This is a genomic window from Aquabacterium sp. NJ1, from assembly GCF_000768065.1.
Lineage (GTDB): Bacteria > Pseudomonadota > Gammaproteobacteria > Burkholderiales > Burkholderiaceae_C > Aquabacterium.
Genome location: NZ_JRKM01000001.1, coordinates 1,319,048 through 1,376,718 on the forward strand (window position 1 = coordinate 1,319,048; position 57,671 = coordinate 1,376,718).

Here is a 57,671-nt window from a genome sequence, read left to right on the forward strand (position 1 = left end):
ACCGAAGCAGGCCCAGGTCAGCGTGATGGTGAACAGGGCGCAGATGGCCCAGATGGCGCGCCGTGGTGCGGGGTGGGGCGGTGTGGCCTGCAGGCTCAAGGCCGCGGGCAGGAAGGCGGCCTCATCGGCCAGGCGGGCCGGGCCGGCCAGTTCGTGGCGGTGCTGCCAGGCGGCCTGGAACACGGCCTTGTAGTGACGCAGCAGGTCGGCCAGCGGGTGGCGTGGCGCAGTGGCCTGGTTGGCGGCGTGGCTCATGGTTGGCCCTCCACCCCGGGCATCGGGCCAGCTTGCGCAGCGGTTGGCGGCGCGCCTGCATGGCCTGCGCGTGGACCATCATGTGGGCCATCGAGCGGCTGGCTGCCTTGCTGCATGCGCCACAGGTAGGCGTACAGGCCCTTGGGGCGCTGCACCAGCTCGTCATGCGGGCCGGCTTCGACGATGCGGCCACGCTCCATGGCGACGATGCGGTGGGCGTGGCGCACGGCGCTCAGGCGGTGGGCAATGATGATCACGGTGCGGCCCTTGCAGATGGCGGCCATGTTGCGCTGGATGATGGCCTCAGATTCGTAGTCGAGCGCCGAGGTGGCCTCGTCGAAGATCAGCACGCGCGGGTTGGTGAACAGGGCGCGGGCAATGGCCACGCGCTGGCGCTGCCCACCCGACAGCGACGAGCCCTGCTCGCCCACGATGGTGTCGTAGCCCTCGGGCAGTTCGCTGATGAAGTCGTGCGCGCCAGCCAGGCGGGCGGCGTGCATCACGGCTTCGATGGGCGCGGCCGGGTCGGCAATGGCGATGTTCTCGCGCACGCTGCGGTTGAACAGGAAGTTGTCTTGCAGCACGACGCCGATCTGGCGGCGCAACTGGGCGGCGTCCACCAGGCTGATGTCGATGCCGTCGATCAGCACGCGGCCTTGCTCGGGCGTGTACAGGCGCTGCACCAGTTTGGTCAGCGTGCTCTTGCCCGAGCCCGAGCGGCCCACGATGCCGATGATTTCGCCGGGGCGGATGTCGAAACCCACGTCATGCAGCACGGGCGCGGCCTCGGGCCGGTAGCGGAAGGTGACCTTGTCCAGCGTGATGCGGCCCTTGATGGGCGGCAGTTGCGCAGCGGTGCTCGGGGGCACCTCGGTGCGGGTGTTGAGGATGTCGCCCAGGCGCTCCATGGCGATGCCGGTCTGCTGGAACTCGGTCCACATCTGGGCCATGCGCATGATGGGTTGGGACACACGCCCGGCGAACATGTTGAAGGCCACGAACTGGCCCACCGACAGCTCATGGTCCATCACCAGCTTGGCGCCGAACCACAGCGTGGCGGCGTTGATGAGCTTGCCGATCAGGTTGATGCCTTCGTTGGCCCAGGTGGCCAGGGTCTGCGTCTTGAAGCTGGCGGACACGTAGGCGGCGAGCTGGTTGTCCCAGCGGCGGGCCATGGCGGGCTCCAGGGCATTGGCCTTCACGGTCTGGATGCCGGTGATGGTCTCCACCAGCATGGCCTGGTTCTCGGCGCCGCGCGCGAACTTCTCGTTCAAGCGCCCGCGCAGCACGGGCACCACGCCCAGGATCAGTGCGGCGTACAGCGGCAGGCTGATCAGCACGATGAGCGTGAGCGGCACGCTGTAGAGCAGCATCACGCCGATGAACAGCACCGAGAAGACCACATCGAGCACCAGCGTGAGCGCCTGGCCGGTGAGGAAGCTGCGGATGTTTTCCAGCTCGCGCACGCGGGCCACCGAGTCGCCCACACGGCGGGCCTGGAAGTAGGCCAGCGGCAGTTGCACCAGGTGCCGGAACAGGCGCGCGCCGAGTTCCACGTCCATGCGGCTGGTGGTGTGGCTGAACACATAGGCGCGTAAGCCGGTGAGCAGGCTCTCGAAGATGACGACCACCGTGAGGCCCATGACCAGCACGTCCAGCGTGGTCAGGCCGCGGTGCACCAGCACCTTGTCCATCACGACCTGGAAGAACAGCGGGCTGACCAGCGCAAAGATCTGCAGGAACAGCGAGACCATCAGCACCTCGCCCAGCAGCTTGCGGTACTTGACGATGCTGGGGATGAACCAGGTGAAGTCGAACTTCGCCAGCGCACCGGCCAGGCTGGCACGGCTGGTGGCCAGCAGCAGCTCGCCTGATCCGGAAGGAGCCCATTGCTGCACGAAAACCTCGATGGGCTCGATGGTGGGGCGCCCGCCGCCTTCGGCGTTCGGGTCCTGGAAGAGCACGCGTTGGCCGTCGCATTGGGCCAGCAGGACCCAGCGGGTGCTGCCGTCTGCCTGTTCGCCCACACCATGCAGGCGAGCCAGGGCAGGCAGAGGGGCCAGCGAGAGGCGGTCAACGGCGGTGCGGCTGATCTTGGCCTTGAGGCCCAGCTCCTTGGCGGCGCCCAGCAGCTCGTCGTCGGTGGCCGGCACGCTGGGGCTCAGGCCGCGCGTGTGCACCAGGGATTCGGGGTCCGCGGCGATGTGGTGCAGGCGTGCCAACAAACACAAAGCGACGAAAGCAGAGTGGTTGTGTGAGTGCTGAGGATCCGAATGAATGGAATTTAATGGCTCGCGGCGAGACGAGGACGAATACATAACGACGCGGCTTCCCTTGAAAAATTTTGGTTGTGTGCATTCAGAGCGAACCATGACATGCGCCTGTGACAGCAGTGTGAGAAGCGCGGCGCATGACTTGGTGATCACGCGTCTGCGCCACCCTGCGCCTCAATGCAATAACCGAGGGCCCAAACGAAGCGCCTTCTGATCGAGCAGATGTTATTGATCGTTAACCACCACGCCGAAAGGCGTTAACGCGTTTGACCTCTGGTCAACCACAAATCAGCTGCTGCCAGCCCCCCTCCATGTGGGGGCGTGAGGTCGCGTCACCGTACTGACATCAAACCAACACACCCGACGTTTATCCTGCCTCTCCAATTATCAGAAACACGGGACCCGACAGGTTCCACCATGGAGGGATGGGAGACTTCATGCGCCGGCTGTTTGTCATGGGCGTGCTCTTCGCGATTGCCATACCGGTTCTGGCTGAACCGAGTGCGTCGCAGAGCCAGTTGAGCCCACTGGAAATTCGCATCCCTTCAATCACCAAGAAGTGGAAGCTGCTAAAGGGCAGCAACAAGCCCGAGATCACCATCGGCGATATCGAGCGCTGCATAGGGCAGGACGTCAGCATGCAGCAAGAAGTCCGGGGGCTCAAGCTAACACAGTCCCAACTGGAATCAGAACGGGACGAGCTGAACAAAGCTAATGCGGACCTGGCTCAAGTCGCACAGGCACAGGAGATCAGGCGACAGGCGCATCAGGCGCGGGTAGATCAATTCCAGGCGGACAGTGCCAACCTGGCGCACCGGCTGTCAGACATCGACAAACGCAAGGCCGCGCCAGCGAAAACCAGACAGGATCTAGCGCAAACCAATCAGCTGATTGCGATCTACAACGCGGATGTGACCAAGCTCAACGGGCAAAGGCCTGCGTTGCTGGAAGAGCAAGGGGCGATCAACCAGACTGTGGCCACCTTAAATGAAGACGTGGCTCGCACCAATCAACTCGTTGCCACGTTCAATGAACGAAACGGTGGCTTTCAGAGCCGCGCAGCGATGATCGCCAGTACTTCAGCGGCATTCCATGACAACTGGCGGGTGAGCGGGTGGTGCGCAAATGAGGCCCATCTGCGTTCAACAAGCCTTCGCATCTGAACGAACAACTGCCCTACTGAATTGATGCCCTTCAACCACTTGAACAGGCCACGCATGCTTCAACAACGATCATCTTGTTTTCACCTGGGCATCGCGCTTGCCATGGCCTCGCTAGGCCTGCTCGCCAAAGGTGTGCATGCCCAAGCCGCGTGGCAAAAGGTCAAGGAATTGACCTTGCCTTACAGCATCCAGTCGTTGGACTGGCATCCTGACGGGCGCCATATTGCTGTGACGTATGGCGGAGAACCTCTGGCACAGGTTTGGGATTTAGACAGCGGCCAAGGGCTGCGGACAGTTGTGAGCACACGATGGGGTGTCACGCAATCGGGCAAGGAAATCGGCTTTAGCCCAGATGGGAAATATTTGGTTGTGCAGGATGTTGTCAGCCATAAGGACAAAGCAACGCCATTTCCGACGACGGTGAACGATCCCTTGGAGCCTGCGGCAAGAGCCGACAAAACACGCTATCAAATCGGCCGCATCTTGGCCTGGCCCTCGCTGGACGAGGTGGCCAAGCTCATGGGGCCAGGCTCTGTGCTCCATGGTGTACAGATGACTGGCTTTTGTTGGACTGGCGGCACGCCCTCCGTTTTTGCTGTACACCGCAACGCGGCCGTAGCGCTGTACAGCTTTCCACAAGGCAAGTTGCTGGATGAAGTTTCGATATTGAAGCCTCACACAGGGAATCCAAGAGTCGATGAGCCTTTGTGGTGGCGGATGGTCTGTGATGCACAACGCCCGAGGGTCGCAGTTCAAGGCTCGTTGATGCCAGAAAGAGACCTCAAAGCACTGGGTATGCTCCCAGAGCGAGGTCCTACGCCCATCGCCATCGTGAACCTGGCGACCAAGCGGCTGGAGCAAACGCTCATCACGCACGACGCACTCAACGGCATTGTGTTCACCGCCGATGGGCACTATCTGGTGGCCTATGGGCTACCACCCATGCAGGTGTGGGACGCCCAGCGCCAGTTTGTGCAGGCGGGCACCATCGTCGATCCCAAGCGAAACACCGGCACCATCGTCGCGCTGCAAGACGACTGGATCGCGGGCATGTCAGACAGCCTGCACATCTGGCGTGTGGGAACCCAACAAAAGGCCTCACAGGATCAAGCCATGCGGCCCTATAGCTGGCGCACGGCCTACCACGCATCCAGCCATACCTTGGCTGTAGCTAGCAACAACACCATCACGCTGTACCGGCTGCAGGGGCAAGCAGTCAAGTTCGCGCCGAAGCGCTGATTTTTGCTCATTTACTTATTTATAAATTTTAGAAGGGAGCCTGTAGTGGCTGCAAGCGTCAAAGAACTTACTAATCTGATCAAGTCGGAAATTCCGGCTGGTTATGTGGAAGTGCCCACCGACAAACTGCAAAACATTGAAGGGCTCAGCGACCCACGCATTGAATACCGAGCCTACTACAACGCCCAAACCCACAATGTGATCCTGACCGGCACGGGCTTGCCGCAACCTGTGGGAAGCACTTCCGACGCGAGCATTTTCTACACGGATGCTCGCAACGCTGATGGGTCATTTGTGAACAAGACCCCGGTGGCGGCGGCACAAACAGAACTAGTTGCACAGTACCTGATCACTAAAGAATATCCTGACGCTACCATCACCTTTTTTGGGCAAGGTCAAGTCGGCTTGGCCGTGTCAATTGCGAGCTATGACCTTCGCGCCAACGAGCAAACCCGGAGTCGGGTTGAAGGCACCTTGACCTATAACAGTTGGACAGGGCCCTGGACAACCAACAAGCAGCCGGACGAAGATGTGCTGGACCTGCGTCCCGGAAGCAAACTTTTTAACGATGACATTTTTTGGCCAAACAATTGGAGCTTGGGAGGCACGCAAGCCAATTTGGATACGAGCACATGGGCTGACGGATCCAGGCTTCTTGTAAAGCCAGTAGTCGGCAAACTTTACGATGCATTTTCCGACGGCGTCTCGTGGGTAGTGTCAACGCTTACCAAAAATCCTACAGCAGTATCCATTGCCGATAAAGTCCTTGAGGTCAGCAAAGATTCAGTTGTGGATTTCGTCACAGGACCTGCCACGGCTTGGGTGGACGCCACATCAGCTACCAGCTCCCTTGCATGGCTGCCAGACAATTTGCCAGTATCGATCGCCGCCAAGGTGTTGAGCGGCAAGATGTCAATTGGTCAATGGAACGTACAGCAGGGGCGATCTGCAAACGGGTACGCCTTGAACACAACCAATTTCGCGGCCACTGGCCCAAAGTACGACACGTCGGTAGGCACAAGCGAACAGGCCGGAACACAAATCACCACATTCAAAGACCCCGCTACAGGCGCAATCATGGAGGCGCATGTACTGGGCAAGATGGTTAACGGGCAGTTTGAGGCTGCACCCGACCAAGTCTACGTCTCAGGTGTGACGACAGATGGCAAAGTGGTCATCCCCGGCTTGACCGATAGTCGCACAGACTATGCAAACGCCATTGGTTCCGGGCAGGGCGTGATCAATCCGCCACCAATGATACCCAGCACGCCCCGGAACAGTTCGCAGTTCGTCACACAGGCCGATACGCACAGTGTGATCGTTGGTGCCGGGGGCACCCTATCCGACGTATGGGTTTCGCAAAAAGATTCAGTTAACGGCTTTAAGAATGAGGACGATTTTTACGTCGCAGTCCTCCAAGCCAATTCAGACATTCGAAACAAGAACATCGTAAGCGCTGGCCAGAGGTTATATCTGCCTCAAAAGATGAACGACGGCAGTATCACGTACAACTTCGCCAATGGCGCGAGCATCAATCAAAGCGCATCCAGCGGCGAATACTACATGGTGGTGCCTCGTACCGACGGCGTGGGTGGGCAATTGGTTTACAGCCGGACCCAAGTTGACGTTACGGCAGATGGCACCCCAATCTACGAAATCAAGCAAATTGGAACGACCGGCCACGGGGTACAGGACATAAGCTATACGGGGCGACAAATAGGTCAGAGCGGGGATATCGAAATCCAGGGCCTGACCGAACGTATAGATACGAACAATGACGGGTCAATAGACCTGAATCTTACCCGCGACAGGCAAACTGACACGAAATTCGTGACCGGTATTTTTGGCGCTGATGGCGAAAATTTGCTTAACGGCAAACCTCTCTTCGGTTCATCGACATCGGCCACAAATCCAACAATCTTCGACCTCAGCACCGACCCCACCAACCTCAAGCCAGCAGAGTCAGAGGCGCTGGGGCGCAGCACTGGTGGTCAAGGCTTGCTCGGCAGCGGAGCAGGTTACCAGTTCGGCATGGCCTCTGACTTCGTCAACAAAAACGGCCTGGGGTTTACTGGGTCAAGTGCCATGGCCACGGGCCAGATCCGTGCGGGCAACCTCAATAAGAGTGATGTCAGCGCGCAGTTGAATGCGGCGCGCCAAGAGTGGTTCAATGAAGCTCATGCGGACCCGCAAGTACTACCACAAGGAACCGGCAACACATCTAGCGCCACGCCGGCACCGCAAGGCCTTGTCATGCCATCCGGTTCTGCATTGAGCACGCTGAACACGATTGATGAAAAAGGCAATGTTGTCTCGCAATACACAGGCAATTACGTCAAGAACAGTAACGGTCTGGTCACAGGTTTTTACACGGCTGATGGTCAGTACTACATCCAGCTCAAGGGCGGCGTTACCGGGCCAAACGGCAGAACTCAATGGAGCGGTTGGAACACGGTCAAGCTCAAGGATGCCGCCACATCATTGAACCAGCAGGATTCGGCCCAGGATATCGCATACACCGATCCACTCGCCCTAGACAGCGGCAACGATGGCATCCTCTTTGGTGCCGCCCCTGTCAACTTCGACCTGAATGCGGACGGCGTATCCGAGAAGCTGACTTGGACCGCCCCGACCGACCCCGTGCTGGTGTTGGACGTCGATGGCAATGGCCGCATTGACAACGGTAGCGAACTGCTGGATCTGAGCGATTCTGGCAAGCCTTCGAACTTGGCAAGCCTCGATACGAGCGCGCAAGGCGGCAACAACGACAAGAAGCTCACCAACGCAGACGGGGCCTTTGCCAAATTGCGCATCTGGACAGACCGCAACCAGGACGGCTATGCCAGCCAACAGGAAATGCAAAGCCTGACAGACGCAGGCATCGTGAGCATCGACCTGGACCTATCCCACAGGAAAACCGATGTCAAGGGAAACCTTGGCGTTGAAGCGACTTATGCGGACAACAGCAAGCGCACTTTGTGGGACGTGCCCTTTGGCAGCACCAGTGGCGATGTTGTAGCCAGCAGCACCCACTACAGCGATGGTATCGACAAGATCAGCGCCAGCGGCCAAACAGCATTGCGGGCCCTGACCGATGCCGGCAGCAGCATCACGCTGCAAGGTAGTGGCGCCACCCAGGCCATTGGTGGCTACGGCAACGACACCTTGATCGGGACGATGGCTGATGACTGGCTCATTGGTGGCCAAGGCGCTGACAAATTTCAGGGCGGTGCAGGCAAAGACCTGCTCATCATCGATGCCGAAGATCGCATGGCCGACATCGACGGCGGCAGCGACATTGATACCGTGCTGGTGGCCGATGACCGTGGCGTGCTGCTCAACCTGGCGCAGATCAACACGGAAGTGGTCTATGGCGGCTATGGCAACGACGTGTTCATTGGCGGCGGTGCCGACAACTACTTCATTGATGGTGCAGCCGGAGACGATCTGATCATCGGCGGCATTGCCGATGACGTGCTCAGCGGGGCCGATGGCAAGGATGTCATCCAAGGCGGCAAAGGCGATGACCTGATTCGCGGTGGGAGAGACGCCGACCAACTCTACGGTGGAGATGGCAACGACGTACTCGATGGTGGCCAAGGTGACGACACAGTCAACGGCGAGGCTGGCAACGACGTGATCATTGCCAGCGGCGGTCGTGACACCGTTGATGGTGGCGATGGCACTGACTTGATCGAACTGCAAGGCCAACTCGAAGACTACAAGTTCGAAAAAGCCGGCGCCAACAGCTGGCGCATCACGGACACGCGCAACGTCGATGGCAGCTTAGTCGTCACCGGGCAAGTCTCTGACCGCGACGGCATTCAAGAAATAAGCAACGTCGAGCGGTTCAGCTTCAAATGCGGAGGGCTCACGACGGTCATGGACCTTGGGCAGGCATCACCACTACCTATCAATGACCGAGTCAGTGACCTGGTTATAGGCAGGTCAATGTTGGGAATCAATGCCAGCAGCTTGCTCGCCAATGACCTGGACTTCCAGAACACGGGCACCCCACAACTGAGCATCACCTGGGTGGGAGACGCTGTGGGGGGTAGTGTCGCCTTGACGGACGATCGTATCGTGTTCATGCCCACTATCGGCTACACAGGTCCGCTGGAGTTTTCCTACACCATCCAGGATAGGGAAAGCGCACCTCACGCTGCGCCCATTGTGAACCTCATCAACGACCCTAGCCAACAAGGCATTATGAAGGCGCGAGTCGTACTAGTGCCTGCTGGCAGCGACGCACCCACGGATCCAGGCTACTCCGCTCAATGGTATCTGGGCGCAGTAGATGCGCCTGCAGTTTGGAAGTCGGGCTACACCGGCAAGGGGGTAAATGTGCTGGTGCTCGACCCACCAGGCACATACTCCGTCGGTCCTGAGGTAGCCGATCTTAACAACCCCGATTTGATGCCCAATCGGGCCGCGACTTTCCAAGACACCACGGCTCATTCGAAACATGCCACCTTGGTGGCCGGCGTCATTGCCGCAGCGCGCAATGGTGAAGGGAGCGTGGGCGTGGCCTATGACGCCAAGCTTGACTCCATCTCGCTTCCAAGTGGGTCCATTGCGACACTGGGCAGCACGCTAGCCCGCATGCGCGACTATGACGTGGTCAATAACAGTTGGGGGTATGACGAAGCTTGGAATACTGTAGGAGCATCACCACAATATGCTCAGCAGAAGGAGGCCCTTGCCGATGCGATCGAGGAAGCAGCCACGTCTGGACGCAGAGGACTGGGAACCGTCATGGTGTTTGCGGCAGGCAACGACCGAGACAAAGGCTATGACAGTGGATTGAGCATATTGACGGCAAACTCACAGACCATCAACGTTGGGGCGATCAACCGTGTAACCGATATTGGCACCGGCGATGCAGTGAGCAGGCCATTCAGTCAGCGTGGCGCAAATATCCTGGTATCGGCCCCGGGTTCCAGCATTCTCACGACATCGACCGTGCTTCGTACCAGTGATGGCAACGCCACAGGAAGCCCCACGGAAGAGTCCCAGGGCACATCGCTCGCCGCCCCGATTGTGTCAGGTGTAGTCGCGTTGATGTTGCAAGCCAACCCTAAGTTGACCTACCGTGACGTGCAGACCATCCTGGCTCTAACTGCCAAGAAGGAATTCGGCGCCGGCGCAGTCAACGGAACTTCGTGGATCTATAACCACACGGACGACTGGAATGGTTCAGGCTTGCACTTCAATGCTGACTTTGGCTTCGGCATGGTAGACGCCGATGCGGCAGTAAGAATGTCAGAAAGCTGGGTAACCGAACAGAATCATTTTGCGTCCACCTACACGTTGGCGAACGCCATCGGCGAAGCATTGCCAGATCAAGGCACTCGAACATTGACATTCACAGTCGACGAGAAAATCGGCATCGAACAAGTCATCCTTGACTTGAAGCTCGATCACGAGCGCTGGAGCGATCTGGTCGTCACGCTGAAATCGCCTCAAGGTACGACAAGTACGCTGCTTGATCGCAATGGATACCAGGCGGGCAAAGTCTTCGCTAGCAATCCAGCCGGAGAGTTGCACTTCGATCAAGCATTGATGAGCACACATTTCCGCGGCGAAAATGCCAAGGGCATCTGGACATTGACGATCCAGGATGCTGCAGCTGGTGGCCAGGGTAGCGGCAGCATCGTTGCCGGCTTGAATTTGGTTGGCACAGATGCGAGCGATTGGAAGCGCTACACCCTGACTGACGAATACACCGGCAATTGGTCACTTGCCCCCACTACGACGCAACAAAGTGAACTCAATGCCAGCGCAATGAGTTCAGGCGTCAAGTTGGATGCGAGCGGGGGAAGCAGCATCGTCAACGGCAAGGCCCTCAGCATAGGAACCGGCCTGGATCGTCTGGTGGGCGGGCTCGGGAACGACAAACTGATTGGCGCCATGGGTAATGAGACGCTAATCGGCGGGGCGGGTGACGACAGCCTTGTGGGTGGAGCTGGTGCCGACGAACTGCAAGGAGGCGCAGGCAACGATGTCATTGACGGCGGGGCAGGCACCGATTTGCTGGTGAGCGGCTTGGGTAACGATTCGTTGACCGGAGGGGCAGATGCTGACATTTTCCTAATTGACGGCAATGTAGCCAGTACAACAACAATTCGAGACTTCAATACTGCACAAGACACGCTGCGTATCAAAACCAAAGCGCCGCTCGCATGGTCAGCCATGCAGCAGGTGGTTGAGAACGGCAAGCTCACAATCACGGCGGGGCAAGCGCGAGTAATCCTGGAGGGCATGACAACTCAACTAACGCCCCGACAACTGATAGGCATGGCCGATGGAGATGCCTTACTCTTAACTGCGTCAGGTCAGTACGCACAAGGCAATGACATCTCTGTGCAACCGATTGGGGAAGCGTTGTTTGTTCCCGAGTCAAGAAGCTGGCTAACAGATACGACCAATCCCAGTCAATTTGCAGGGGAGACACTCACATACTTGGGTAGTGGGGTATATCGGGTCGAGCACGTTACGCCCCAGCGCTACGACCTTGTCAATTTACATTGGGCATCCGGAACAGATGGTGCAGATAATCTGATCGCGGGTGAGCCCATTCCACGAGCACCGGAGCATATAAGCCAGGAAACATGGACTCAAGCCGTCTTGCGCATGGGGGCACCCGTCTATTCTGGTTATGGAGGTGACGATCAACTCACCGGCAGTGAACGAGACGAATATCTAGCAGGTGGCGCAGATAACGACACGCTGACGGGCTCCAAGGGGAATGATTGTTTGGACGGTGGTTCTGGTGCCGACCAATTCGTTTTCAACGTGGGGGATGGGCAAGACACCATCACCTCTTCAGCGTCACCCGCTTTAGATGCGTCAGACACGCTTGTTTTTCACACAAGCTCCAACACCTTTTCAGCTGTCACGGGCTTCCAGAGTAGCAGCAAGGACGCGTTCACCGCAACGACACGACTGAACTACGGCGGCGCGACCGACAGTGTGAAATTCGCCAGTACTTTCACGGCAGATCAATTGACGATCGGTGGCGGTATTGCCTTGTTCAACGCTCAATTTGACTCGGGCACACCAGTCATAGCCAAATTGGATGGCAAGACGACGACCAATGACGCGGATGTCATTGAGCAGTCAATGTACGGATCCAAGGCTATCAACGCACTTGCTGGCGATGACCTCATCTTCGCACTCAAGAACAACACTTTGAACATTGACGGCGGTAGCGGCGATGACACGATCTATGCGCTTGAGGGTAGCAACACGCTGCAAGGCAACGACGGCAACGACCGGATCGAAGTAACGGCCTCTGCACCCCTGGTAAACCGAGATACTTTGATCGGGGGCAAGGGCAACGACACCTTGAAAGCCGGGAACTCAGGCGCCACGATGTATGGGGATTACAGCGACGCCACTGCGGCAGACTCCACTTCGAACTACAACGACACGCTCGAAGGAGGTGCTGGTGCAGACATCATGTACGGCGGATACGGCAAGGATCTGTTGAAGGGAGGCCTCGGCGCAGACAAGTTGTCAGGCGACAGCGGCGATGACATCTTGAATGGAGACCAAGGCAACGATACCTTGTGGGGTGGTGACGATAACGATGTGCTCTCGGGCGGCGATGACAACGATGAATTGCACGGGGGCCTAGGCGAAGACAATCTCGTCGGCGGATTGGGGGCAGACCTCCTGTATGGCGATGACGGAAACGATGTATTGATAGGAGGCGATGGCGACGATGTACTTGACGGGGGGATTGGCAATGACTATTTCGACTCCGGATCGGGCAACGACACCATCAATGTCAATCTAAGCTCCGGTAACGACACCGTCGACAGCGCGACGGGGGTTGACGTTGTTCGGATCAATGGTATCAGCTCCACGAATACCCTGGGATTGACATTACTGGAAAATAGCGGAAGCGCGAAACTGACATGGGGCACCAATAACTCGCTGACCTACACCCAATATAATCTCGACACTCAAATCTGGCTGGACGGGGACGTCAAAACGACGCTACGTAATGTTTTTAATGAAAAGAAACTATATCCCGATGAAACCTTCCGGTATCTGAGCCAATACGACCTACAGTTAAGTGGGGATCCAAAGGTGGCGGGAACACTCATTGGTGACGCTGATGCTGACCAGCTCTACGGCGGGCCAAAAGGCACCGCCGTGGAAAATCCAGCTGACAATGGGATCCGTTATGGTAGCAACGATGCCGCGTATTGGTATGTAGTCGCCGGCGCAGGTAACGACACCCTGTCAGGAGGGAAATCCGGCGCGATTCTTGATGGCGGCGGAGGCGACGACAGTATTCGCATATCAAATGGAACGCTCGTCGTGCGGGATACGTTCCATGGTGGAACAGACACCCTGTACATGCCAGAAGGCATGACACCCGAAACCCTTCGATTTTTCAGAATAGCCAATCCCCTGCAAGCAAAGTCTAGCTACGCGGATCTATTTGGCGTATCATCGCCAACGTCAATTGAGCAGTTGATTCCGGGCTCGACAACTCTGGGCTCCCTTATGACTTTACCAGAAGGGAATTCCTGGAACAGCACGCGCTATTTGCCTGGGTTCTCAAACTTTCCGCATTATGACACCTTGAGAATACAGTCATTAGACGGAAAGTACACAATTGATATTGCGGGCTATTTCGATTCCGACTCCTGGAAAAACAACATTTCAAACATGGTTTTCCCCACTGTTTTTGATGAAAAAGGGAATTCCAAGGCCTATTCAATATCTGACTTCACCAACAAGATTCAGGACGGTCGGTATTCGTTAACACCAACCACCGGCAAATCAAGCGGATACATCACAATTGAAAACCCCTATGATGGAAGTTCTTTGTACGACTACCCCATTTCTCAGGGTAAAGCAATAATTGGCGGCGAATCAGGCACCAAGCTGTATGGGAGCTATAAAGTTCTGCAAACCTCACCCGACTGGGAAACCATTTACTCGAGTGCAACCATAGGATATTTGGATTATCAAAAATACAAGTCGGCTGCACTCGCGCGTGACGGTGACTTCCTTTGGACGGAAGACTCTAACGGACATGTCACAGGGAGCGGCGCCGCGATCATGCCAGGCCTGAAAGACAACCCATACCTACCTGGCATTCAATCATTCACTGTGAACGCAATTGCTGCGCCTGACTACATATTGGGATTCGAAGGGAATGATACCATTGTGGCAGGCGGAACCTATGTCGAGCAACACACGTCGACTTCACAACAATTTACGAGAAATCCTCACACTGATGCAAGCTCGCTGGGCGATATCGTGAATGGAGGCGGAGGTGATGACACATATATATTCCACAAAGGAGATGGCAATCTTCACATTATTGCTCTTGACGAGGAAAATGCAGGCGCAGAAGGCCTTGATACCTTGGATCTGAGTGACTACCAAAGTTCAGATGTTAAGTGGGGACCATCTTTTTATGAAGACGGAGCAGGGGATATATCTTTAAGTGATGGTTCTGAAATATCGATTGATACTGGACGCAATGGGCTGCTTCAGGTTGACACCATTATTTTTTCAGATACCACCATTGACGTCCGCTCGCTCATCAACTCCGACTATGTCTATACGTCTGCGGAGGGTCGCCCCTATCGCAATACGCTTGTCGACTACGCCACAGCTCGAACGCAGAAATCTGTGGACGATCGGTATTGGTCACTCCTGGGCGCCGTGCCCGCCTCTTCGCTGATGACGGGTACGCCCAAGAGCGACGTGATACGTGTTCAGAACAACAGTGTGGCGGCCGGTAACGAGGGCATGGACGACTACCTGATTGACATGAACGCCACGGATTTCGCGGTCGTGATGATGGACAAGGGTGACAGCGTGGACTTCATGACCTCAGTCAATCTTGCCGATTACCGCAAGAAGACCCTCGCCGCCTCTCAATTTGTTGGCGGGAACACAGTAGATGCCACGTATTTGAACAAAACAGAAGCTCAATGGATTGATGCTGGCATGCTTCCTCTAAGCAACCCCAGCTTCGCTCAGACCGGGGTTGCACACCTTAGATCGACTTCAAAGGTGACGCTGCAGTATGGCAAGTTGGCCTCCAAGGGTGGCGTACCTGCATCAACCATGCTTTCCCTTTCGGATTGGCAACCATTGGACGGCAGCTTCGATGATGTCAGTGATGCCCTGATCACTTGGCAGACGACGGTAAATGCGGAGGTAAAGAACCACTACGTTGTTCTTGCAGGCGTATTGGATTCGACGGGCCATTCTGTCACTCGCTCAACGCTCAATATCGCTAAAACAAGCAGATTGCTTGGCCAGGGTAATGACTATGACGCGGGCGGTGGCGTGGTCTATGGCTTGGCGGGTGATGACACTGTGGACGCTTATGCAAATGACAGCTTTCAAGACGGCGAGTACATTGGCAGTAACGATGACATATATGGCGGCAGTGGGAACGATTCGCTAGACGGAGGAGCAGGACGAGACTCCTTATTTGGTGGGGTGGACAATGACACCCTGATTGGGGGTTTGGGGGAAGACTACCTTGATGGGGGAGTTGGTGCAGACAGGCTAATTGGAGGGGTGGGTAACGACATCTATATCGTCGACGGCAATGACACTGTAATCGAGGGTGTTGACAAGGAGGACCTCCACAGAGGGATATGGTCATCTTCCAATATAAATGGGCCTTCGCCCAACTTGGCGCAATATGCCAAGCTCGATTCCGGGATACTTTTCGTCGCGCCATCCAAACTGCAATTTGCGATTGACCAATTCGGCGCCATCGAAACAATCTCTGCCTTGGACGATCCGGCTACCGCGGCCTCTTTCGAAGCAAAGCAGGCTCATATCGCCGGAAAGATCTACACGCACTACTGGATGACCGAAGTCTATAGATCAGAAGCGAATCCATACAACAACCCAGCTTGGGAACTTGTCGCAGCAACGCCTTCTGAATATAGATATAAATCCATAGCCATTCAAGCAGAGGAACTGCATTTCTACTTCGCCGACTGTGGCACCGCCGATGAAATACGGGGCGATGTGGACATCGACTTGCGTGATACCCGCTACGCAAATGTCGAGAACGTTACTGCCCTAGGTAACACAAGCCATTATCTCACAGGCAACTCGGGCGCCAACATGCTTAGCAGTAACGGAGCTGGCTGCACCTTGGAGGGGTTGGGGGGCGACGATATCTATACTGTTTTCAGCAATCTGGATCAAATAGTTGAAACCGACGATGGCGGACACGATGCCGTCTATACGTTAGCGGATATTGACAGATTGGCGAACAACGTTGAAGACATCTACTCAAAAGGACATGGCTTGACCCTTCACGGCAACGCCATGACCAATCATATTGTTGGCGATGATCAAGACAACCTCATTGATGGCGACGCTGGCGCTGACTTGCTTGAAGGTGGAATGGGCAACGACAGCTATGTAGTTTCCTCTCTTGAGGACGTCATCATCGAAAAAGTCAGTGGAGGAAGCAAAGACACCGTGTGGGTGATGGACAAATATGTTCTAGGTGATATCCAGTCCTACGACATCGAGTACATGCGTGCCTATTCAACTAACGGTGTGTCAATGCAGGGGAACAGTTTGTCCAAACAAGTCTTGGTGGGCGGCGTTGGAGAGGACACCCTCAACGGCGGCGGCGGAACAGGTGACAGCCTGTACGGCGGCCTGGGCAACGATGTGTACGTGATCAACAGCACCAGCGACGTGATCGTGGAAGACGCTGGCGGCGGAACTGACACAGCTCAGATTGCCTACAACAATGCTGGCACAACAGCTACCGTGTTGAGTGCTGGCTTGGGCGGACTGCAAGGCATCGAAAACATAGAGATGCTAGGTACTGGCCTGTTCTCGCTCTCAGGGGATGCCAACGCTAACCGACTGGTTGGCAATGCCTATTCGAACACACTCACAGGTGGCGCCGGCAAAGACACGCTGATTGGCGGCGAGGGTGACGATACCTACGTCGTGGGCATGAAAGTTGGGGACAATGTCGCCAGCCCGGATATCGACATCGTGCAGGATCGTGGTTCCTCTACAAACGACACACTGGTGCTTGGCATCGCAGGTGCCAGTACGTCGGGCGATGGACTTAACGACTACTCCAACAACCTCAAACTGACTCGCCGCCTGGGCACGCAAGGCGACAGCCTACAGCTTGACAGCTACAGCATTTGGGCCGCCGACCAAGACAACACCACCAACTACGAGGGCGTGTTACTGGCCCAGTATTTTGAAGGTGCCGCTTACAAGGTGGAAAACATCCAGTTTGCGGATAGCTTGACCCAAAAGACCGCCAATCTGATCTCGCAGAAGGGCTATGACTTCTATGGCACAAATGGCGACGATGTCATGGACGGCTCGGTTGATACGGGATCGCGGACCCTGTTTGCGGGCAGCGGTAATGACCGAATGATTGGCAGTATCGGTAGCAACACGCTGTATGGCGATGCGGGCAATGACACTCTCGATGGCGACAAAGGCCCAGATACCCTTTATGGTGGTTCAGGCTCGGATACTTTTGTGTTTGGCGTGGGCTACGGGATCGATGAGGTATACGACATACCCTCTGACATCAGCACCATATCACTCGAGGGTGTGAATTCCAAAGACACCTCCGTGATCTTCGAACGCGTGGCCACAACCACTTATTCCAGCCTTGACCCTGCCTACACCAACGACCAAGATTTGATAGTTCGCTTCTCGGGCAATGCCAGCGACAAACTAAGATTCATGAATTGGTGGAGTGGCAGCGCCAGCGATGATGGGAACCGCTTTGTTCGATTCAATGATGGCACGGTGCTCAACCTCACACAGATAGAGGCTCGTGTGAGCGCCACGAAATTCACCACGGGTGATGACACCTGCTATTCAGGCAGCAACGCTGACAGTCTGGCTGGCCTGACTGGAAATGATGAAATCCACGGGGGCAAAGGAAACGACACCCTGCACGGCAATGATGGTGCCGATCGACTGTACGGCGATGAAGGCGATGACCAACTCTTCGGCGACGCTGGAAGCGATGTATTAGACGGTGGTGCCGGAGCGGATCGACTCGATGGCGGCGCAGGCTTCAACACCTTCTATGTAGATAACGCTGGTGACACCGTATTAGGCGGGGGGCAAATCTTTAGCATTGCAGATTTCTATTCGCTTGGCGAGGGCACCACTGCGACTTTGTATTTACAGGAAGGTGCCAATCGCAATGCTGCCGGAAACAGCCAAAACAACACGCTGAATGGCAATGCGCAGAGCAACCTGTTGCAAGGCGCAGGAGGCGCGGACTATCTTCTGACTGGCAACGGGGGTCTGGATGTATTGCAAGGCGGCGAAGGCGACGATTTCCTGAGCGGTTATGCATCACCAGACAACGGCGTCTACGATGGCGGAGATGGCAACGATCAGCTTTTTGGGAATCGGGGCAATAACCTCTTTGTCGGCGGGAAAGGCAACGACAGGATCTACGCAGGCACGTATGAAACCGGGTATGTGGACGAAAACGGTGAGTCAGTACCAGAACGGTATGGGGCAACTGGCAATGACATCGTGCTTTTCAACAAGGGCGATGGCATGGACACCCTCTATGCGGGTGATGGCGCCAAGCTGACACTGAGCTTGGGAGGCGGTATAGACTACAGTGTATTGACACTCAGCCAGTCTGGTAACGACTTGATCCTAGGCACCGGTATCAGTGAGGGCATCACATTGCATGACTGGTATGGCTCAGACAGCCACAAGAGCGTTCTGAATGTGCAGTTGATTGCCGAAGCGATGGCGGGCTTCAACGCCAACGGTACAGATCAACTGCGCAACCACAAGTTCGAACAATTTGCCTTTGATGGCATCGTCAATGCATTTGACGCGCAAGATAAGAAAAGCAGTTGGCACGTACCAGAAGAATACCTACCTCACCTTGCAGGAGGTAGTCCTAGCAGCAATACAGCCGCGTTTGGAGGGGATTTGGCCTATCAATATGGCATGTTCGGCACGATGACGGGCTTGTCCTTATCGGGAACCCAATCTCTGATCAGTCAACGTGAGTTCGGCACGGGTACGCAGACGATCAACACCGTTGGAGGAAGTGGCATCACGCTGGGTTTGTGAGTAAGGTTGGGGGGCACAAGACACCCACCAATGGGTCAAGCCCCCAGATACGCCGCCTGCACCTGCGGGTTGCCCAGCAGCTCGCGTGCAGGCCCTGACAAGGCCACCTCGCCCGAGTCCAGCACATAGGCGCGGTCGGCCATCTCCAGGGCGCGGTGGGCGTTCTGCTCGACCAGCAGCACGGTCACGCCCTGCTGCGCCACGTCGCGCACCACCTCGAATATCTTGTCGACCATGATGGGAGCCAGGCCCATCGAGGGCTCGTCCAGCAAAAGCAACCTGGGCTTGGCCAGCAAGGCCCGACCCATCGCCAGCATCTGCTGCTCGCCACCCGACAAGGTGCCGGCCAGTTGCTTGTGGCGCTCCTTCAGGCGCGGGAAGCGCTGGTAGACGGACTCGATATCGGCCTCGATCTGCGCCTTGTCCTGGCGCAGGTAGGCGCCCATGCGCAGGTTCTCGTCGATGCTCATGCGCGTGAAGATGCCGCGCCCTTCCGGCACCATGACCAGGCCTTGCGACACCAGCGTCCACGCGCCCTGCCCTTTGATGCTGCGGCCATCAAACAGCACCTCGCCAGACTGGGGTGCCAGCAGGCCGCAAATGGCCTTGAGCGTGGTGGTCTTGCCTGCGCCATTGGCGCCAATGAGGCTGACCAGTTCACCTTGATGCAGCTCGAGGTTCAAGTGCTTGACCGCCTTGATGCCACCATAGGACACGCTGAGATCACGCACGGCCAGCAACGGGGTCGATGAGGTATTCACGGGTGACATGTTGGAAGGACTCATGCTCGGCGGCCTCAATGGCTGGGCTGGTGTGCGCCGCCCAGGTAGGCAGCGATCACCGCGGGGTCACGCTGAACCTGCGCGGGCGAACCCGACGCAATCAGCTTGCCCTGATCCAGCACGGTCACGTGGTCGCACAGGCCCATGACCAGCTTCACATCGTGCTCGATCAGCAGCACCGAGCGGCCTTGCTGGCGAATGCGCTCGATCAGCTCGCGCAACTGCACCTTCTCGGTCGCGTTCATGCCGGCGGCGGGCTCGTCGAGCGCCAGCAGCTTGGGCTCGGTGGCCAGGGCACGGGCGATCTCCAGGCGGCGCTGGTCGCCGTAACTCAGGGTGCGTGCCGTCTGCTGCGCCTTGCCTGCGAGGCCGACAAACTCCAGCAGGGCCGACGCATCGCGCGTGATCATGGCCTCTTCATGCGTGAAGGCCTTGGTGCGCAGCAGGGCCTGCCACCAGCCCACCTTCGTGCGCACATGGCGCCCCACGCGCACGTTGTCCAGCGCCGTCATGTCGGCAAACAGCCGGATGTTCTGGAAGGTACGCGCGATGCCGGCTTGTGCCACCTTGTGCACGGCCGTAGGCTTGTAGGCCTGGCCCGCCAGCTCGAAGCGGCCTTGATCAGATGGCACCAGGCCCGTGATCACATTGAAGAAGGTGGTCTTGCCCGCGCCATTGGGGCCGATCAGGCCATGCACATGGCCAGCGGTGATGCTCAAGCCCACCTCGCTCAGGGCCTGCACACCGCCAAAGCGCTTGGACACGCCCGCCACACTCAACAAGGTCTGGCTCATGCGCGCCCCCCTTGTGCGTCTTCATCCGGGATCAGGCGATCCTCATGCCGCGGCGAAGGCCACAGCCCGCGCGGGCGCATCAGCATGATGCCGATCATGGCCAGCGCCACCAGCAACTGCCGCAGGATGGCCGCATCCAGGCGCCCATCGGTCATGGCCTGCAAGGGCCCCGCCACGTAGCGCAGCACCTCGGGCAAAGCGGCCAGCAGGAAGGCACCCAGGATCACGCCAGGGATGTGCCCTAGACCACCGAGCACCACCATGGCTACCACCATCACGGACTCCTGCAGGCTGAACGACTCGGGTGATACAAAGCCCTGGAAGCTGGCGAACAGCACGCCCGAGACCCCACCAAACGTGGCCCCCAGGCCGAAGGCCAGCAGCTTGAGGTTGCGGGTGTTCAGGCCCATGGCCTTGGCTGCGATCTCGTCTTCGCGAATGGCCAGCCAGGCCCGGCCCAGGCGCGAGTCATGCAGGCGCAGGCACACGACCACGGCCACCACCACGATGGCCAGGAACAAGTAGTAGTACAGGGTGACCGAGGGCAGCGTGACCCCCGCCACATGCCAGGGCTCGCCCAGGCTCACCCCGCCCACGCTGATCGCGTCGATGCTATTGATGCCTTTTGGCCCGTTGGTGAGGTTGATGGGCGCATCCAGGTTGTTCAGGAACACGCGGATGATTTCACCGAAGCCCAGGGTGACGATGGCCAGGTAGTCGCCACGCAGCTTGAGCGTGGGCGCACCCAGCAGCACACCCGCCAGCGCGGACACGCCCGCCGCAACGGGAATCGCCAGCCAGATGGGCGTGTGCAGGCCATGGGGAAACATGGCGGCAATGGCCGGGATGTTCTCGCTCAGGTGCGGCGAAGCCAGCAAGGCGAACATATAGGCCCCCACCGCGTAGAAGGCGATGTAGCCCAGATCCAGCAGGCCGGCAAAGCCGACCACGATGTTCAGGCCCAGGGCCAGCAGGATGTAGAGCAAGGCCGTGTCGACGATGCGCACCCAGGCCTCGCCAAAACCTTGCAGCAACAGCGGCAGCACCATGAGGGCCACGGCGCTGATCAGAAAAGTTTGCAGACGTTTTTGCATCGTCGGCCCCCTCATGCCCGATCGGCCACACGCTCGCCGAGCAGGCCTTGCGGCCGCAAGGTCAGCACCAGGATCAGCACCGTGAAGGCGAAGATGTCCTGGTAGTTGCTGCCCAGTACGCCGCCGGTCAGGTCACCGATGTAGCCGGCACCCATCGCTTCGATGATGCCCAGCAGGATGCCCCCCACCATGGCGCCACCCAGGTTGCCGATGCCGCCAAACACCGCGGCGGTGAAGGCTTTCAGGCCCGGCAGGAAGCCCATGGTGTGCTGCACCGAGCCATAGTTGGCCGCCCACATCACACCGGCCAGTGCCGCCAGCGCCGCACCGATGATGAAGGTGGCCGAGATGACCTTGTCCGGCTGCACGCCCATCAGCTGCGCCACACGCGGGTTCTCGGCCGTGGCCCGCATGGCCCGACCCAGCTTCGTGCCGTTGATCAGGAACATCAGGCAGGCCAGCGTCACCGCCGTCACACCCAGGATCAGGATCTGCACCATGTTGATGGAAGCGCCCAGGATCTCGTAGGGCTCGTCGGGCAGCAGGATGGGGTAAGGCTTGTAATCGGGCTTCCAGATGATCATGGCCAGGGTCTGCAGCAGCAGTGACATGCCCATGGCCGTGATCAGCGGGGCCAGGCGCGGTGCGTTGCGCAACGGCCGGTAAGCCAGCTTTTCGATCACGTAGTTCAAGGCCATGCAGGCCAGCATGGCCACCACCAGGGACAAGGCCAGCAAGGCCCAGCCCGGCAGGCCGCTATCGGCCAGGTGGGTCACGACCGTCCAGCTCACCAGGGCGCCGACCATGAGCACCTCGCCATGGGCGAAGTTGATCAGGTTGATGATCCCGTAGACCATGGTGTAGCCCAGGGCCACCAGGGCATACATGCTGCCCAGCACCAGGCCGTTGATCAGTTGTTGAATGAAGGTATCCACGAGCTTCGTGTCATGCAAAAAGCCCGCCATGTAGGCGGGCCGGGATGATCAGGCGTCGGGATTATCGGTCAGAACAGCGAAGGCAGACGCAGGGAATCCACTGTCCAGCGGATCAGCTTCTGCTTCAGGCCGGTGTAGGGCGGGAAGAACATCTTGGCCATCAGCACCGGGCCGGACTTGAGCACGGCACGCTCGTGCGAGAAGGCCTTGAAGCCGAACTCGCCGTGGGCACTGCCGATGCCGGAGTTGTTCACGCCGCCGAAGGGCAGGTTGCCGTGGGCATAGTGCAGCACCACGTGGTTGATGGCCACGCCGCCCGAGCTGGTCTGGGCCAGGATCTGACGCATGCGCGCCTTGTTCTTGCTGAAGATGTACAGCGCCAGGGGCTTGGGCGCGGCGTTGATCTGGCGCACCACTTCGCTGATATCGCGGTAGGTGATCACGGGCAGCACCGGGCCGAAGATTTCCTCCGACATGATGCTGGCGTTGGCGGGCGCCTGCTCGATCAGCGTGGGCGAGATGTAGCAGCCGGGGATGTCCACATCACCACCGACCAGCACCTTGGCGCCCTTGTCCTTGGCGTCCTGCAGCAAGCCGGCAATGCGCTGGGTGTGGCGCTGGTTGATCACGCGGGTGAAGTCCGGGCTCTTGCGCTGAGCTTCGGGTGTGGCGCCAAAGCGCTCGGCGATCACCTCGCGGCAGGCCTGCACGAAGCGGTCCTTGACGGACTCGTGCACATACAGGTGGTCAGGCGCCACGCAGATCTGGCCGCAGTTGGTGAACTTGCCCCACAGCAGGGTCTGGGCCGACAGCTTCAGGTCAGCCGACTCATCCACGATCACGGGCGACTTGCCACCCAGCTCCAGCGTCACGCTGGTCAGGTGCTTGGCGGCCGCGGCCATCACGACCTTGCCCACGGCGGGCGAGCCAGTGAAGAAGATGTGGTCGAAGGGCAGCTCCAGCAGGGCTTGCGAGGTCTGCAGCGCGCCTTCAAACAGCGCCACCTCGTTGCTGGGGAAAGTCTGGGCGATCACCTCGGCCATCACCGCGCTCACAGCGGGTGTCATCTCCGAGGGCTTGAGGATGACGGTGTTGCCTGCAGCCAGGGCCGACACCAGCGGACCAAAGCACAGGTTGAGCGGGAAGTTCCACGGTGCGACGATCAGGCAACGGCCACGCGGCTGGTACTCGATCCAGCTCTGCGTGAACATGGTGGCCATCGTGGGCCACACGCGCTTGGGTGTCGACCATTTCTTGAGGCTGCCGATGGCATGGCGGATTTCGTCGAGCACCGGCATGAACTCGGTGCCCTCGACTTCAGCTGCCGGCTTGCGGTAGTCCAGCTGGAAGGCTTTGTAGAAGTCATCGCGGCGGGCCATCATGGCGTCGCGCAGCTTCTTCAGGCGCGCGATGCGCTCGGCCACGGTCGACTCGCGCCAGGCCGTGGCGGTGGCCAGTTGAGACTCGAAAACGCGCTGGATGTCAGCAGGGCTGGATTCGCCGGTGTGGGGGTCAACGATGTGCATATTGGCTCTGTTCATGCTTGTCTCCAACGGTCAGGTCAGCCGGCACTCAGGCCTTCGGTTTGACAGCTTTCGTGGCGGGTGCCTTCCTGGCTGCGGCTTTCTTGGCAACGGCCTTCTTCGCCGGCGCCTTGACTTCTTCGGCGGCCTTCACGGGGGCTGCCTTCTTGGCCTCCACCTGTTTGACCTCCACCTGTTTGGCTGGCACCTTCTTTGACACCGGCTTGGCTGGCACGGCCGAACCGACGGCACTCAGGCCTGCACGAATCAGCTGCTCAGTCAGGGCATTGAGGTCCACGCCATCGCGCTCGGCCATCTCACGCAACTGGCTGACCAGATCCTTGTGCAGCTTGACGGCGAACGGCACCAGGCCCGCAGCCTGATCCAGCTTGCGCTGTTCCTTGCGATCTGGCAAGGCGGCAGACCCTTGCGCGAAACGCCCAGGGGGCCCCGAGTGCAACATCTGCCCGCGAATCTTCAGGGCCAGGTTTTTTACCAGATCAGTTCTTTTCATGAGTCGTCACGGCCGCCCCAGAGGGGACAATGGAGGCACCGGCGGCGCGTGCCACCCGGTGCCTTGAACCAGGGCCGCACGGTATCTGAATACACAGCGGCCCACAATCCCGCGATTGTGCACCGTTCGTGCAAGCGTTCACACTCCCCCGGCTTACGCAACAACCCTGACTCCTGTTCCATGCCTCCACTTCAGCAAATCACCTTCGAGCTGCGCGGCGAATTCATCACCCTGGACAAACTGCTCAAGGCCTGCAGCCTCGCTGAGAGCGGCGGGCGCGCCAAGACCATGGTGGCCGAGGGCCGCGTGCAGGTCGATGGCCAGGATGAACTGCGCAAAACCGCCAAGATCCGCGCAGGCCAGGTGGTGAGCGTGCAAGGCGCGCGCATCAAGGTCGTGCCCGAAGGCGCGTCCGAATCTACGGATTCATCCAGCATCTGAAAACAGCAAAACGCGCAAACTGCGCAAATCCCTGACTATCCCTGTTTGAATCACGGGTTTTCTGCGGCAGGATGTCGGCTCCCACAAGGAGACCTGCATGAGCAACATCTACGAGCAAGACCTGTCTCGCAACGACGCCAACTTCGCTGCATTCACCCCCCTGTCTTTCATCGAGCGCACGGCCGCCGTCTACCCTGAACGGCTGGCCATCGTCCACGGCGATCTACGCCAGACCTGGGCGCAGACCTATGCGCGATGTCGCCAACTGGCCAGCGCACTGAGCCAACGCGGCATCGGCCTGGGCGACACCGTCGCCGTCATGCTGCCCAACACACCACCCATGGTGGAGGCCCACTTCGGCATCCCCATGACGGGCGCGGTGCTCAACACCCTCAACACCCGGCTGGACCCCGAAGCCCTGGCCTTCATGCTGGACCACGGCGAAGCCAAGGCCGTGATCGTGGACCCGGAGTTCGCCGCCGTCATGGCCAAGGCCATCGGCCTGCGCCAAACGCAGCGTGACATCCTGGTCATCGACACCGAAGACGCGCTCTACACGGGCAATGTGCAGCGCATCGGCAGCCTCACGTACAACGAACTCGTGGCCAGCGGCTCGCCCGATTTCGAATGGCAGATGCCCGCCGACGAATGGCAGGCCATCAGCCTGAACTACACCTCGGGCACCACCGGCAACCCCAAGGGCGTGGTCTACCACCACCGGGGCGCGGCCATGAATGCGGTCTCCAACATCCTCGAATGGGACATGCCCAAGCACGCCGTCTACCTGTGGACGCTGCCCATGTTCCATTGCAATGGCTGGTGCTTCCCCTGGACGGTGGCCGCGCGTGCCGCCGTCAACGTGTGCCTGCGCCGCGTGGACCCGAAAGCCATCTTCGATGCCATCCGCACGCACAAGGTCAGCCACTACTGCGGCGCGCCCATCGTGCACGGTGCGCTGGTCGCGGCCCCTGCTGAACTCAAGCAAGGCATCACGCACCAGGTCAAGGCCATGGTGGCCGGCGCCGCGCCACCTGCCGCCATGATCGAGGGCATGGAGCAACTGGGCTTCGACCTCACCCACGTTTATGGCCTGACCGAGATCTACGGCCCCGCCGCCGTGTGCGTCAAGCACGAGGAGTGGGACAAGCTGGATGTGGGCGAACGCGCCCGCCTGAACGCACGCCAGGGCGTCAACTACCACCTGCAGCGCAACGTCACCGTGATGGACCCCGGCACCATGCAGCCCGTGCCCGCTGATGGCGAGACCATGGGCGAGATCATGTTCCGCGGCAACATCACGATGAAGGGTTACCTCAAGAACCCCCGAGCCACGCAAGACGCCTTCCGTGGTGGCTGGTTCCACACGGGCGACCTGGCCGTGATGTACCCCGATGGCTACGTCAAGATCAAGGACCGCAGCAAGGACATCATCATCTCGGGCGGCGAGAACATCTCGTCCATCGAAGTGGAAGACGTGCTCTACCGCCACCCTGCCGTGATGGCCGCCGCCGTGGTTGCCAAACCCGACGAGAAGTGGGGCGAAACGCCTTGCGCCTTCATCGAACTGAAGGCCGGTGCCCAGGTCACGGCAGAAGACATCATCGCCCACTGCAGGCTGCACCTGGCCGGCTTCAAGATCCCGCGTGCCGTGGTCTTCGGTGACTTGCCCAAGACCTCCACCGGCAAGATCCAGAAGTTCGAATTGCGCAAGCTGGCGGGCTCGACGCAGGCCATCAACGTCTGAAGCCGCTCAGGTCAGCACCGCCTTGAGCATGTCCGGCAGATCCGCCACCTTTTGCAGGGTCTGCTCGGACACGCCTTCGGGCGGTGCCAGCCCCCCAGGGTCGGTCAGCAGCACCTCAGCCTGACCATCCGCACGCTGACGGATCAACACCGTCCACGGCAACTCCGGCCGGGCCTGATCCTGCGCCTGCAGGACGGGCGTGTGCCCGTCTTCATCCCCCAGCACCAGCACCCGGGTCTCACCATGGGCGGGCTGCGTGCCATCCGGGGGCTTCACGGTAGTGCGCAAGACCACCGGCAAGCCATTGCGGCGAGCCGAACGCTCGATCTGCCGCACGGTTTCATCCACGTCGTACTTGCTGGTCAGCGCAATGCGGGTACGCTGACCGATGGGCTCGTCTTCCAGCTCATCACGTTGCGGCCAGCGCCCCGCCACCAGCAGGATCAGGGCCATGCAACCGGTCATCCAGTATCTCGTCATGTGCATGAACAGCCTCCATGAGTTGATCCCTTGAGATCGGGCCGCGGCGCGCAAGTTCAAGGGGACTTGCGTTTCGCGATGTAAAGCCGGCTGGCGCCATTCGTCAAGATGGCATCAGGCACATCAAACGCAGGCCGTTTTTTGGCTCCTGCGCCCATGGTTCTGGCGTGAATTTCCTCAGCCGCCAGGTGGACTTTGTGCGTAACATCTTGGCTTCAGTTGTCGTGCCGAGTTGCTGGAGCTTGTTGAATGCCCGCTGCCCCCATCCCGCCAGATGAAGACCTCAGACTGGCGGCATTGCGTGACCTGAAGCTGCTGGATCAGGAAGGCGACCAGGAACTCGACCGCATCACGGCGCTGGCGGCCAGCGTGCTGGACGTGCCCATCTGCGTGGTCTCCCTCGTTGACGAAGACCGCCTCTGGTTTGCGGCCCACCATGGCACCGACGGCAACCAGTGGCCCCGCGAGCTGAGTTTCTGCGGCCATGTGGTCAACAGCAAGCGCACCGTCCTGGCCCACGACCTGCGGCTGGATGAACGCTTCTGCGACAACGACCTCGTCATCCGCCGCGTGCCACCGCTGCGCTTTTATGCCGGTGTGCCACTGCTGTTCGGCGATGGCCAGGTGGTGGGCACCCTGTGCGTGATGGACCAGCGCCCACGCCCTGATTTCGACGAGGCCAGGCTCAAGCAACTGATCCGCTTCAGCGAGATCGTGCACGACCAGATCCGCCTGCGCCAGCAGCGGCTGGCCGCCGAGCAGGCTCACACGCTGTTCTCATCGGGGCCCGTGGGCACCGTGGTGTGGGACGCGCAAATGCCGCCCCGTCCCACCTACCTGTCGGACAACCTCAAGGACATCATCGGCAAACGCCTGGCTGATGAACTGCACGACGGCCAGCCCTACATCGACATCGTGCACCCACAGGACCAGGAGGCCGTGCGCAGCAGCCTGAGCAGCCACCACCAGGGCATGCTGCCGGTGCTGGAGATCAGCTTCCGCCTGCGCCCCTCTGCGCGCGGCATGCGCTGGGTTCACCAGGTCAACAAGGCCGATTACGACGAGGCCGGACGCCTGCAAGGCATCCGCAGCTACCTGTTCGACCTCACGCGCCAGAAGCACCTGGAGTCCTCCATCGAGGCCACCAAGGAGCGCCTGTACCTCGCGCTTGAATCGGCCCGCATCGGCACCTGGGACGCCAACAACGAGACGCAGGAGCTCATCATCAACGCGCGCGCCGCCAGCATGCTGGGCTACCGCGAAGACGAGGTCGAGCACGACAACCAGAGCTGGATGGACATGGTTCACCCGCATGACCGCGTCAGCACCGACCAGGCCTTGCAGAGCTACCGCAACCCCGGCATGGACGTGATCGCGCTGGAGTACCGCATCCGGCACAAGAAGGGGCATTACGTCTGGGTGCAAAGCTACGGCCGCACCGTCGAGCGTGACGACAGTGGCCGGCCCCGGCGCATCGTGGGCACCTTGCTGGACATCACCGAGAGCAAGCGCCAGGAATCCCTGCGCAACCGCCAGCGCCAGTTGCTGGACCTGCTCAACCAGGCCCAGACCAGCTTCCTGCTCAACCGCAATGTGCAGGACGCCTGCGAGGCCTTGTTCGAGCCGCTGCTGCGCATCAGCGAAAGCGCGTTTGGCTTCATCGGCATCGTGCAGCACAACGACAAGGGCCAGCCTTACCTGATGGTGCCCACCATCTCGGACCTGGACTGGCGCCACGGCAAGGTGCGCAATGGCCATTACGAGCGCCGCCCTGAAGGCCTGCAGTTCCACCGGCTCGACAACCTGTTCGGCCACGTGGTGACGCACAACCAGATCGTGCTGACCAACGAACCCGGCACGCACCACGCCAGCCAGGGCACGCCCGAAGGCCACCCCACGCTGCGCAACTTCCTGGGCATGCCCATCCGCTTTGACAACAAGGTGCTGGGCATGATCGCGCTGGGCAACCGCCCCGATGGTTTTGACGAGCAGATGGTGCAGTTGCTGGAGCCGCTGGTGGTGACGCTGGGCACCTTGTTCCATGCGCGCGACCAGGAGAACGCCCGCGTGACCGCCGAGCAGGAGCTGCTGCGCCTGGCCACGCGCGATGCGCTGACCGGCCTGGCCAACCGCCGCCACTTCTTCGACATCGCCGAGACCAGCCTGACCCAGACACGCCGCTACGGCACGCCCATGACCGTGGCCCTGCTGGACCTGGACCACTTCAAGCACATCAACGACACGCACGGCCACGCGGCCGGTGATGCCGTGCTCAACGCCTTTGCCGACGTGCTGCGTGAATCCCTGCGCGACACCGACACGCCCGCACGCGTGGGCGGCGAAGAGTTCGCCGTGCTGTTGACCAACACGCCCTTGAGCGAGGCGCTGATCGCGCTGGAGCGCATCCGCCACACGCTGGACGAAACACCGATCCAGGTAGGCGACCGCACCGTGTACGCCACCGTGTCGATCGGCGCAGTGCAGTGGAACGCCAATCACGTGGATGTGGACGGCATGCTGGCCCATGCCGACGCCGCGCTGTACGCGGCCAAGCGCCATGGCCGCAACCGCGTACAGCTCTATCATGCGGAGCTGATGCAGATGGAAGCCACGGCCGACGCGCCCTTGCGCGCGGCCAACGACGCGGCCTGATCTGCCTCGCCGTTGCGGATGCCGCGCCTTGCTGCATCCGCCCCGAAACGACGCGACGCGTCTCTTCCAGGGGCACCTGATCATGAACCTGTTCACGGCCTTGCGCGCCGCGTGGCCCGCCACGCAGACCGACACCGCCATCCTCACCGACATCGGCCTGGCCTACACCTGGCAGGATCTGGACCGCGCCACGGCCATGCTGGCCAACCTGCTGGGCAGCCTCAAGCTGCATGGTACGGACGGCCGCCCACCGGTGGTCGCCGCGCACGTGGACAAATCGGTCGAGGCCCTGATGCTGTATCTGGCCACGCTGCGTGCCGGCTGCGCCTTCCTGCCACTGAACCCGGCCTACCGGGCAGATGAGCTGAACTACTTCGTCAACGATGCGCGCCCGGCCGTGCTGGTGTGCCGCCCGGCCGACCAGGAATGGGTGATCCCGCTGGCGGCACACGGCCATGTCGAACACCTGTTCACGCTGGGCGCCGACCGAACAGGCAGCCTGCTGGCGCATGCCGCGCATCAGGATGACCAGCACGAGCCGGCCACACGACAAGCGGGCGACCTGGCTGCCATCCTCTACACCTCGGGCACCACCGGCCGCAGCAAGGGCGCCATGCTCAGCCACCACAATCTGTGGAGCAACGCCCGCACCCTGCTGAGCCTGTGGGACTGGCGCCAGGACGATTGCCTGCTGCACGCCCTGCCCATCTTCCACATCCATGGCCTGTTCGTGGCCTGCCACTGCGCCTTGCTGTCAGGTACGCCCATGCGCTGGCTTGGCGCGTTCGACCCGGCCAGCGTGCTGCGCGAGATCACGGCCACGCAAGGGCCTCGCGCCAGCATCTTCATGGGCGTGCCCACCATGTATGTGCGCCTGCTGCACGATGCTGGCCTGACGTCGCAAGCCACGCAGCACATGCGCCTGTTTGTCAGCGGCTCGGCGCCCATGCTCACGGCCACGCACGAGGCTTTTGCGCAGCGCACCGGCCAGACCATCCTGGAACGTTATGGCATGAGTGAAACCGGCATGCTGTGCTCCAACCCCTGTCGCACCAGCGAAGGCCCACGCGTGCCCGGCAGCGTGGGCCGCCCGCTGCCCGGCGTGGGCCTGCGCATCGTTGACGAAGACGGCGAGGTGTTGCCTGCACAGGCCATCGGCCAGGTCGAGGTCCAGGGCGCCAACGTGTTTGGCGGCTACCTGGGCATGCCGGACAAGACCGCCGAGGCCTTCACGCCAGATGGCTGGTTCCGCACCGGCGACGTCGGCCACATCGATGGACACGGTTATGTGCACCTCTCCGGCCGCGCCAAGGACCTCATCATCACCGGCGGCTTCAACGTCTACCCGGCCGAGGTCGAAGCGCTCATCGACAAGCAGCCCGGCGTGGTCGAGTCTGCCGTGATCGGCGTGCCGCACCCGGACTTTGGCGAAGGGGTGGTGGCGGTCATCGTGGCCGCACCGGGCCAGCTCCTGCAAGAATCCGAACTCATCACGAATCTGAAGGACACGATCGCCGGCTTCAAGGTGCCCAAGCGCATCTTCACGGTGCCCGATCTGCCACGCAATGCCATGGGCAAGGTGCAAAAGAACCTGCTGCGGCAAAGCTTTCAGCACACCTTCCAGTAAGCTGCGGTTCAACCTGAGGAGACAAACATGGACATCCCATCCCTGAAGGACAAGGTCAGCCCCGAAGAATGGCAGCTGCGTGTGGACCTGGCCGCGGCCTACCGCCTGGTGGCGATGTATGGCTGGAGCGACCTGGTCTTCACCCACATCTCGGCCCGCATCCCCGGCCCCGAGCACGCCTTCCTCATCAACCCCTACGGGCTGATGTTCGATGAGATCACGGCCTCCAGCCTGGTCAAGGTCGACCAGAACTGCAACAAGCTCAGTGACTCGCCCTTCTTCGTCAACCCGGCTGGCTTCACCATCCACAGTGCCGTGCATGCCGTGCGCGAGGATGCGGGCTGCGTGCTGCACACCCACACGCGTGCCGGCGTGGGCGTGTCGGCGCAGAAGAACGGCGTGCTGCCCATCTCGCAGCAAAGCACCTTCGTGCTGGCCTCGCTGGCTTATCACGCGTACGAAGGCGTGGCCTTCCGCGAAGAAGAAAAGCCCCGCCTGCAGGCCGACCTGGGCGACAAGAACTTCCTTATGCTGCGCAACCACGGCCTGCTGACCGTGGGCCGCACCATCGCGGACGCCTTCCTGAGCATGTACATCTTCGAGTCGACCTGCCAGATCCAGCTGGCCGCACAATCAGGCGGCGCCGAATTGACCGAGGTCAACCCGCTCATCCTGCAAGGGGTGGCCCAGGCCATGAAGGTGCAGACTGAGGGCATGGGCGGCAGCTTCGTGTGGCCGGCGCTCATCCGCAAACTCGACCGAACAGATCAAAGCTACAAGACATGAAGAAGGTATGGATCGTCGGTGGCCTGGTGGCAGCTTCGCTGGCCCTGGGCACACTGATCGTAATCGGGCATGACCTGCTCACCCCGCCCGATGCCCCGCCAGCCAAGGCCAGGTCTTCCGGCCTGCCGTGGCAAGTCGACAGCCTGCCAGGTGGCGCCAGCAAGGTCATGGGCCTGACGCTGGCCCCCTCAGGTTCAGCACCGGGCTCAACGCAGGTGGCCAGCACCCTGGCCGATGCGCAAGAGCAATGGGGCCAGGCCATGCAGATCGCCATCATCGCTGCACCGGGTGAAGACGGCCTGCTGGAAGCCTTCGTGGACCCGGCGTCGGCGGGCTTCATCACTGGCAAGGCCGTGATCACCGCTCAGCTGAGCCGCGCCGAGATCCGCGCCATGCGCGAGCGCGCGATCAAGTCCGAGTTCATGGAAAGCACGACGCGCAAGTACACCTTGACGCCGGCCGATCTGCAGACCGCCTTGAAGGCACCCATCACGGCACTGAGCTTCATCCCTCAGGCCAATCTGGATGCTGACACGGTGATGGCCCGCTTTGGCGCGCCCGCCGAGCGTGTGCGCAGCAACGGGCACCTGGAGCACTTCCTCTACCCGGCCAAAGGCCTGGATCTGGCGCTCGACAGCGAAGGCAAGGAGCTGCTGCAGTACGTGGCGCCCGCCGAGTTCGACAAGTTGCGGCGCCCCTTGATGAAACCGGCAGTGGGCGCTGCCAGTGCGGCGCTTACTTCAGCTTCCCAGCCTTGAAGTCCGCTGTCAGGCGGTCGATCTCCTGATCCTTGACCTGCCACAGATCGTTGATCCACTGCTGCAGGTGGGCGCGTGAAGGCGGGTCACCGTTCTCATTGACCAGCACGTCCTTGGGGATGGGCACCGAGCGCACCGACACGATCACGTCTTCGATGTTGCCGGTCAGCAGGTCCACGAAGGTGGGCACGCCCTTGGGGTACACGATGGTCACGTCCACCATGCAGTTGAACAGCTCGCCCATGGTTTCCAGCGCCATGCCCACGCCACCGGTCTTGGCCTTGAGCAGGTGCTTGTAGGGCGTCTTCTGCTCCTTGGCCTTGGCCGCGGTGTAGCGCGTGCCTTCCATGAAGCTGATCACCGAGGTCGGGATCACCTTGTACTTCTCGCACGCCTTGCGCGCGGTCTCCAGGTCCTTCTTGGCGCTGGCACCGCCGCGGCGCTTCATGAAGGGAAAGTCCAGCGCCCACCAGGCCAGGCCCATCAGGGGCACATAGATCAGCTCATGCTTGATGAAGAACTTCAGCAGCGGGATCTTGCGGTTGAACACCTTCTGCAGCACCAGGATGTCCACCCAGCTCTGGTGGTTGCTGCTCACCAGGTACCAGCCCTTGTACTTGAACTGGGTGTCGCCCTGCACATGCCAGCGCGTGCGGCCCACCGCAGCCATCCACATGCTGTTGACGGCGATCCATGTTTCGGCGATGTTGGCCAGGATGAAATCCACCACCAGCCGCACAAAGCGAAATGGCAGCACCAGCTTGACCAAGGCCAAGGGGAAGACCAGGGAGAAAGCCACCACGATGTTGACGGTCAGCACGACGCTGGCCAGCACACCCTTGATGAAGGACACGATCCGATGAAACATGGCAAAAGGGGCCACAACCCCTGAAAAAAGCGACAGGTGGCGATTATGTGCACAGATGTACAGAAATCACCCAATCATCAAACTGACACGGCAGCGTGGCAGCTTATTTCGTTTGCATTCACGTTCTCCAGCCCACCATGACCCAACCCACCGCCCCCATCGACCAGGACCTGCTGCGCCGCCTGCAGGACGACGTGATCGACAGCTACGACGAAGAGCTGGAAATGGAAATCGACGACCGCCTGCTGGCCGGCGAAACACTGGGGCTGAGCCCCGAGGCGCGCGAGACCCGCCGCATGTACTTTCGCGAGCTGTTCCGTCTGCAGGGCGAGCTGGTCAAGCTGCAAGACTGGGTGGTGCACACCGGCGAGCGCGTGGTGGTGCTGTTCGAGGGGCGCGATGCCGCCGGCAAGGGTGGCGCCATCAAGCGCATCACCCAGCGCCTCAACCCCCGCGTGTGCCGCGTGGCCGCCCTGCCCGCCCCCAATGACCGCGAAAAGACCCAGTGGTACTTCCAGCGATATGTGGCCCACCTGCCCGCCGCCGGCGAAATCGTGCTGTTCGACCGCAGCTGGTACAACCGCGCCGGCGTCGAGCGCGTCATGGGCTTTTGCAGCGACGACGAGCTCGAAGAGTTCTTCCGCTCCGTGCCCGAATTCGAGAAGATGCTGGTGCGCAGCGGCATCCGCATCTTCAAGTACTGGTTCTCCGTGTCGGACGACGAACAGGAAGCGCGCTTCCTGGCCCGCATCCAGGACCCGCTCAAGCAGTGGAAGCTCAGCCCCATGGACCTGGAAAGCCGCCGCCGCTGGGAGGACTACACCCGCGCCAAGGAGGTGATGCTGGAGCGCACCCACATCCCCGAGGCACCCTGGTGGGTCGTGCAGGCCGTGGACAAGAAGCGCTCGCGCCTCAACTGCATCCACCACTTGCTGCAGCAGATGCCGTATCACGAAATCGAACATGCCCCGGTGGCCTTGCCACCTCGCCAGCGTCGCGAGGACTACATCCGCCAGCCCGTTCCCCACAACATGATCATCCCCGAGATTTACTGAAACACGGTACGCTTGAGCGTTTGTGGGCGCCTTGCGCCCTTGCGGAGCCCCTGCCGTGCTGAGCTGGTTTGAGAGACTGATCGACCCCTACCCCGAAACACCCCCTGCGGTGCCGCCCACGGGCTTCCTGGCCTTTGTGTGGGCAGGCTCGCATGGCATGCGCCGCTTCATCCTGGGGATGACCACGCTCACCGCCATGATTGGCGCGTTCGAGGCGCTGCTGTTCAACATGCTGGGCAGCATCGTGGACTGGCTCAGCAAGGTGCCGCCCGCCCAGTTGTGGACGCAATCGCGCGACAAGCTGCTCCTGCTGGCCGTCATCCTGCTGCTCAGCCCGTTGGCCGTCTTGCTGCAGACGCTGCTCAAGCACCAGACACTGGCGGGCAACTTCCCCATGAAGCTGCGCTGGAACTTCCACCGCCTCATGCTAGGCCAGAGCATGGGCTTTTATCAGGACGAGTTCGCCGGGCGCGTGGCCACCAAGGTCATGCAGACCGCCCTGGCTGTGCGCGACACCTGCTTCATCGTGGCCGACATCCTGGTGTTCGTGGGTATCTACTTCATCACGATGACGGCCGTGGTGGGCACCTTCGACCTGTGGCTGATCACGCCCTTCCTGGGCTGGCTGGCCCTGTATGTGTGCTCGGTGAGCTTCTTCGTGCCGCGCCTGGGCCGCCGAGCCAAGGCCCAGGCCGATGCCCGCTCCATGATGACGGGCCGCATCACCGATGCCTACACCAACATCGCCACGGTCAAGCTGTTCTCGCACACCAACCGCGAGGCCCACTACGCCCGCTCGGCCATGAAGGACTTCATGCAGACCGTGCACGGGCAGATGCGCCTGGTCAGTGGCTTCGAAGTGGTCAACCACAGCTTGAGCATGCTCTTGATCCTGTCCACGGCCGGGCTGTCTCTGTGGTTGTGGAGCCAGGGGCACGTGGGCATCGGTGCAGTCGCGGCGGCCACGGCCATGGCCCTGCGGCTCAATGGCATCTCGCACTGGATGATGTGGGAAGTGGCCATGCTGTTCGAGCACATCGGCACCATCCAGGACGGCATCAACACGCTGGCGCGCCCGCACAAGGTCGAAGATGCCCCGCAGGCCAGGCCACTGAAGGTGCAGCAAGGCGACATCCGCTTCCAGAACGTGCACTTCGCCTATGGCGGCGAGCGCACCGTGATCGATGGCCTGAACCTGCACATCAAGCCCGGCGAGAAGATCGGCCTGGTGGGCCGCTCCGGCGCGGGCAAATCCACCATCGTCAACCTGCTTCTGCGCTTTTATGACGTCGAAGGCGGCCAGGTGCTGATCGATGGCCAGGACATCGGCCTGGTCACGCAAGACAGCCTGCGCGCGCAGATCGGCATGGTCACGCAGGACACCTCCCTGCTGCACCGCTCGGTGCGCGACAACATCCTCTACGGCAGGCCCGATGCCACCGAGCAGGACATGGTGCAAGCGGCCATCAAGGCCGAGGCGCATGACTTCATCCAGACCTTGAGCGACCCCAAGGGGCGCACCGCCTATGACGCCCATGTGGGTGAACGCGGCGTGAAGCTCTCAGGTGGCCAGCGCCAGCGCATCGCCATTGCGCGCGTGATGCTCAAGGACGCCCCCATCCTGTTGCTGGACGAGGCCACCAGCGCGCTGGACTCCGAGGTGGAGGCCGCCATCCAGGCCAGCCTGTACCGCTTGATGGAGGGCAAGACGGTGGTGGCCATTGCACACCGCCTGTCCACCATCGCGGCCATGGACCGCCTCATCGTGCTGGACCACGGCCGCATCGTTGAAGAGGGCGACCACGCCGCGCTGCTGGCCAAAGGCGGTCTGTACGCACGCCTGTGGGCACATCAAAGCGGTGGCTTCCTGGGTGAAGAAGCCGAGGACGATCAGGCCGCGGCCTGAGGCAGGGGCACACCTTCGGCCTGCGCCAGCGTCACCAGCGCTTCTTCCATGAGCGCGCGCGCATGCCCGGCCACGCGGTAGAGGTAGGCGTGCAGCACCACGTCGGCCGGCTCGCGGCTTTCGCAATCGGCACTGTAGGCCTCGAACTGGCCCAGCATGGTCACCAGGTGCGCGAGATGCTGCGGGCACTCGCACGCCACACGGGGCATGGCTTGCACCAGGCCTGCCAGGGCGCCCGCATCAAAGCGCGGCCCCGGTGCCGGGTCAGGCACATGGCGCAAACCCCGCGCCACGCTGCGCCAGCCACGGGCCGCATCCATCATGGCCTGCATGAGTTCCACTGCCGGCACAGGCGAACGCCTCAGGATGGCACCCCGCGCATGCAAGGCCCCGGTGACCTGCGTGCTGGCAAAGCCATAAACCACCAGCAGTTGACGGGCGCCCACGGCGCGCTGCAGTCGCAAGAGCCAGTCCACCGTGTCCATGTGCAAGGCTGACAGATCCGCCAGCAGCACGTCGGCCTTGACGCCCTTGAGAGACAGCTCCGAGGCCGGGCTGCCATCGATGGCCTTGACCAGCTTCACGCCTTCAAACCCGTGCAGCACATCCGCCCAATGCAGGGCCGCATCCTTGCCCACCAGAAGGACACGAACGTCTTCGGTGCTGGTCTTGCTGGCCTGGCTGGCAAGCGCTGCAGGCAGCGTGCTCTCGCCATTGAGCACGCTCTCGGTCTGGTCGGCCTCGTCCATCAGGTCCTGCAAACTGGCGGTGTCCATGCGCGCCAGCATGCCGATGGCGTGGCCGCGATTAACCAGTTGCTTGATCAATACCAGACGGCGCACATCCTGGCTGGAATACAACCGTTGCCCGGATGGCGTTTGCACGGGGCCGACAACCTGATAACGTCGCTCCCAGACCCTCAGCGTCGCCACGGGGATGTTCACCATGCGCGCCGCCGCACTGCTGCGATAACGAGGGGCGCCCGCGTCTTCCTTGTTAGACCTTGCTTCTTCGGACATTGAACACCTCGGATCTTGATTGAACTCAAATTGAACACGCTTGACGCATTGTGGCGACAGACCCAGGCCGATAGTGGGTCGAAAATGAGTCAAAGTGGATTCAGATCGCTTTTCCCCTCACCCCACTCAAATGGAGAACACACCATGACCAGCCGTCGCCAATTCATGATGACCATCGTGCCCGCCGCAGCCGCCCTGTCGGTGATGGGCCAGGCCCACGCCGCGGACGCCCCCAAGGTGGACGAAAAAGACCCGGCCGCCACCGGCCTGGGCTACAAGCACGACGCCACCAAGGTGGACGCCAAGAAGTACCCCACCTACAAGGCCGGCAGCGCCTGCGGCAACTGCCAGTTCTTCCAGGGCAAGGCCGGTGACGCCTGGGGTGCCTGCCCGCTGCTGGGCGGCAAGCAGGTCAATGCCAAGGGCTGGTGCTCGGCCTACGCCAAGAAGGCCTGATCGGCCAGCTGAGGCGGGTCAGGCCACTTCGGTGACCCGCTTCAAGGTGCCCTGCTCCAGCGCCTGGCGCAGCCAGTCTTCGAACACGGCCGCGGGCATGGGCTTGGCAAACCAGTAGCCCTGCCCCTCCAGGCAGCCCAGGGCGCGCAAGTGCTGCATCATGGCCAGGGTTTCGACACCCTCGGCGATGGTGCTCAGACCCAGGCCCTTGGCCATCTGGATGATGGCGCGCACGATCGCCACGTCTTCTGGGTGGCGCTCCAGATCCCGCACGAAGCTCTGGTCGATCTTGAGCTTGTCCACCGAGAGGCGCTTCAGATAGGACAAGCTGGAATAGCCTGTCCCGAAGTCGTCGATGGCCAGCTTCACGCCCAGGGCCTTCAAGCCCTTCAAGCGCATTTCCACGCTTTCTACATCGCTGATCAGCACGGACTCGGTCAGTTCCAACTCCAGCTGGGCGGGCGACAAGCCCGATGTGGCCAGCGCCTGCGACACCACCGACTCGACCTCGCCCCGCTTGAACTGCAGGGCCGACAGGTTCACGGCCACGGTCAGCGGCGGCAGGCCCTTTCTGGACCAGGCCATCGCCTGACGGCAGGCCTCCTCAATGACCCAGTCGCCGATCGGCACGATCAGGCCGCTGTCTTCGGCCACCGGGATGAACTTGCCCGGCGGCACCAGGCCCCACTCCGGGTGCTGCCAGCGGATCAGCGCCTCCACGCCAAACACGCGCCCCGAGGCCAGGTCCACCTGGGGCTGGTAGTGCAGCACGAATTGCCCCAGTTCCAGGGCACGGCGCAGGCCATTGCGCATGGTCAGGCGCTCCATCGCCTCCGCATTCATGCGGTCATCGAAGAAGCGATAGGTGTTGCGCCCCTCATCCTTGGACCGGTACAGGGCCGTGTCGGCGCGCTGCAGCAGGGTGTCGAAATCCTCGCCGTCATTGGGCGCCATCGCGATCCCCATGGAAGCCGAAATCGACAGGTCCTGGCCAATGACAGAGACGGGCTTGCCCAACTCCTCCATCACCTTGGTCACGACCGGTGTCGCCGCATCCGCATCGGGCAGGTCCTTGAGCACCATCAGAAACTCGTCGCCGCCCGGCCGGCTGACCGTGTCGGACTGCCGCAGCGTGTTGAGCAGGATGTCGGCCACCGCGCGCAGCAACTGGTCGCCCACCGCGTGGCCCAAGGTGTCGTTGATGTTCTTGAAATGGTCCAGGTCCAGCAGGACCAAAGCCACCTGCTTGTTGTGCCGTTTGGCGTCGGCCAGAGCCTGCGACAGACGATCGCGCGCCAGTTCCCGGTTGGGCAAGCCGGTCAGCACATCGTGATACGCCAGAAACGCGGCGCGCTCCTCGGCCTCCTGGCGCTCTTCGATCTCCTCTGACAAACGCCGATACGGGTTGCTCACACTGGTCACGAACACCGCCCGGTAGATGAAGAAGTAGGCCACCACCTTGTAGACATGCCCCAGCAGGATGAACGCATCATTGACACTCGCGTACAAGGTCAGGCAGGCCTCAGACAACATCGTGATCAAGGCGGCCGTGCACAGATCGCTGGTGCTGTAAGGCAGTTGCTCGTTGCGGCGGCGCATGAAGACCCAGGCCGATGCAGCCGTCAGCACGATCACCCCATATTCGGCAAACACCTTGAAGCCCGTGAGACCGCGGCCATCCACGAAGGTGCGCGGCCAGATCTCGGGCACCCCCAGCTCGACCGCATAACACCCCACCGTCCACAACAAGGCGGCGCTGAGCAGGGCATACCGGGGCCACCCCGACTGCAAGGGCTGAATGGGCCGAATGGCCGCAGCCAGCAAGGTCCAGGCAGCGGTGTAGCGCGCCATCAACCAGAACTGAATGGCCTTTTCCGCACCGGCCGGCGTGACGAAATCAGGCATGCCCTTGAAGGACATGGCGTGCCCGAAATCAATCAGGCCCACCGCCAGAAAGCCGCAGCCAATGATGACGATGTTGCCGGGCTGGGCGGGGCTGCGCGCATGCCAGGCCACCGAGAACACCAGCAAGGCCGCCACGATGGCGCCGAACTCCGTGACCGTGTGCAAGGCGACGGAGAACACTGGAAAGCGTGGCTGCCAGGGGGAAAAAACCGCCACACCCCAGAGCACAATCAGGACCATGCCCAGGCTGAGAATCAGTCTGGTCGGCAGCTTCTGAGTTAAGTGGCCGTCACCGGCACCCGGTGACGTGGGCGCCGCATGCACGCCTGCGACAGGTAAGGACATATTCCAGGCTCCTTGCTTGATCCGGACATGGCCCAAAGGCATGGCCTACCCAGCAAGTTGCTCAGCGATAAATAGACTTCTTATCGGCGCATACAGCCCTTGAGTTAAGCATGGCAGGTCAATTCCCAGGCCCAGTGTGCCGCAAGCTGTTTCATTTCTGCCAGAAACCGCGTGAACTGTGACACGTATCACGCGTTTGTGCACCTCGCCCAAAAAGCAAAGGGGCACCCGAAGGTGCCCCTGCTGCTGCCGCGGCTGCGACTGCGGCGCCGATCAGGCGTCCAGCGGCGTGATGCCGGCAATCGCCCAGTCACGCCCTTCATCCAGCGGTTTGACCAGGTGCCACAGCTCGTTGAACGGCTGGGCGCCCGCATTGACTTCCTCGCGGATCAGGCCATGGAAGCGCACGGTGGCCACCCACTGGTCGGCTTCCTTGGTCGCGTCCACCAGTTCGGCATCCAGTTGCATGACATCGGTCTGGTTGGCCGCCTGGCCGCGTTCCTGGATATCCAGCCGCAGAGATGCGAACAGCTCGGGCGTGGTGAACTTGCGCAGGTCTTCGATGTTGGCGGCGTCATTGGCGGCCTGCATGCGGATGAAGATCATCTTGGCCACGCGTGTGAAGCCCTCGGCATCGAAGCCGGCAGGCACCTGACCAGCGACGGCCGTTGCGGCAGCGCCTGCGGCCGCACCAGCGCCACCGCCTGCCGCGAACGCGTCCGGCTGGGACTGGCGCTGCATGGCTTGCGCCTGCTGGGGCATTTGCGAGGCCTGCGGGCTGTAAGGTGCGCCGGCACCGGCCAGTTGCGGCCCACCCATGGGCGCTCCGCCCTTGCTGAAGCGGCGCATCAGCCAGCCGATCACCATGAAGGCGACCACACCGATCAGCAGCATGGTCATCATGTTGCCGAAGGCCTCACCCATGCCGAAATGGCTCATCAGGGCCGCAATACCCAGGCCCGCGGCGATCCCCGCGACGGGGCCCAGCCAGGAGCGTTTGCCTGGTTGGGCAGCAGGCGTCGGTGCCGCGGCTTGCTGACCCACACCCGGTTGCGCCGCGTTATTGGGCGAGGCCGGAGCCTGGTTCGGCGACTGGTTGGGCGTGGCCGTGGGTTGTTTGGCGGGCATCTGGCGCTGCATGCCGGAGGCCCGTCCGCCGCCCAGGCGCTTGGCCTCGACATCCAGAGGCGCGGACACCATGCCCACGCCGGCCAACACCACAGCCAAAGCCGTCAAACGGTTCTTCCATGTCATGAAAGTTTCAATCCTTACCCCATGAGGGTCGTTGTATCGCTGCGCGCATTGTGCGCGTGCCCCCTGGCAAATCGGGGCTACCCGCCGAAGTTCAAGGGTCCTTGACAAATCACCGTACTGGGGATAATGGCGGCATGAGTTCCCCCACACCCGCTGCCTCGTCATTCGGCAGCCTGCCGCTGAGCCCCGCCATGCAGGACAACCTGCAATCCCTGGGCTACCTGAGCATGACACCCATCCAGGCCACCAGCCTGCCACTGACCCTGGCCGGCGACGACCTCATCGCCCAAGCCAAGACCGGCAGCGGCAAAACCGCCGCCTTCGCCCTGCCCATGCTGCACCGCCTGGCCACCGCCAGCTTCGCCGTGCAAGGCATGGTGATGTGCCCCACCCGCGAACTCGCTGACCAGGTGGCCCAGGAGATCCGCCGCCTGGCGCGCTTCGAGCCCAATATCAAGGTGCTGACCCTGTGCGGCGGCGCCACCATGCGCCCGCAAATCGAGAGTCTGGCCCATGGCGCCCACATCGTGGTGGGCACGCCCGGCCGCCTGATGGACCACCTGGAGCGCGGCACCCTGAACCTCGACGGCCTGCAGACCCTGGTGCTCGACGAAGCCGACCGCATGCTGGACATGGGCTTCCATGACGACATCGTGGCCGTGAGCCGCCAGTGCCCCCGCAACCGCCAGACCCTGCTGTTCTCGGCCACCTACCCCGAAGGCATCGCCAAACTCAGCGCCCAGTTCCTGCGTGCGCCCAAGGAGGTCAAGGTCGAATCCCACCACGATGCGAGCAAGATCCGCCAGCTGTGGTTCGAGGTCGACTCGGCCACGCGCCTGGATGCCGTCGCGCACCTGCTGTTGCACTATCGCCCCGCCAGCACCATCGCTTTTTGCAACACCAAGCAACAATGCCGCGACCTGGTGGACGTGCTCACGGCGCAGGGCATCGAGGCCATCGCCCTGCACGGTGACCTGGAGCAGCGCGACCGCGACCAGGTGCTGATCCAGTTCGCCAACCGCAGCGCCTCGGTGCTGGTGGCCACCGACGTGGCCGCGCGCGGCCTGGACATCGCCCAGCTTGAAGCCGTGATCAATGTGGACGTCACGCCGGACCCGGAAGTGCACATCCACCGCATCGGCCGCACAGGCCGTGGCGAAGCAGAGGGCCTGGCCCTGAACCTGGCCAGCATGGACGAGATGGGCCGCGTGGGCAACATCGAGCTGCTGCAAAAGCGCGAATCCAAGTGGCAGAAACTCGATGAGCTGCACCCCAGCAGCAACGCCCCGCTTCAGCCCCCCATGGTCACCATCCAGATCCTGGGTGGCAAGAAAGAGAAGATCCGCCCCGGCGACGTGCTGGGCGCCCTCACTGGCGAAGCAGGCTTGCAAGGCAGCCAGATCGGCAAGATCAACGTCACCGACTTCCACACCTATGTGGCCGTGGAGCGCAGCATCGCGGGCAAGGCCGTCAACCAGCTCAACAGCGTCAAGGTCAAGGGCAAGAAGGTCAAGGCGCGCTTGCTGAAAGACGTGCTGCGCGAAGCACAGGCGGCACCCCGGCGCTGAAACAAGCGTCTCCTGGGTTTGGCTAGCATGGGCAGCCAACACCATCAAACTCAGGAGCCCGGATGCCCGCCCATTCCGCCACCAGCCTTGAAGACCTGGCCGACCAGAACCTGGCGCACGCCGTACGCCTGCACTCGCGCTGGCAACCGGCGGCCAAGTTGCTGGAACTCAATGGCGTGCTGCTGCACCAGGGGACGCTGCCCTTGCCTTTGCCGCATCAGAACTGCGTGATCCGGCTGGACTCGACCGTCAAGCCCGATCTGCTGCTGCAACAGGCAGGCGCCTTTTACGGCGGCTCGGCCAACCCCTACGCCGTCATCACCATGAGCCGCCAGGATCTGGACCTGGACGCCTGCCTGGGCGCGCAAGGCTTCACCGCGCACGCCGACCTGCCCGCCATGCTGGCCGAGGCCCCGCTGGCCATGCCACCCACGGCCGCCGGCTGGCGCATCGACCTGTTGACCCAGGCGGCCGAGCTGCCCGCCTTCGTCAACGTGTGTGCCAAGGCCTACGCCACCCTGGGCCTGCCCGAGTTCATGACACCCAGCTTCTTCGTGCAAACCGATGGCCTGCTGGCAGCGGATGTCTCCATCGCCCTGGCCCGCAACGCGCAAGGCGAGGTCGCGGCGGCAGCCATGGCCCTGCACACGGGTGAAGTGGCCGGCGTCTACTGGGTCGGTACCCTGCCCGAGGCGCGCGGTGCCTGCCTGGCCGCCGCCTGCACGGCGGCCGTCACCAACCTGGCGCTGGAGCGGGGCGCGCGCGGCGTCACCTTGCAAGCCTCGCACATGGGCGAGCCCACCTACCGGCGCCTGGGCTTTCGGGAATACGGGCGCATGACGCGCTGGAGCCGCTGAGGCCACTGGCGCCTCCAGGCAAACCTGCGCAGGCCCAAGCCCCCTCCAGGCGAATGCCCATGATCAGAATGAGGCCTCTGATCGGGCGACTGCGGCGACAATAGAGGGTTGTCCGCTTCCCTTTGCCTGATATCCGCCACGGTGTCAGCCAGCGCCCTTTGCCCATGTCCGCCCAGACCACCGAGTCCCCCGCCGCTGATCCCGTCACCACGCCGGCGATCACCATGCCCAAACCGCCCAAGCCGCTGAACGGCTACCGGCCGTATTGGGCCAAGCGCTTTGGCCGGGCCAAGTTCCTGCCCATGAGCCGCGAGGAGATGAACGAGCTCGGCTGGGACAGCTGCGACATCATCATCGTCACGGGCGACGCCTATGTGGACCACCCCAGCTTCGGCATGGCCGTGATCGGCCGCGTGCTGGAGGCCCAGGGCTTCCGCGTGGGCATCATCGCGCAGCCCGACTGGCAAAGCGCCGACCCGTTCAAGGTGCTGGGCAAGCCCAATTTGTTCTACGGCGTGGCGGCCGGCAACATGGACTCGATGATCAACCGCTACACGGCTGATCGCAAGATCCGCAGCGACGACGCCTACACGCCCGGCGGCGTGGCCGGCAAGCGGCCTGATCGCGCCTCGCTGGTGTACGCCCAGCGCTGCAAGGAAGCCTACCCCGAAGTGCCCATCATCATGGGCGGCATCGAGGCCTCGCTGCGCCGCATCGCGCACTATGACTATTGGTCCGACAAGGTGCGCCGCTCCATCATCATGGATGCCAAGGCCGACCTGCTGCTGTACGGCAACGCCGAGCGCGCGATCGTGGAAGTGGCCCACCGCCTGGCCGCCCGCGAGCCCGTCGAGCAGATCACCGATGTGCGCGGCACCGCCTTCCTGCGCCGCACCAATGACCCGAGCGCCCAGGGTTGGTTCGAGCTGGACTCCACCGAAGTGGATATGCCCGGCCGCATCGACCAGCACATCAACCCCTACATGACCATGGCCCAGCAGGCCGAGGCCCAGGGTGAGACCTGCGCACGTGAAGAAGAAGGCGCCTTCGATCCGCTCAAGAACAGCGGCAAGGTGAGCATTGGGGGCGAGGCAGGCGGCCAGGCCGATCTGTCCGACGGCGCCAAGCCCATCAAGCTGGTCAGCAACCCGGCCCTGGCGGCCAAGTCCGCGGCCATCAAGGCCAACGCGGAAGCCGGCCTGCCCGTTCGCAGCGGCAAGATCGCTCTGCCCCCGCGCGACCGCACCGTGATCCGCCTGCCCTCTTATGAGCAGGTCAAGAGCGACCCCGTGCTGTATGCCCACGCCAACCGCGTGCTGCACCTGGAGACCAACCCCGGCAACGCCCGCGCACTGGTGCAGGCCCATGCCCACCGCGACGTGTGGATCAACCCGCCGCCCATCCCGCTGACCATGGCCGAGATGGACTACGTCTTCGGCCTGGAGTACGAGCGCAGCCCGCACCCGGCTTATGCCGATGAAAATGGCAGCCACGACCACGGCACCAAGATCCCCGCGTGGGAGATGATCCGCTTCAGCGTGAACATCATGCGTGGCTGCTTCGGCGGCTGCACCTTCTGCTCCATCACCGAGCATGAAGGCCGCATCATCCAGAGCCGCAGCGAGGACTCGGTCATCCACGAGATCGAAGAGATCCGCGACAAGGTCAAGGGCTTCACCGGCGTCATCTCCGACCTGGGCGGCCCCACCGCCAACATGTACCGCATCGGCTGCCGATCCAAGGAGATCGAGGCCGCTTGCCGCAAGCCCTCGTGCGTCTACCCCGGCATCTGCCCCAACCTCAACACGCACCACGGCCCGCTCATCAAGATGTACCGCCGTGCGCGCGAGTTGCGTGGCGTCAAGAAGATCCTGATCGGCTCGGGCCTGCGTTATGACCTGGCCATCAAGTCACCCGAGTACATCAAGGAGCTGGTCACGCACCACGTGGGCGGCTACCTGAAGATCGCGCCGGAGCACACCGAGGGCGGCCCGCTGTCCAAGATGATGAAGCCGGGCATCGGCACCTACGACAAGTTCAAGCAGCTGTTCGAGCAGTACAGCGCCGAGGCCGGCAAGAAGCAGTACCTCATCCCCTATTTCATCGCCGCCCACCCGGGCACCAGCGACGAAGACATGATGAACCTGGCCGTCTGGCTCAAGCGCAATGGCTTCAAGGCCGACCAGGTGCAGACCTTCTACCCCAGCCCCATGGCCACGGCCACGGCCATGTACCACTCGGGCCGCAACCCGCTCAAGGGCATCAGCCGCATTGAGGGCAAGGCCGAGAAGGTGGACATCGTCAAGGGCGAGAAGCGCCGCCGCCTGCACAAGGCCTTCCTGCGCTACCACGACCCCAACAACTGGCCACTGCTGCGCGAGGCGCTCAAGGCCATGGGCCGTGCCGACCTGATCGGCAATGGCCAGCACCACCTGATCCCCTTCTACCAGCCGCAGACGGATGGCAGCTACCAGAGCGCGCGCCGCAAGAACTCGACAGGGTCGGGCAGCAAGGCCTCGGTGGTCACCACCGGCCGCACCAACCGCGCCGTGGAGCCGGCTGATCCGCGGGCGCTGCCCAAGGTACAGCCCCGCAAGGGCCAGATCCTGACGCAGCACACCGGCTTGCCACCGCGTGAAACAGGTGCGCGCAAACCGGCTGCGGGCCCGCTGAGCAGAAGCGCGGGTGGCCCGAGGAAGAAGGGTCGCTGATTCCCCCAGCATTGACTCAAGTATCGCTACCTACCGTACAGTAGGTTCATGAGTCATGCCAGCCTGAAATCCATTGAAGACGCCAGCGACACCCGCCTGTCCATCCTGCGGGTGGCACGCGAACTGATCCAGACGCGGTCCTACCTGGGCCTGAGCTTTCAGGAACTGGCGGACCGGGTGGGCGTCCGCAAGGCCAGCCTTTATCACCACTTCCCATCCAAGGAGGCGCTGGGCATCGCCGTGCTGGAGCGCAGTGTTCGCCAATTTGACGACTGGGTGGGGCAACTGGGCGGTTCGCCTCAAGTGCAATTACAAGCCTACATCCTGATGTTTCGGGATGTGCTCGGTGCCGGCAAACGCGTGTGCCCAGGCGGTGCACTGGGCCCCGGTTGGGACAGCATCGAGCCCGGTCTGCAGCAAGCGGTTCGCCGGATGCGCCAGCGCCAGATCGACTGGTTGACCGTGGTCATCGGCCAGATCAAACGCACAGGCACCAAAGCCCACGCCACACCAGCCCAGGTCGCCGCCGAAATATTCGCCGTTTGCCAGGGCGCCCTGCTGTCGGCCCGCATCACCGGCCGGTCATCCGACTTCGATGAAGCCCTGGCCCCGCTCGTCGCTCAGCTGAACCTGCCTGCCTTGCCCTGAATCCTGCTTGACCCAGCGCCGGCTTTTTCCGGCATTTTTTTGGCACCAAAGACTACCAATCGGTAGGTAGTCAAATTGAGAAAGGACCATCATGAAAGCCGTGATCACCGCGTATGCGCGCTCCCCCTTCCACTTCGCTCGCAAGGGCGCACTGGCCCAGGTTCGCCCCGACGTGCTCACCGCCCAGGTCGTGCAAGGGTTGATGAACAAGGTGGACCTGGACCCCGCGCTCATCGAAGACCTCATTCTGGGCTGCGCCTACCCCGAGGGCCCTCAAGGCAACAACCTGGCGCGGCTCGTGGTGTTCCTCGCCGACCTGCCTCAGCAGGTGGGTGGCATGACCATCAACCGCTTCTGTGGCTCATCGATGTCGGCCATCCACATGGCGGCCGCGCAGATCGAGGCGGGCATGGGCGAGGCCTTCATCTGCGCGGGCGTCGAATCCATGAGCATGGTGCCGCAGGGCGGTCTGCACTTCGATCCCAGCCCCGAGCTGCTGGAGCGTTACCCGCAGGCCTACATCACCATGGGCGAAACCGCCGAGAACGTGGCCCAGCGCTACCAGGTCGCCCGCAGTGATCAGGAACAACTGGCCCTGCACTCGCACCAGAAGGCCGCCGCCGCGCGTGAGCAGGGCCACCTGCAAGACGAAATCATTCCCATCGTGGACCGCGATGGCCAGCGCATCACCAGCGACGGCTGCATTCGTCCGCAAACCACGCTGGACGCCCTGGCCGCGCTCAAGCCCGCCTTCCGGGCCGATGGCGTGGTCACGGCGGGCACATCCTCGCCGCTGACCGACGGCGCGGCCGCCGTGCTGGTCACCAGTGAGGCCTTTGCGCAGCAACATGGCCTGGCGCCGCTGGCACGCATCCGCGCCTTTGCCACCGTGGGCTGCGACCCCACCGAGATGGGCATGGGTCCGGTGCCCGCCACCCGCAAGGCACTGGCCCGTGCGGGCCTGCAGGCGAGCGACCTGGACCTCATCGAGATCAACGAGGCCTTCTCTTCGCAGGCCCTGGCCTGCCTGCGCGAACTGGCGTTGGACCCCGCCAAAGTGAACCTGGACGGCGGCGCGCTGGCGTTGGGGCACCCTCTGGGGGCCACTGGCGCGCGCATCACTGGCAAGGCCGCCTCGCTGCTCAAGCGCCAGCGAGCCCGCTATGCCTTGGCCACCCAGTGCATCGGCGGTGGACAGGGCATCGCCACGGTGCTGGAGGCACTGAACTGATCCCGCGGCACCTTGCCCGGCGCGCGGGCTTCGGGGCGCCAGCCCCGGGCTTGCGCGCCCTGGGCAAGCCCCTCTGCAAGCCAGTCAAGGCGCTGTAACATGGCGCTTGAGCTTGATACAAACTGACTGCCTCAGCAGGGAGCCCCATGAATTTCTCGCCCGTTGCTTCTCGCGCCATGGCCGGCGCCATGTCGGCCATCTCGTCCAGGGTGCTGCACCTGCTGGCGCTGGCCACGGTGGTGGCCACCGGCGCCAACCTCACGGGCTGCGCATCGGCCACACGCCTGGTGGCCAACCCGAACCAGTCGGCCACGCTCAAGGCCAAGAGCCTTGCCAACTACAAGGAGCTGTACCTCCTGCCGCCTGACAGCGACCCGCGCAACGTGATGCCGCGCCTGGCCACGGCCTTCGAGCAGATGGGCTACAAGGTCACGGTGTACCCACCGGGCAAATCCATCGAAGGGGCGCAAGGCACGGGCTTCCTGATTGGCGATGAGGGCTTCATCCTCACCTGCGCCCACGTGCTCGGCGAAGAGAAGACCGCCACCGTGACGCTCAATGGCACCCGCTATTTCGCCGATGTGGTCAAGGCCGACAAGGACGCCGACCTGGCCCTCATCAAGACGCGTGACAAGCCCAACCCAGCCGTGGCTGCACTGAGCTTTCGCAGCATCAACAAGGGCTACCACATGGGTGAAGACGTCTTCACCATTGGCTACCCCTTGAGCAGCCTGCTGGGCAACAGCGCCCGCATGACCAAGGGCCTGTTGAGTGCCACCACCGGCCTGCGCGACGACCCCAAGCAGGTTCAGGTGTCGGCGGAGATCCAGCCCGGCAACAGTGGTGGCCCCCTGCTCGACAAGGATGGCCAGATCATTGGCGTCATCCAGCAGACCATCAACCCCTTCGCCGTGGCCCAGGCCACAGGCGGCGCGCTGCCCCAGAACATCAACTTCTCGATCAAGCACAGCACCGTGCTGGACTTCGTCAAGAGCGCCAGCGAGCCAGCCTACAAGGCCGTGCGCTTCGACAAGGCCGAGGGGCTGGAGAAGGCCAGCCCGGCCGTGGCCAAGATCATCGCGGGCATCTCCAACGTGGAAGGTGACCGCGCCAACAAGATCGTGGTGCGCCTGAATTACATCAGCAAGTGGGACATGTGGTACCGCTTCAGCCTGTTTGCACTGACGGTGTACGACTTCGAAACCCGCGAGCGCCTGTTCACCACCGGCCAGGGCTACGACAACATGGTGAGCAACGAAGATGTCGTCATCAACGACACGCTGGCGCAGTTCAAGCGCGGCATGGGCCTTCACTGAGCCCCGCACCAGGCCACATACCAAGCCCTGTACTGCACGCCACCCTGAGCCTCACAGGGCCTGAGCACATCAGGCCACCCACAGCGCATACGCCCAGGCCACCGCCATATTGGCGGCCAGCGCCAGCATCACGCCCCAGCCAAAACGCGGGCCACCGGCCACAAAGGCCACGGCCGAGCGCGTCACGCCATTCACGCTGATGGCCACCAGCACCCCCATGCGCAAATTGGGCGCACTCAGGTGGCCGGCCCCGAACAGCGACATCAGGCTGGCCATGGGGGCATGCGCATCGGCAATCGCTGCCACGCCTGTGCCCAGCATCAGGCCCGCCAGGCCGTGCTGACGCGCCAGGTTCACCAGCACCGCGCCGCCCATCAACAAGCCGGTCACCAGGGCGGCCTCACGGATGCGCAGCACCTCATGCGTTTCGCCCAAAGACTGGCCGCCCTCACCTCGCCGCCACAACAACACACCCAGCGACAAGGGCACGGCCACGCCCACTGCCACCAGCGGCCACAGCAACTGCGTCACGGCCGATGACACCACGGACGCCATCATCAACAACAGCACCCAGGTCGCGACCATGGACAGGACCGCACCACACCAGGCCAGCCGCAAAGGTGCACCACCCCGCCGGGCCAGCGCGCCCATGGCGCTGATCGTGGCCGTGCTGGATGCAAAACCACCCAGCAGGCCCGAGATGGCCAGCCCCGCCCGCGCACCGAGCAAGCGTTGTGCGACATGCCCCATCGCCTGCATCAACAGGATCATGATCACCAGCATCAGCACCCGTTGAGGCGACAGTTGCCCCAGCCAGCTCACCGGCGTGGCGGGCAACAGTGGCATCAACACCAGTACCAGCGCGCACAGCAGCAGCCCGTCATGCAGTTCCTGCTGCGTCAGCCAGACGGTCGCGAAGTGATGCAGGCGCTCCCGCGCTGCCAGCACCCCGGCCAACATGACCGCACAGCCCGCCGCCAGTGCCGGGCTGGAAATCGCCAGCATGCCGATCAGCGTGGTGGCCAGCAAGGCCAGTTCAGTCGTCAAGCCCGGGTCGCGCGAACGGCTGCGCCAGTAGGACAGCGCCGCCAGCGTCGCAACACCAGCCAGCACCACCGAGGCCAGCACCACCGACACGATCTGCGCCATCGCGCCCGCCAGCGCCGCCACCATGAAGGTGCGCAGGCCTGCCGCCTGCCGGTCATCGCCCTGGCCCTTGCGCCGCTCGCGCTCCAGGCCAATGAGCAGCCCAGCCCCCAGGGCCACGGCCAGGCCTATCTGATCCGACGATAAAAAACGATCCACGCCTGCCTCGGCTCCCATGCAAACAGGCACCAGTATGGCCTCACCTGGTCGCCATCAGGCCGAGATCGGGGTTTGGCCCGATCAAAATGGGCATGGGCCCATGCCCGTCACAAGCAAGGCAGTTACCCGGGCGGACCTACGGGTCGACGGCTCGCCCTCATCGCATTCAATAAAGCCATTTTCGCAGGCTCTGACCTGCATGCAACAACTGGAGCAAGAAGAGGCCAAGATCAATGTGGGAGGTGGCGCGCTCGCATCACCGGCAATGCCTCATCTGCTCTTCGTGTATCAAGGATCACGCTATGCCCTGGCGACGCTATAGGCTGGCGGTGGTCAAGGCATTGCGACGTTGCTCAAAGCCCTTCGCTAATGGCACCGCCAGCCGCCATCAGATGACGGCATGACATGCGGGGCTAGTCAGCCTTAGCGTGCTCGTTGGCGCCGCACGGCTGCGAACATGCCCAGCGTACCGAGCAGGAACATCGAGGCTTCGCCGGGTTCGGGGATGGCCATCACATTGAAGCCGGTACCCATATAGGAACCTGCCGCCATGTCGATGGAGAAGCTCATCTTGCTGACAGCCTCGCCATTCTGGGAGGTCAACGCATATGACACGCTGGTCGGCTCGGTCCGCAAGCGGCTCAAGTCGTTCTTGACTGCCACGACCAGCCCGCTCAACACATCAGTGAAGGAAGCGTCCACACGGCTCGGGGTATCGCCATTGGGCCCCCTCGTGCTGATGTAGCTGGTGATCGGCGTACCGACCGTGATACCCGTATTCGACGCGAAGGCCTGGTAAAAGCTGAGATCGACATGGTCTGCCTGAGACAGCTTGGAGTTGCCGAAAGTCGTCCCGTCATCCTGCCCGTCGTAGATGAGCGCGAAACCCCAATTGCGCATATCCGTCGCGCCCGCGCCCGCGACATTGTTCGACCACACATCAAGGCGATATTTGTCCTTGTTCGGCAGAACAATGTTCTGGGAATTGCCGCCCGTGTTCAATGGCGCTGAACCACCCGGACCGGCCGGGCTCAGCCCGCTGCATGTGCCAAAGATGCACTGCCCATTCAGTGCAATACCTGCGTCGGTCACGGTGGCCGCATCAGCGGCGGATACCAGCGCGCTGGTAGACAGCCATGCGGCAAGACACATCGCCACGCGTTTTGAAACAATCTGTTTAAACATTGCAAACTCCCTTTTTGATGGATTGTCGGGCTTCTGCACATCGACATGAAGTGCACGGCACCAGCACCGTTCACGCAGCATACAACAGCACGCATTCAGCCAGATCCAAGTTTTTACGGGGACTCCAGCCCGGTGCGCGCGCGGTTTGCACGTTGAGATGATCGTTTCCATCCAGGGCACCTGCCCTGAAAGGCGGAGCAACTCGCCCCCTCTCGCGTCAAACAAACCGGTCAAGCTTCATGGCCTCCGGCCATCTGCTTTTGGCGCTGCGAACGCACCCTGATGTTGCGCCCCTCGCCGCTATGAGTGGGCATTGCCGCGTAGATGTAGCCCTTGGGCACATGCACGCCCAGCAACTCGGCCATCAAGGCCATGCCAACGATCACGAGGAAGCCTGTGCCAGCCCCTTCACAGAGCGATGGCGGTCGCCGAAGTCGACGATGGGCTAGATCACCACCATCATCACGCAGATGAGATCCACCATGCCGACCGCGGTGCTCACCGAGTCGAGCGAGAACACCATTTAGATCTGGCAACTTGACCGATAAACCCCAAGGCAAGCGCTGGAGACCATCAGCGGCCGACTGATCCTTGCTGGGCGAGGCATCATCGGCCTCAGGCGGGTCGTCGAGTTCACGCGCTTCGACGTCGACGAAGATCTCGTGCGAGACACTATAGAGCAGGCACAGACCACCGAATAGCAGCGCGAGTTCGCGCCCGCTGAGGCCCTGGCTCGCAACATCGGCCAGGTCTGCCGTCAGGCCCGCGAGTATCGCGAAGGCGATCTAGATGTCGGGGGAGCAGGTGTTCCGTGAGGGTCGAACCTGAAGACGCCCGACACTTCGCGTAACGTCGGATTCCCAGTCGAATCACTTCGAGAAAGCCGATATTCCATGCCATCGAACGCCGCGACGGGCCGCGCAAGCCAAGCTAGGGACAAGTCCCTGTGCGGGCATGCCTTAAAATCGGGTTTTCTCAGCGCCTGTCGTCCATGTCCGCCGCATCAACCGCGAACGCCTCCGCCCTGTTCGACCTCAAGAGCGCCTCGCTCTCCCTGGAAGCCTTCCTGCTCAAGACCGGCAACATCCAGGCCCTGGGTCAAGCCATGGCAGAACGCTTTGGCGACACCCCTGATTTCTTCAGCAATGACCCGGTGGTGATCGACCTCACCCACCTGGCCAGCCTGGACGCCACCGTCAATTTCGAAGCACTGATCGCGCTGCTGACCAGCTTCAAGCTCAAGCCTGTGGCCGTGCGTGGCGGCACGGTCAAGCAGACGGCTGCCGCACAAGAGGCTGGCCTGGGCGAAGCGCCGGACAGCCACTCGGCCCCGGCCCGCGCAGAAACGATCACCAAGACCGTGGTGCAGGAAGTCATCAAGGAAGTCGTGCGTGAAGTGCCCGTCGAGGTCCGCGTGGAAGTGCCGGTGTCGGCCACCACCATGGTCATCGACAAGCCGCTGCGCTCGGGCCAGCAGATCTACGCCAAGGGCGGCGACCTCATCGTCATGGCCGTGGTCAACCACGGTGCCGAAGTCATCGCCGACGGCAACATCCACGTGTATGCGCCCCTGCGCGGCAAGGCCATTGCCGGCGCCAAGGGCAACACGCAAGCCCGCATTTTCTCGACCTGCATGGAGCCCGAATTGCTGTCCATCGCAGGCACCTACCGCACCACCGAAAACCCGCTGCCCACCAACATCAAAGGCAAACCGGCCCAGATCCGGCTTGACGGCGAGCGCCTGGTTTTCGACCCCATCGACATTTGAACAAGACTGACCTCTGAAAGGACCGCCATCCATGGCCAAGATCATCGTGGTGACCTCCGGCAAAGGGGGCGTCGGCAAGACGACCACCAGCGCCAGCTTCGCTTCCGGCCTGGCCCTTCGCGGCCACAAGACTGCAGTGATCGACTTCGACGTCGGCCTGCGCAACCTCGACCTGATCATGGGCTGCGAACGCCGCGTGGTCTATGACCTGATCAACGTGATCCATGGCGAGGCCAACCTCAACCAGGCCCTGATCAAGGACAAGCAGTGTGAGAACCTGTTCGTCCTGGCCGCCTCGCAAACGCGCGACAAGGAAGCCCTGACACAAGAAGGCGTCGAGAAGGTGCTGCAGGATCTGGCCGAAATGGGCTTCGAATACATCGTGTGTGACTCGCCCGCCGGCATCGAAACCGGCGCGCTGATGGCCATGCACTTTGCAGACGAGGCCATCGTGGTGACCAACCCCGAGGTCTCTTCGGTGCGCGACTCCGACCGCATCCTGGGCATGCTCAACAGCAAGACCAAGCGCGCGCAGGACGGTGCCGACCCGATCAAGGAACACCTGCTGATCACGCGCTACAACCCCAACCGTGTCGAAGGCGGCCAGATGCTGTCGCTGGACGACGTGCACGAGATCCTGCGCGTCAAGCTGATCGGCGTGATCCCCGAATCGGAAACGGTGCTCAATGCCTCCAACCAGGGTATCCCCGCCATTCACATGAAGGGCACCGACGTGGCCGAGGCCTACTCGGACGTGATCGACCGCTTCCTGGGCCAGGACAAACCGCTGCGCTTCATCGAAGCTGAAAAGCCCGGCTTCTTCAAGCGCCTGTTCGGAGGCAAGTAAGACCATGGGATTCCTGTCCTTCTTCCTCGGTGAAAAGAAGCAGACGGCCACGGTGGCCAAGGAGCGGCTGCAGCTGATCCTGGCGCACGAGCGCACGGGACGCAACCCCAGCCCCAACTACCTGCCCGATCTGCAGCGCGAACTGGTCGCAGTCATCTCCAAGTACGTGTCCATCAACCCGGACGACATCAAGGTGTCCATGGAGCGTCAGGACAACCTCGAAGTACTTGAAGTCAAGATCGAGCTGCCCGAAGCCGGTCGCTGATCCACCACATCACCCCTTCACAGGGGAGTGCCCTCAATGGCGGCGGCTCCTAGACTTGAATGTCCAACATTCAAAAATCAGGAGTCACGCCGTGAGGTCTTGCACCACAGCGGCGGCCTCATGGGCCTCAATGGCTTCATGGGCCGCCTTGCTGATCAACCTGTTTGCCGCTCCAGCCCACGCGGAGCGATCAGAACAGTGCGTCTACGAACGCGACCCGGTCACCGTCTCGGGTGAGATCCATCGCCAGCGGCGAGCGAGCGCATCCAGCGATGGCTGGAGCACGCCTCGAAGCAAGAAAGAAACCACAGTCATCCTCAAGCTGCGCAAGCCGCTGTGCGTGATGCTGCCCGATGACGTCAGCATGACACCGCGCCCGCGCCGCATCCACGAGGTGCAGCTGCTGTCGGACGACAAGCTGCCTCGCTCATCTGACAAGCTGCACCACGTCGAAGGCACCGTGGTGTTCGCCAACAGCACCGACCACCACCAGCCCGTGTTGCTGGAAGTCAAGCAAATCGACGAAGGCAGCAAGCGAACGGCCCGACATCGTTGATCACCTGCAGCGACGGGCTCGCACAGGCATTGTTGCGGTGCACAATAGACGCCAAGGCGGCACGCGTGTCGCCATCATCAACGCGTCCAAGGAAGGTCCACAGCCATGCGCTATGTCGTGTTCAACCAGAAGGGTGGCGTCGGCAAGTCCACCATCACCTGCAACCTCGCGGCCATTAGCGCCAGCCAGGGCCTGCGCACGCTGGTCGTGGATCTGGACCCTCAAGGCAACTCCACGCACTACCTGCTGGGTGCCCCCCAAGAAGATGCCGATGTCAGCGCTGCCGAGTTCTTCGACCAGACCTTGAAGTTCAGCGCGCGCCCCAAACGCGCCGACGAATACACGGTCGAAACCCCTTGGGAGAACCTGCGCCTGATGCCCTCGCACCCCAGCCTGGACGAGCTGCATGCCAAGCTGGAATCGCGCTACAAGATCTACAAGCTGCGCGATGCCCTGACCGATCTGGCCGACGAGTTCGACCGCATCTACATCGACACACCGCCCGCGCTGAACTTCTACACGCGCTCGGCGCTGATCGCCGCGCAAGGCTGCCTGATCCCCTTTGACTGCGACGACTTCTCGCGCCGCGCGCTCTACAACCTGCTGGACAACGTGCAGGAGATCCAGGCCGATCACAACGAGGACCTCAAGGTCTCGGGCATCGTGGTCAACCAGTTCCAGCCGCGTGCGTCCCTACCCCAGAAACTCGTGCAGGAATTGATCGACGAAGGTCTGCCCGTGATGCAGCCTTACCTGAGCGCCTCCGTGAAAATCAAGGAATCCCACCAGCAGGCCAAACCCATGATCCACCTGGATCAGCGCCACAAACTGACGCAGGAAATGGTGGCCTTGCACGATGCGCTTCAAGCTTGAGGTCAGCCCTTAAACACCCCTCGTTTGTTTCACTTTCTTACCACACCTGAATAAGGGGAAGCGGGCATTTCGGGCTTCCAACAAGGTGGCCTTTTTCACTTGAATCCTTCATGCTTTCCACACCTGTGAGGCAGGTGGGAGGCCAGGTTTCACCACTTGAGCACCCGTCCAGGCACCGGCTGTCAGTGCCTTGACTCCTCCCCGCGGGGCCACGTATCCACCTTTGCTGTATCGGTGGAACGGGTTCAGTTTGTCATGGAAGTAGACAGGTGTTGGATATGCTCAAACCGACAGCACGCATAAGCCACCCTTACGGCATCGCCTTTGAAAAGAGCGAAGACCTGCCGTTTCGGGTTCGCATCGCCAACCCGCAAGAGGACCTTCATCGCATTCTGGCGTTGCGATCGCAGGCATATGGCCGGCATTTGCCGGAAATGGCCAAACGGCTGGAGCTGGCCGAGCCCGACGATTTGCGAGATGACGCCGTGCTGCTGGTGGCCGAAAGCAAGGCCAGTGGCCAATTACTGGGCTCCATTCGCCTCGTCACCAATGTGACCAGCCCCT

41 protein-coding genes (2 of these 41 running past the window's edge) are annotated in these 57,671 nt (G+C 61.8%); 25 read left to right on the forward strand and 16 right to left on the reverse strand.

What is annotated here, in order from left to right; all coding sequences use genetic code 11:
- Positions 1-255, reverse strand: the start of a protein-coding gene (locus JY96_RS05735) for an HlyD family type I secretion periplasmic adaptor subunit (protein ID WP_035035722.1). Its footprint begins 1,269 nt before the window's first position; the window shows 255 of its 1,524 coding nt (coding positions 1-255); its start codon is at positions 253-255; the stop codon falls past the left edge of the window.
- Positions 252-2,573, reverse strand: a complete 2,322-nt coding sequence (locus JY96_RS05740) for a type I secretion system permease/ATPase (RefSeq protein ID WP_081961065.1) — start codon at positions 2,571-2,573, stop codon at positions 252-254. Before JY96_RS05740 ends, JY96_RS05735 begins: the two co-directional genes overlap by 4 nt.
- A 392-nt stretch (positions 2,574-2,965) precedes the next feature.
- Here JY96_RS05740 and JY96_RS05745 point away from each other — a divergent pair, with 392 nt between their 5' ends.
- From JY96_RS05745 to JY96_RS24185, 3 genes are read left to right on the forward strand one after another with little or no spacing between them, the layout of a single operon-like run.
- A complete protein-coding gene (locus JY96_RS05745; RefSeq protein ID WP_152606369.1) occupies positions 2,966-3,691 on the forward strand; it encodes a hypothetical protein in 726 nt (241 codons plus the stop codon).
- Positions 3,692-3,745: 54 nt separating this feature from the next.
- A complete protein-coding gene (locus JY96_RS23060) occupies positions 3,746-4,930 on the forward strand; it encodes a WD40 repeat domain-containing protein (protein WP_152606370.1) in 1,185 nt (394 codons plus the stop codon).
- A 45-nt stretch (positions 4,931-4,975) separates the two neighbouring features.
- Positions 4,976-19,039, forward strand: coding sequence for a S8 family serine peptidase (locus JY96_RS24185; RefSeq protein WP_152606371.1), 14,064 nt, complete (start codon positions 4,976-4,978; stop codon positions 19,037-19,039).
- A gap of 35 nt (positions 19,040-19,074) precedes the next feature.
- On the opposite strand, the gene JY96_RS05760 is transcribed toward JY96_RS24185, so the two are convergent.
- The 6 genes from JY96_RS05760 to JY96_RS23705 all read right to left on the reverse strand — a co-directional run bounded on the left by JY96_RS05760 (position 19,075) and on the right by JY96_RS23705 (position 24,681).
- The gene (locus JY96_RS05760; RefSeq protein ID WP_152606372.1) at positions 19,075-19,824 is read right to left on the reverse strand and encodes an ABC transporter ATP-binding protein; all 750 of its coding nucleotides are present in this window, start codon (positions 19,822-19,824) and stop codon (positions 19,075-19,077) included.
- A gap of 11 nt (positions 19,825-19,835) precedes the next feature.
- Positions 19,836-20,615 carry an ABC transporter ATP-binding protein gene (locus JY96_RS05765; RefSeq protein ID WP_035035733.1) on the reverse strand — a complete coding sequence of 260 codons (780 nt, stop codon included), beginning with the start codon at positions 20,613-20,615 and terminating at the stop codon, positions 19,836-19,838.
- Entirely contained in the window at positions 20,612-21,709 is a 1,098-nt protein-coding gene (locus JY96_RS05770) for a branched-chain amino acid ABC transporter permease (protein WP_035035736.1), read from the reverse strand. The genes JY96_RS05765 and JY96_RS05770 overlap by 4 nt, the downstream gene beginning before the upstream one ends.
- Positions 21,710-21,720: 11 nt before the next feature.
- A complete protein-coding gene (locus JY96_RS05775) occupies positions 21,721-22,644 on the reverse strand; it encodes a branched-chain amino acid ABC transporter permease (protein ID WP_035041433.1) in 924 nt (307 codons plus the stop codon).
- Positions 22,645-22,712: 68 nt separating this feature from the next.
- Positions 22,713-24,185 carry an aldehyde dehydrogenase family protein gene (locus JY96_RS05780; RefSeq protein WP_035035738.1) on the reverse strand — a complete coding sequence of 491 codons (1,473 nt, stop codon included), beginning with the start codon at positions 24,183-24,185 and terminating at the stop codon, positions 22,713-22,715.
- Positions 24,186-24,216: 31 nt separating this feature from the next.
- On the reverse strand, positions 24,217-24,681 hold the full coding sequence (locus JY96_RS23705) for a hypothetical protein (protein WP_200883436.1): 465 nt from the start codon (positions 24,679-24,681) through the stop codon (positions 24,217-24,219).
- A gap of 180 nt (positions 24,682-24,861) precedes the next feature.
- On the opposite strand from JY96_RS23705, the gene JY96_RS05795 reads away from it, so the two are divergent.
- Positions 24,862-25,122 (forward strand): RNA-binding S4 domain-containing protein, encoded by a 261-nt coding sequence (locus tag JY96_RS05795; RefSeq protein WP_035035741.1) that lies wholly within the window; start codon positions 24,862-24,864, stop codon positions 25,120-25,122.
- A gap of 97 nt (positions 25,123-25,219) precedes the next feature.
- On the forward strand, positions 25,220-26,866 hold the full coding sequence (locus JY96_RS05800) for an acyl-CoA synthetase (RefSeq protein WP_035035744.1): 1,647 nt from the start codon (positions 25,220-25,222) through the stop codon (positions 26,864-26,866).
- A 6-nt stretch (positions 26,867-26,872) separates the two neighbouring features.
- On the opposite strand, the gene JY96_RS05805 is transcribed toward JY96_RS05800, so the two are convergent.
- Entirely contained in the window at positions 26,873-27,352 is a 480-nt protein-coding gene (locus JY96_RS05805; protein WP_152606373.1) for a hypothetical protein, read from the reverse strand.
- Positions 27,353-27,595: 243 nt separating this feature from the next.
- Here JY96_RS05805 and JY96_RS21995 point away from each other — a divergent pair, with 243 nt between their 5' ends.
- The 4 genes from JY96_RS21995 (at position 27,596) to JY96_RS05825 (ending at position 33,169) form a co-directional block, all read left to right on the forward strand.
- Positions 27,596-29,998, forward strand: a complete 2,403-nt coding sequence (locus JY96_RS21995; protein WP_052162180.1) for a diguanylate cyclase — start codon at positions 27,596-27,598, stop codon at positions 29,996-29,998.
- 82 nt (positions 29,999-30,080) lie between these two features.
- Positions 30,081-31,625 (forward strand): AMP-binding protein, encoded by a 1,545-nt coding sequence (locus JY96_RS05815; RefSeq protein WP_035035750.1) that lies wholly within the window; start codon positions 30,081-30,083, stop codon positions 31,623-31,625.
- 27 nt (positions 31,626-31,652) lie between these two features.
- Entirely contained in the window at positions 31,653-32,411 is a 759-nt protein-coding gene (locus JY96_RS05820) for a class II aldolase/adducin family protein (RefSeq protein WP_035035752.1), read from the forward strand.
- The gene (locus JY96_RS05825) at positions 32,408-33,169 is read left to right on the forward strand and encodes a hypothetical protein (protein WP_052162181.1); all 762 of its coding nucleotides are present in this window, start codon (positions 32,408-32,410) and stop codon (positions 33,167-33,169) included. Before JY96_RS05820 ends, JY96_RS05825 begins: the two co-directional genes overlap by 4 nt.
- On the opposite strand, the gene JY96_RS05830 is transcribed toward JY96_RS05825, so the two are convergent.
- The gene (locus JY96_RS05830) at positions 33,147-34,037 is read right to left on the reverse strand and encodes an acyltransferase (RefSeq protein ID WP_035035755.1); all 891 of its coding nucleotides are present in this window, start codon (positions 34,035-34,037) and stop codon (positions 33,147-33,149) included. The two genes, JY96_RS05825 and JY96_RS05830, sit on opposite strands and share 23 nt — an antisense overlap.
- A 137-nt stretch (positions 34,038-34,174) precedes the next feature.
- Here JY96_RS05830 and ppk2 point away from each other — a divergent pair, with 137 nt between their 5' ends.
- Both ppk2 and JY96_RS05840 read left to right on the forward strand, forming a co-directional pair.
- Positions 34,175-35,092 carry a polyphosphate kinase 2 gene (ppk2, locus tag JY96_RS05835; protein WP_035035757.1) on the forward strand — a complete coding sequence of 306 codons (918 nt, stop codon included), beginning with the start codon at positions 34,175-34,177 and terminating at the stop codon, positions 35,090-35,092.
- A gap of 55 nt (positions 35,093-35,147) precedes the next feature.
- Positions 35,148-36,998 carry an ABC transporter ATP-binding protein gene (locus tag JY96_RS05840; protein ID WP_035035760.1) on the forward strand — a complete coding sequence of 617 codons (1,851 nt, stop codon included), beginning with the start codon at positions 35,148-35,150 and terminating at the stop codon, positions 36,996-36,998.
- Here the strand turns inward: JY96_RS05840 and JY96_RS05845 are convergent.
- On the reverse strand, positions 36,983-38,017 hold the full coding sequence (locus JY96_RS05845; protein WP_081961066.1) for a MerR family transcriptional regulator: 1,035 nt from the start codon (positions 38,015-38,017) through the stop codon (positions 36,983-36,985). The genes JY96_RS05840 and JY96_RS05845 overlap by 16 nt on opposite strands.
- Positions 38,018-38,161: 144 nt before the next feature.
- Here JY96_RS05845 and JY96_RS05850 point away from each other — a divergent pair, with 144 nt between their 5' ends.
- The gene (locus JY96_RS05850; protein ID WP_035035766.1) at positions 38,162-38,473 is read left to right on the forward strand and encodes a high-potential iron-sulfur protein; all 312 of its coding nucleotides are present in this window, start codon (positions 38,162-38,164) and stop codon (positions 38,471-38,473) included.
- A gap of 18 nt (positions 38,474-38,491) precedes the next feature.
- Here JY96_RS05850 and JY96_RS22000 read toward each other — a convergent pair whose 3' ends face one another.
- Both JY96_RS22000 and JY96_RS05860 read right to left on the reverse strand, forming a co-directional pair.
- Positions 38,492-40,723: an EAL domain-containing protein gene (locus JY96_RS22000; protein WP_161784244.1), complete on the reverse strand. Its 2,232-nt coding sequence runs from the start codon at positions 40,721-40,723 to the stop codon at positions 38,492-38,494.
- A 273-nt stretch (positions 40,724-40,996) separates the two neighbouring features.
- A complete protein-coding gene (locus JY96_RS05860) occupies positions 40,997-41,977 on the reverse strand; it encodes a Tim44 domain-containing protein (protein WP_035035771.1) in 981 nt (326 codons plus the stop codon).
- 134 nt (positions 41,978-42,111) lie between these two features.
- Here JY96_RS05860 and dbpA point away from each other — a divergent pair, with 134 nt between their 5' ends.
- From dbpA to JY96_RS22010, 6 genes are all read left to right on the forward strand, one after another.
- A complete protein-coding gene (gene dbpA, locus JY96_RS05865) occupies positions 42,112-43,545 on the forward strand; it encodes an ATP-dependent RNA helicase DbpA (protein WP_052162183.1) in 1,434 nt (477 codons plus the stop codon).
- A 62-nt stretch (positions 43,546-43,607) separates the two neighbouring features.
- The gene (locus JY96_RS22005) at positions 43,608-44,402 is read left to right on the forward strand and encodes a GNAT family N-acetyltransferase (RefSeq protein WP_052162184.1); all 795 of its coding nucleotides are present in this window, start codon (positions 43,608-43,610) and stop codon (positions 44,400-44,402) included.
- Positions 44,403-44,626: 224 nt separating this feature from the next.
- Positions 44,627-47,113: a YgiQ family radical SAM protein gene (locus JY96_RS05875; protein WP_052162904.1), complete on the forward strand. Its 2,487-nt coding sequence runs from the start codon at positions 44,627-44,629 to the stop codon at positions 47,111-47,113.
- Positions 47,114-47,161: 48 nt separating this feature from the next.
- Positions 47,162-47,761, forward strand: coding sequence for a TetR/AcrR family transcriptional regulator (locus JY96_RS05880; protein ID WP_035035774.1), 600 nt, complete (start codon positions 47,162-47,164; stop codon positions 47,759-47,761).
- Positions 47,762-47,852: 91 nt separating this feature from the next.
- On the forward strand, positions 47,853-48,992 hold the full coding sequence (locus JY96_RS05885; RefSeq protein WP_035035776.1) for a thiolase family protein: 1,140 nt from the start codon (positions 47,853-47,855) through the stop codon (positions 48,990-48,992).
- A 146-nt stretch (positions 48,993-49,138) separates the two neighbouring features.
- On the forward strand, positions 49,139-50,308 hold the full coding sequence (locus JY96_RS22010) for a S1C family serine protease (protein ID WP_052162185.1): 1,170 nt from the start codon (positions 49,139-49,141) through the stop codon (positions 50,306-50,308).
- A gap of 69 nt (positions 50,309-50,377) precedes the next feature.
- On the opposite strand, the gene JY96_RS05895 is transcribed toward JY96_RS22010, so the two are convergent.
- Positions 50,378-51,631 carry a DUF4010 domain-containing protein gene (locus JY96_RS05895; RefSeq protein ID WP_052162186.1) on the reverse strand — a complete coding sequence of 418 codons (1,254 nt, stop codon included), beginning with the start codon at positions 51,629-51,631 and terminating at the stop codon, positions 50,378-50,380.
- Between the two features lie 16 nt (positions 51,632-51,647).
- Between JY96_RS05895 and JY96_RS24260 the strand changes: the two genes are divergently transcribed.
- Positions 51,648-51,935 carry a hypothetical protein gene (locus tag JY96_RS24260; RefSeq protein ID WP_369796190.1) on the forward strand — a complete coding sequence of 96 codons (288 nt, stop codon included), beginning with the start codon at positions 51,648-51,650 and terminating at the stop codon, positions 51,933-51,935.
- Between the two features lie 101 nt (positions 51,936-52,036).
- Here the strand turns inward: JY96_RS24260 and JY96_RS05900 are convergent, their stop codons facing one another.
- Both JY96_RS05900 and JY96_RS23515 read right to left on the reverse strand, forming a co-directional pair.
- Positions 52,037-52,969, reverse strand: coding sequence for a hypothetical protein (locus JY96_RS05900; RefSeq protein ID WP_152606374.1), 933 nt, complete (start codon positions 52,967-52,969; stop codon positions 52,037-52,039).
- A gap of 59 nt (positions 52,970-53,028) precedes the next feature.
- A complete protein-coding gene (locus tag JY96_RS23515) occupies positions 53,029-53,184 on the reverse strand; it encodes a hypothetical protein (RefSeq protein ID WP_161784245.1) in 156 nt (51 codons plus the stop codon).
- A gap of 605 nt (positions 53,185-53,789) precedes the next feature.
- Between JY96_RS23515 and minC the strand changes: the two genes are divergently transcribed.
- The 6 genes from minC to JY96_RS05930 form a co-directional block, all read left to right on the forward strand.
- The gene (minC, locus tag JY96_RS05905; RefSeq protein ID WP_035035781.1) at positions 53,790-54,566 is read left to right on the forward strand and encodes a septum site-determining protein MinC; all 777 of its coding nucleotides are present in this window, start codon (positions 53,790-53,792) and stop codon (positions 54,564-54,566) included.
- Between the two features lie 31 nt (positions 54,567-54,597).
- A complete protein-coding gene (gene minD / locus JY96_RS05910; protein ID WP_035035782.1) occupies positions 54,598-55,413 on the forward strand; it encodes a septum site-determining protein MinD in 816 nt (271 codons plus the stop codon).
- A gap of 4 nt (positions 55,414-55,417) precedes the next feature.
- The gene (gene minE / locus JY96_RS05915; protein ID WP_035035783.1) at positions 55,418-55,678 is read left to right on the forward strand and encodes a cell division topological specificity factor MinE; all 261 of its coding nucleotides are present in this window, start codon (positions 55,418-55,420) and stop codon (positions 55,676-55,678) included.
- A 130-nt stretch (positions 55,679-55,808) separates the two neighbouring features.
- On the forward strand, positions 55,809-56,234 hold the full coding sequence (locus JY96_RS05920; protein ID WP_035035784.1) for a hypothetical protein: 426 nt from the start codon (positions 55,809-55,811) through the stop codon (positions 56,232-56,234).
- Positions 56,235-56,339: 105 nt separating this feature from the next.
- The gene (locus tag JY96_RS05925) at positions 56,340-57,107 is read left to right on the forward strand and encodes a ParA family protein (RefSeq protein WP_035035785.1); all 768 of its coding nucleotides are present in this window, start codon (positions 56,340-56,342) and stop codon (positions 57,105-57,107) included.
- A gap of 278 nt (positions 57,108-57,385) precedes the next feature.
- Positions 57,386-57,671 carry the beginning of a hypothetical protein gene (locus JY96_RS05930; RefSeq protein ID WP_052162187.1) on the forward strand. The gene runs 440 nt beyond the window's last position, so only the first 286 of its 726 coding nucleotides appear in the window; the start codon lies at positions 57,386-57,388; its stop codon lies beyond the right edge, outside the window.

What these genes read in the sequence shown, in the direction of transcription:
- JY96_RS05740 (WP_081961065.1), bottom strand. Translation starts at nt 2,573, where the DNA reads ATGTATTCGTCCTCGTCTCGCCGCGAGCCATTAAATTCCATTCATTCG.
- JY96_RS05745 (WP_152606369.1), top strand. Translation starts at nt 2,966, where the DNA reads ATGCGCCGGCTGTTTGTCATGGGCGTGCTCTTCGCGATTGCCATACCG.
- JY96_RS23060 (WP_152606370.1), top strand. Translation starts at nt 3,746, where the DNA reads ATGCTTCAACAACGATCATCTTGTTTTCACCTGGGCATCGCGCTTGCC.
- JY96_RS05760 (WP_152606372.1), bottom strand. Translation starts at nt 19,824, where the DNA reads ATGAGTCCTTCCAACATGTCACCCGTGAATACCTCATCGACCCCGTTG.
- JY96_RS05765 (WP_035035733.1), bottom strand. Translation starts at nt 20,615, where the DNA reads ATGAGCCAGACCTTGTTGAGTGTGGCGGGCGTGTCCAAGCGCTTTGGC.
- JY96_RS05770 (WP_035035736.1), bottom strand. Translation starts at nt 21,709, where the DNA reads ATGCAAAAACGTCTGCAAACTTTTCTGATCAGCGCCGTGGCCCTCATG.
- JY96_RS05780 (WP_035035738.1), bottom strand. Translation starts at nt 24,185, where the DNA reads ATGAACAGAGCCAATATGCACATCGTTGACCCCCACACCGGCGAATCC.
- JY96_RS23705 (WP_200883436.1), bottom strand. Translation starts at nt 24,681, where the DNA reads ATGAAAAGAACTGATCTGGTAAAAAACCTGGCCCTGAAGATTCGCGGG.
- JY96_RS05795 (WP_035035741.1), top strand. Translation starts at nt 24,862, where the DNA reads ATGCCTCCACTTCAGCAAATCACCTTCGAGCTGCGCGGCGAATTCATC.
- JY96_RS05800 (WP_035035744.1), top strand. Translation starts at nt 25,220, where the DNA reads ATGAGCAACATCTACGAGCAAGACCTGTCTCGCAACGACGCCAACTTC.
- JY96_RS05805 (WP_152606373.1), bottom strand. Translation starts at nt 27,352, where the DNA reads ATGCACATGACGAGATACTGGATGACCGGTTGCATGGCCCTGATCCTG.
- JY96_RS21995 (WP_052162180.1), top strand. Translation starts at nt 27,596, where the DNA reads ATGCCCGCTGCCCCCATCCCGCCAGATGAAGACCTCAGACTGGCGGCA.
- JY96_RS05815 (WP_035035750.1), top strand. Translation starts at nt 30,081, where the DNA reads ATGAACCTGTTCACGGCCTTGCGCGCCGCGTGGCCCGCCACGCAGACC.
- JY96_RS05820 (WP_035035752.1), top strand. Translation starts at nt 31,653, where the DNA reads ATGGACATCCCATCCCTGAAGGACAAGGTCAGCCCCGAAGAATGGCAG.
- JY96_RS05825 (WP_052162181.1), top strand. Translation starts at nt 32,408, where the DNA reads ATGAAGAAGGTATGGATCGTCGGTGGCCTGGTGGCAGCTTCGCTGGCC.
- JY96_RS05830 (WP_035035755.1), bottom strand. Translation starts at nt 34,037, where the DNA reads ATGTTTCATCGGATCGTGTCCTTCATCAAGGGTGTGCTGGCCAGCGTC.
- ppk2 (WP_035035757.1), top strand. Translation starts at nt 34,175, where the DNA reads ATGACCCAACCCACCGCCCCCATCGACCAGGACCTGCTGCGCCGCCTG.
- JY96_RS05845 (WP_081961066.1), bottom strand. Translation starts at nt 38,017, where the DNA reads ATGTCCGAAGAAGCAAGGTCTAACAAGGAAGACGCGGGCGCCCCTCGT.
- JY96_RS05850 (WP_035035766.1), top strand. Translation starts at nt 38,162, where the DNA reads ATGACCAGCCGTCGCCAATTCATGATGACCATCGTGCCCGCCGCAGCC.
- JY96_RS22000 (WP_161784244.1), bottom strand. Translation starts at nt 40,723, where the DNA reads ATGTCCTTACCTGTCGCAGGCGTGCATGCGGCGCCCACGTCACCGGGT.
- JY96_RS05860 (WP_035035771.1), bottom strand. Translation starts at nt 41,977, where the DNA reads ATGACATGGAAGAACCGTTTGACGGCTTTGGCTGTGGTGTTGGCCGGC.
- dbpA (WP_052162183.1), top strand. Translation starts at nt 42,112, where the DNA reads ATGAGTTCCCCCACACCCGCTGCCTCGTCATTCGGCAGCCTGCCGCTG.
- JY96_RS22005 (WP_052162184.1), top strand. Translation starts at nt 43,608, where the DNA reads ATGCCCGCCCATTCCGCCACCAGCCTTGAAGACCTGGCCGACCAGAAC.
- JY96_RS05875 (WP_052162904.1), top strand. Translation starts at nt 44,627, where the DNA reads ATGCCCAAACCGCCCAAGCCGCTGAACGGCTACCGGCCGTATTGGGCC.
- JY96_RS05880 (WP_035035774.1), top strand. Translation starts at nt 47,162, where the DNA reads ATGAGTCATGCCAGCCTGAAATCCATTGAAGACGCCAGCGACACCCGC.
- JY96_RS05885 (WP_035035776.1), top strand. Translation starts at nt 47,853, where the DNA reads ATGAAAGCCGTGATCACCGCGTATGCGCGCTCCCCCTTCCACTTCGCT.
- JY96_RS22010 (WP_052162185.1), top strand. Translation starts at nt 49,139, where the DNA reads ATGAATTTCTCGCCCGTTGCTTCTCGCGCCATGGCCGGCGCCATGTCG.
- JY96_RS05895 (WP_052162186.1), bottom strand. Translation starts at nt 51,631, where the DNA reads ATGGGAGCCGAGGCAGGCGTGGATCGTTTTTTATCGTCGGATCAGATA.
- JY96_RS24260 (WP_369796190.1), top strand. Translation starts at nt 51,648, where the DNA reads ATGGCCTCACCTGGTCGCCATCAGGCCGAGATCGGGGTTTGGCCCGAT.
- JY96_RS05900 (WP_152606374.1), bottom strand. Translation starts at nt 52,969, where the DNA reads ATGGAAACGATCATCTCAACGTGCAAACCGCGCGCGCACCGGGCTGGA.
- minC (WP_035035781.1), top strand. Translation starts at nt 53,790, where the DNA reads ATGTCCGCCGCATCAACCGCGAACGCCTCCGCCCTGTTCGACCTCAAG.
- minD (WP_035035782.1), top strand. Translation starts at nt 54,598, where the DNA reads ATGGCCAAGATCATCGTGGTGACCTCCGGCAAAGGGGGCGTCGGCAAG.
- minE (WP_035035783.1), top strand. Translation starts at nt 55,418, where the DNA reads ATGGGATTCCTGTCCTTCTTCCTCGGTGAAAAGAAGCAGACGGCCACG.
- JY96_RS05920 (WP_035035784.1), top strand. Translation starts at nt 55,809, where the DNA reads ATGGCTTCATGGGCCGCCTTGCTGATCAACCTGTTTGCCGCTCCAGCC.
- JY96_RS05925 (WP_035035785.1), top strand. Translation starts at nt 56,340, where the DNA reads ATGCGCTATGTCGTGTTCAACCAGAAGGGTGGCGTCGGCAAGTCCACC.